This is a genomic window from Microbacterium paraoxydans, from assembly GCF_900105335.1.
Classification (GTDB): domain Bacteria; phylum Actinomycetota; class Actinomycetes; order Actinomycetales; family Microbacteriaceae; genus Microbacterium; species Microbacterium paraoxydans.
In genome coordinates this window covers 2,845,392-2,903,062 of record NZ_LT629770.1, presented here as the reverse complement: position 1 = coordinate 2,903,062, position 57,671 = coordinate 2,845,392, and the positions used below count along the sequence as shown (strand labels likewise).

Below are 57,671 nucleotides of genomic sequence, written 5' to 3'. Positions count from 1 at the left end.
GGCACCGGGAGGTCGATGTCGAACGGCACGTCCCGCCGCCCGGCGTCGAGCAGGGCGAGGCCGGGTTCGGGCTGGGAGACCACCCGCGACCACGCGTGCATCGCGGAACGCAGCGGAGCGGTGTCCGTGAGCGGGCCGAACGGCGACATGCGGGAGTAGAAGCCGTCGTCGTGGATCTGGAAGGCACCGGAGCGCAGCACGACCTCGGCGTCCGCTCCCGCGGCGCCGAGGACCGCGGCGGCGCGATCGGGGAAGGAGCTGCCCCCCGCGCTGAGCACGGGGCGGACGCCGTCGGGGTACTCCAGTCGGCGGTGCAGCTCGACGAGCGTGGCCAGGAAGCCGTCGACCGCGGCGACCGAGGCCGCGGAGCGATCGGGACCGAAGGGCCCCTCGTAGCCCGTCACCCCGGCCAGGCGGAGACCAGGGGCGGCCGCGATCGCCGCGGCGATGCGCTCGCCCTCGGCCACGGTCCGCGCCCCCGTCCGTCCCTGCGCGCCGCCCAGCTCCACGAGCACGTCCAGCGGCCGCGGGGCATCGGCGAGCGCGTCGGCGAGGATCGCGACACCGGCGAGGGAATCCGCGCCGCAGAGGATCCGCAGGTCCTCGTCGGCGGCGAGCATCGCTCCGAGCTCGCGGGCCGCGGCGCCATCCGTCACCCCGTTGGCGATGAGCACCGTCGGCACGCCGGCGTCGACGGCGACGCGGGCCTGCCACGGCGTCGCGACCGAGATCCCCCAGGCTCCGGCGTCGAGCAGCCGCTGCCAGAGCGCGGGCGCCATCGTGGTCTTGCCGTGCGGGGCGAGGCGGACGCCCTCGCGCATGGCCCAGCCGAACACCGTGTCCTCGTTGTGCGCGATCGCGTCCGCGTGCACCGTGAGCACCGGAGTACCGAGGTCCGAGAGACGCAGACCGGCCGCGCCGACCTCCGACAGACGCAGCCCCGCGGCGTGCGCCGGGAACCCCTTCGCCCAGGCGCCGAGGACGGGATCCGGAATTTGTAGAGGCATCTAACAAGGCTACTAGGCTGGCGGCATGACCGCGAAGACACGAGTTTCCACCGACGCCGCCCCCGCCCCCGCGCACACCTTCTCGCAGGGCGTCCGCAAGGGCCCGATCGTCCAGGTCTCCGGCCAGGGCCCCGTCGACCCGCAGACGAACGAGTACCTGTACCCGGGCGACGTCGCGGCGCAGACCACCCGCACGCTGGAGAACGTCAAGGCCATCGTGGAGGCTTCCGGGGCCACGTTCGACGATGTCGTGATGCTGCGCGTCTACCTCACCAAGCGCGAGGACTTCCCGATCATGAACGAGGCCTACGGCGCCTTCGTCGAGGCCCACACGACCAGCGGCGTCCTGCCCTCGCGCACCACGGTGTTCACCGGCCTCCCCCGCGAGGAGATGCTCGTCGAGATCGACGGGCTCGCCGTCGTCGACTGACCCCACCCGCCCCGGGCGAACGGGGAGGCACCTTATCAGGACCGTTGCCTCCCCGTTACCAGCCATCCCGTACCATGGACGACAGGACACGTCGAGACTGCGGGGGGTGTAGTTCGTGACCGATCTGATTTCCACGCCGGGCGCTGCAACGGGGGCACAGCCCGACGATGCGACACCGACGAGCGTCCTGACGCCGGAGGCGGCGACCGACACGGCCCCGCCGCAGACCGGCGAGCAGCCCCTGGCCTGGGCTCCCGTCGAGCCCGCCCCGAAGAAGCGCCGCCTCGGCCTGTGGATCGGTCTCGGCCTCGGCGTGGTCGCGCTCGGCGCCGGCGCCGCCTCGATGATCCTCATCGCCCCCGGCACCACCGTCGCGGGCATCCCGGTCGGCTGGATGACTCCGGGCGCGGCTGCCGAGGCGATCAGCTCGCACCTCGCCCAGACCGAGGTCACCCTCACGGGCGATGGTGATGACGCCGTGCTCACCGGCGCCGACCTGGGCGCGACCGCCGACGCCACGGCCCTCGCCGATGCGGCGTTCGCCGCCCACCCGATGTGGAACCTCGGGTCCTGGATGGGTGACCCCGTGTCGGCCGACATCGTGCTCGACCAGGAGACCGCCACCGCAGCTCTCCGCGGCGCCGTCCCCGGCAGCTTCGTCGACCCGGTCGACGCCGGAGTCGTCTTCGACGCCGCGAAGGGCACCTACACCGTGACGCCCTCCGTTCCCGGCACCGGTATAGACGTGGCCGATCTCAACGCCGCGTTCGTCGAGGCCGTCGGCGACGGCCGCACGACGTTCGACTACCCCGGCGGCCCGGCGGAGGCCCTGCCCGCGGTGTCCGACGAGGACGCGACGGCGACCGCCACCACGCTCAACACCATGCTCTCCTCCATCGGCTTCTACGTCGGGAAGGAACGGACCGTCCCGGTCTCCCCCGCGGTCGCCGCGTCCTGGCTGACCGTGGTCGACGACGAGGGTCAGCTGCGGATCGAGGCGGACCCGGCGGCGATCCAGACCACCGTCGACACGCTCGCCGCCGCGGTGGACCGCGCCCCTGTCAACGCGACCAACATCGTCGACTCCGCGGGGAACGTGCTGCGCGCCGAGAAGGAGGGCGCCACCGGACGCGCCCTCGGCGACACCGACGGCATCGCCGACGACTTCGCGACGCAGCTCGCCGCGGGAGACGGCGTCTTCGCCCTCTCCGTGACGGAGACCCCCTTCGAGACCACGAACCTGTTCCGCCGCGCCGAGATCAACCTCAGCACGCAGCGCGCCTACCTGTTCGAGAACGACAAGGTGGTGCAGTCCTGGGCCGTGTCGACCGGTCTCCCCGGAACGCCCACGCCGACAGGCAACTTCAAGGTGTTCGCACACACCGCGATGCAGGACATGGGCTGCTACGAGGGGGCGCCGTACTGCACCGAGGACGTGCCCTGGATCACGTGGTTCGCCCCGAACATCGGCTTCCACGGCACCTACTGGCACAACAACTTCGGCAACCGGATGAGCCACGGCTGCGTGAACCTGCCGATCGACCTCGCCAAGTACGTCTACGACTGGTCCCCCGTGGGCCTCGAGGTCTCCGTCTACAACTGATCCGGAGCCCTGAACCGGGCGAAGCCGGCAGGGGGAGACAGCAGAAGGGGGCGGATGCCGCAGCATCCGCCCCCTTCTCGTCGTCTCAGCGCAGGGCGTCGACGATCTCGTTGAGCGTCGTGGACGGGCGCATGACCGCCTCGACGAGCTTCTCGTCCGGACGGTAGTAGCCGCCGATCTCCACCGGGGAGCCCTGCACCGCGTTGAGCTCGGAGACGATCGTCTCCTCGTTCGCGGCGAGCTTCTCGGCGATGGGCGCGAAGGCGGCGGCGAGCTCCGGGTCCTTCGTCTGCTTCGCCAGCTCCTGCGCCCAGTACAGGCCGAGGTAGAAGTGGCTGCCGCGGTTGTCGATCGTGCCGAGCGCACGGCCGGGCGAGCGGTCCTCCTCGAGGAACGTGCCGGTCGCGGCGTCGAGCGTCTCCGCGAGCACGCGCGCCTTCTCGTTGCCCGTGCGGTCGGCGAAGTGCTCGAGGGAGGCCGCCAGCGCGAAGAACTCGCCCAGCGAGTCCCAGCGCAGGTAGTTCTCCTCGACCAGCTGCTGCACGTGCTTCGGCGCGGAGCCGCCGGCCCCCGTCTCGAACAGTCCGCCGCCGGCGAGCAGCGGCACGATGGAGAGCATCTTGGCGCTCGTGCCGACCTCGAGGATCGGGAACAGGTCGGTGAGGTAGTCACGCAGCACGTTGCCGGTCACCGAGATGGTGTCCAGGCCGTGACGCATGCGGGCGAGCGTGTACCGCGTGGCCTCCTCCGGCGCGAGGATCGTGATCGTCAGACCCTTGGTGTCGAGCGTGGCGAGACCCTGGTGCACCTTCGCGATGATCTGCGCATCGTGCGAGCGGTTCGCGTCGAGCCAGAACACCGCGGGGGCACCCGTCGCGCGGGCACGGCCGACCGCGAGCTTGACCCAGTCCATGACCGGGATGTGCTTGGTCTGCGTCGCGCGCCAGATGTCGCCCTCGCCGACCTCGTGCTCGATGAGGACGGTGCCCTCGCTGTCGAGCACCTGGACGATGCCGTCGGCGGCGATCTCGAACGTCTTGTCGTGGCTGCCGTACTCCTCGGCGGCCTGCGCCATGAGGCCCACGTTCGGCACGGTGCCGATCGTGGCGGGGTCGAGCGGGCCGTTCGCGATCACATCGTCGATCACGGCCTGGTAGACGCTCGCGTAGGACGAGTCGGGGATGACCGCGATGGTGTCGGCCTCCTCGCCGTCCTTGCCCCAGAGCTTCCCGCCGTTGCGGACGAGAGCGGGCATGGACGCGTCGACGATGACATCGCTCGGCACGTGCAGGTTGGTGATCCCCTTGTCGGAGTTCACGTACGACAGGCGCGGCCCCTCGGCGATGGCCTTGTCGAACGCCGCGGCGATCTCCTCGCCACCGGCGACGTCCGCCAGCCCCGCGAGGATCGAGCCGAGACCGTCGTTCGCGCTGAGTCCGGCCTCGGCGAGCTGCGTGCCGTACTGGTCGAAGACGTCCTTGAAGAATGCCTTCACGACGTGACCGAAGATGATCGGATCGCTGACCTTCATCATCGTGGCCTTGAGGTGCACCGAGTAGAGCACGTCGTCGGCCTTGGCCTCCGCGAGCGTGTCAGCGAGGAACGCGTCCAGCTCCTTGGCGGACAGGAACGTGGCGTCGATGATCTCGCGCGGGAGGACCTTGAGCCCCTCCTTGAGGACCGTGACGGTGCCGTCCTTCGCGGTGTGGCGGAAGGAGAGGACGTCGTCGTGCGCGGCGACCCAGGAGCGCTCGTTGTGCTTGAAGTCGTCGTGGCCCAGGGTCGCGACGCGGGTCTTCGAGCCCTCCGCGAACGGCTTGTTGCGGTGCGGGTGCTTCTTGGCGTAGTTCTTCACCGCCAGCGGCGCGCGGCGGTCGCTGTTGCCCTCGCGCAGGACGGGGTTCACGGCGGAGCCCTTGATGCGGTCGTAGCGGGCGCGGATGTCCTTCTCCTCCAGCGACGAGGGCTCGTCCGGGAAGTCGGGGACGTCGTAACCCTGCTGCTGCAGCTCCGCGATGGCGGCCTTGAGCTGCGGGATCGACGCGGAGATGTTCGGCAGCTTGATGATGTTCGCCTCGGGGAGCGTGGCGAGGCCGCCCAGCTCCGCCAGCGCGTCGCCGACCTGCTGCTCGGGGGTGAGCTTCTGCGGGAACGCGGCGAGGATGCGGCCGGCCAGAGAGATGTCCCGCGTCTCGAATTCGATACCCGCCTGGCCCGTGTAGGCCTGGATGATCGGCAGGAAGGAGGCGGTGGCCAGTGCCGGTGCCTCGTCGGTGTAGGTGTAGATGATGGCGTCGTCGGTCACCGGGACGTTCTCCGTTCACGAGGGCTATTTGTCTCGATACCAAGATACCTGAGCGTCCCGGACCCCGAAGCGGCGGTCCCACCGAAGAGACTCCCTCGGACGAACGGTCCGTGAAAAGTCCGCCCGAGTGATGAATGCGGTGAGCGGAGGGGCTAGCCTGGGGGCATGTCCGAACTGCGCATGGTCGAACTCTCCGCCGCGACGATCGTCGCCGTGAACAACCTGTCGCTCAAGCCCGGACAGGAGCAGTTCCTCGCCCCCGTCTCGTACGGCATCGCGGCCACCGTCATCAACCCGCAGACCTCCTGGCAGCGGGTGATCCTGGACCGCAACGAGGTCGTGGGATTCGTGAGCGCCAACTTCGATGACGAGGCGCCGGAGGAGCACTTCCGCTCCGTGCTGTGGCGCATCAACGTCGACGCGGACGACCAGGGTCGCGGCATCGGCCGCTTCGCCGTCGAGAACCTCATCGACGAAGCGCGCAACCGCGGCGTCGACCACGTCAACGTCATCTACGAAGCCGGCGAGGACGGCCCGGAGGCGTTCTTCCGCCGCGTCGGGTTCACCCCCGTCGGGGAGACGGCCTACGGCGAGGTCATCGCCGAGATCCGCGTCCCCTCCTGAGACCGGCGGCGGGGTCTCGAATCCCCTCCCCCATCGAGACTCCGTCGCCCTCGGACCTGCAGGGCGGCGTGCTCTCGATCCTCCTCAGCGCTGACCGCTGCCGTCCGGGGGCGTGCCCTTGCCCCGACGGCTGTTCCACGCGGCCAGCGCGGACGCGGCGGCACCCGCCGCCCGATCGATGGCCTCGGCGGAGCGGTGCAGCATGTCCTGCGCGGCGTCCTGCCAGGCCGGTGTGGGCGGCGCCTCCCCCGTCTGGACCTTCGCCGCGTGCTCGGCGGCCTCGAACGCCCGCTCCAGCTCCGCGACGGCGTCGCGGTAGGCCGCGTACTCGGCGGCGGTCACGCGGCCCGTCGTCTGCCGACGCGCCTCGACCGCCGCACCGGCGGCCCGCAGGTAGGCGGCCGTCTCCGGGCGCTTCACGTCAGTCATCTCGGGATAGGTGATCTGCAGCGCGGTGTCGGTCTCGTACCGCATCCATCGCGCCGTCACCGCGTCGTGCTCCGCATACAGGCGCTCCAGCGGCCGCGGGGCGGAGCCGGCGGGGATCGCGGCGCGGGCGGCGTTCACCCTGACGCGTCGGGCGCGGACGTCGGCGGCCGCCGCTCTGGCGTCGCGTTCGCGCTCCTTGAGCATGCGCCGGGCGCCGGCCACCTGCTCGGCGCTCGCGCGTTGCGCGGCCCGCTCGGCGGAGACCCGCGCGAGGTCGGCTCGTGCCACCTTCAGCGCCGTCCGTCGCACCACCGCGCGCTGCTGGGCCTCGCGGAGGTCGTGCCGGGCGGCGTCGTACTCCAGTCGGCGGCCGCTGCGGGTGTTGCGACGACGCACCCCGATCGCGCCCGCGGTCACCCCGGCGGCGGCGGTCGGCGCGAGCCACCACCACTCCGCGACGAGGAGGAAGGGGTCCATCCTTCGATGCTACCGATCGCGGAGCACGCGCCCGGACGAGGAAGCCCCGGCATCCGGGCGGATGCCGGGGCCGCTGTCGCGTCAGCGCGTCAGCGCGTCAGACGAGCGTCTCCTGCCAGGCCGCGTGCAGCTGGGCGAACTTCCCGGTGCCGCCGATCAGGGCGGCCGGGGTGTCGTCCTCGATGATCCGGCCGTGCTCCATCACGAGCACACGATCCGCGATCGCCACCGTCGACAGCCGGTGCGCGATGATGATCGCCGTCCGGTCGGCCAGCAGCGTCTGCAACGCGTCCTGGATCAGCCGCTCGGACGGGATGTCCAGCGAGGCCGTCGCCTCGTCGAGGATCAGCACCGCCGGGTCGGCGAGGAAGGCGCGGGCGAACGAGATGAGCTGTCGCTGCCCGGCCGAGACACGACCACCGCGCTTGTTCACGTCGGTGTCGTACCCGTCCGGCAGGGCCGAGATGAACGCGTCGGCGCCCACCGCCCGCGCCGCCTCGCGGATCTCGTCGAGCGTCGCGTCCGGGCGCCCGAGCGCGATGTTGTCGGCGACGGTCCCGCTGAACAGGTACGCCTCCTGCGTGACCATGACGATCGCACGACGGAGATCCTTCGGGTGCAGCGACCGCAGATCGACACCGTCGAGCGTCACCGTCCCCGCGGACGGGTCGTAGAACCGCGAGATGAGCTTGGCCAGCGTGGACTTGCCCGCCCCCGTCGTCCCGACCAGCGCGATCGTCTGCCCGGCGGGGATGTCGAGCGAGAAGTTCGGCAGGATCGTCTTGTCCTCGTTGTACGCGAAGGTGACCTCGTCGAAGCGGATGTGCCCCCGGGACTCCCAGAGGTCCACCGGCTTCTCGGGGTCCGGCACCGTCGGCACCTCCTCCAGGACGCCCGACACCTTCTCCAGCGCCGCGGTGGCGGACTGGTAGGAGTTGAGGAACATCGCGATCTCCTGCATCGGAGCGAAGAAGTTGCGCACGTAGAGCACGGCGGAGAGCAGCACGCCGACCGTCAGCGCTCCTTCCGAGACCCGGATGCCGCCCCAGAGCACGACCACGCCGAGCACGAGCGCCGCGACGCCCATGAGCCCGGGCTCGAACGTGCCGAACAGCAGCATCGAGCGGCGGTTCACGTCGCGGTACTCGCCGGCCACGCCCTGGAAGGCCTCGTCGTTGCGCGGCTCCTTCCGGAATGCCTTGACCGCGCGGATACCCGTCATGGTCTCCACGAACTGCACGATCACCTTCGCGCTGATCACCCGGGACTCTCGGTACACGAGCTGCGAGCGCGAGTAGAACCAGCGCATGAGGAAGAACAGCGGCACGCCGCCGATCGCGAGGATCAGACCGGACTGCCAGTCCCACACGCACAGGGCGATGAAGGTGAAGACACCGAAGAGCACGCCGGAGACGAGCTCGTTCAGGCCGCCGTCGAGGAGCTCCTTGATGGAGTCCAGGTCGCTCGTCTGGCGCGAGATGATCCGCCCCGAGGTGTACGACTCGTGGAACTCCAGGCTCAGGCGCTGGGTGTGCAGGAAGATGCGCTTGCGCAGGTCCAGCAAGACGGCCTGGGTCAGCTTGGCCGCGATGATGACGTACCAGGCGATGAGCACGGCGGCGAGAGCACCCGCGAGCAGGTAGATCCCGCCGACGACGAACGTCGGCATCCAGTCGGCGTCGTCGAGCACCGCGGGGAGCGCCCGGTCGAGGCCGATGCTGATGAGGATCGGTCCGGCCACCTGCAGCGCCGTCGAGATCACGAGCACCGTGGCGGCGAGCACGATCTGCGGCTTGAGCGGGCGCACGAGCGAGCCGAGCAGCCGCAGCGAGCGGCGGCGGATCGCCCTGCTCTCCTCCGTGGTGAGGCGGGAGCGGTCCTCGTCCTGGGTTCCGGTGAGGGAGCTCATCGCTGCACCTCCTCTCCTGCGAATCGGGGGGCGCCTCCCGGCGCCTCGTCATCGGCCTCCTCGCGGATGCCTTCCTGCACGGTCTCGTGGATCTCGGCCTGCTCGTCGCGGATGATCGGGATGGCCCCGGTGCGGGCGGCCTCCTCGGCCTCCAGGCTGGAGATGACGTGCCGGTAGTGCCGACTCGTCTTCAACAGCTCGGTGTGCGTGCCGACGGCGGTGATCCGGCCGTCCTCCAGCAGCGCCACGCGGTCGGCGAGGGCCACGGTGGACGGACGGTGCGCGACGATCATCGCGGTGGTGTCGGCGAGCACGTGCCGCAGCGCCTCCTCCACGAGCGCCTCGGTGTCGACGTCCAGCGCCGACAGCGGATCGTCGAGGACGAGCACCCGGGGGTTGGCGGCCACGGCGCGGGCGAGGGCGAGCCGCTGGCGCTGTCCGCCGGACAGGCTCAGTCCCTCCTCGCCGATCACCGTCTCGACGCCCTCGGGGAGGGTGTCGACGAAGGCGGCCTGGGCGACGTCGAGCGCCTCGCGCAGGACGCGCTCGGCCTCGGGGCTGTGCACGTCGAGGTCGGCGCGGCCGAGCAGGACGTTCTCGCGGACCGAGGCCGAGAAGAGCGTCGCGTCCTCGAACGCCATCGCGATGTGCTCCCGCAGCTCGGCGAGCGTGAGGTCGCGCACGTCGACGCCGTCGAGCGTGACCCGTCCTCCCGTCACGTCGTACAGCCGCGTCGGCAGCGTCGTCAGCGTGGTCTTGCCGCTGCCGGTGAGGCCCACGAGCGCCATGGTCTCGCCCGGCCGCAGCACGAGGTCGATCCCGTCGAGCAGGTCCCGCTCGTCGGCCGCCGCATCCTGGTAGCGGAAGTGCGCGTTCTCGAACGCGAGCTCGCCACGCGGGTTCTCGATGTGCACCGGGTTCTCCGGGTCGGTGATGGTGTTCGTCTCCGAGAAGATGTCGAAGACGCGGTCCGTCGCCGTACGCGCGTCGAGCATGAACGAGAAGAGGAAGCCGATCGACTCGATGGGCCAGCGCAGCACGACGGCCATCGCGAAGAAGGCGAACAGCTCCGCCGACGTGATCGCGTCCTGCGAGATGAGCCAGATGCCCGACATGAGGCTGAGGCCGAAGGCGATCTGCGGCATGAGGTCGAGCCAGAACCAGATCGAGGCGATGGCCCCGGCCTTGCTCATCTCGGTCTCGCGCAGCGTCTCGGCCTGACGGCTGAAGCGGCGGAGGGCGTGCGTGCCGCGGCCGAACGCCTTCAGCACGCGGATGCCGTGCACGCTCTCCTCGACGCTCGTGGCGAGGTCGCCCGCCTGGTCCTGGCTGCGGCGGGTGAGGGCGCCGTAGCGCTTCTCGAACAGGTAGCCGCGGATCCACAGCGGGACCGCCGTCACGAGGAAGATCGTGCCCAGCAGCCAGTGCCAGCGGAACAGCAGCACCGAGCCGATGAGGATCGTCAGCACGTTCACGACGAGGAGCACGAGGCCGAAGGCGAGCCACCGGCGGATCAGGCCGATGTCCTGCATCATGCGGCTGAGCAGCTGCCCGGACTGCCACCGGTCGTGGAACGCGACGGGAAGCGTCTGCAGGCGTGAGTAGAGCTCGGTGCGCATGCGGTACTCCACCTGCGTGGCGGGGAAGAGCACGAACTGCCGACGGAGCCACACCATGAGCGCCTCGCCGAGGCCGAGGGCGAACACGGCGAGCGCTCCCCAGACGATCGCGTCGAGCGCTCCGGACTGCACCGGCCCGCCGATGATCTGCTCGAGCACGATGGGGATCATCAGCGCGATGAGGGCCGCCGCGAGCGCGCTGGCGGCACCGCCGGCGAGACGCCAGATGACCGGCTTCACGAACGGCTTGAGCCGCCACAGCGCGGCGGGCGTGGAGAGGGAGGATGAGGGGGACGGGTTCTGCGCGGAAGACGAGGAAGACATGTCTCTCAGAGGAGTCGAAGGGGAGAAGAGCGGGGGAACGGATGCGAGAACGAGCTCACGGAGCCCGGCATCCGGTGCAGAAAGGGGGCGGAGGCTCTAGGAGAGCAGGCGCGCCGGGGTCGAGCCGAGGGTGGCGATCCGCGCGGTGGCGATCGTGGTCATGGTGTCCTCCTCAAGGGCTCGGCGAGGTCGTCCGGTTGGCGCGACAGCCCATCAGCCTATTCCTGTGAACGAGCTGAGCGCAAGGGGAATTCCCGAGACGGCGAAGAGCCCGCTCCGTGCGGAGCGGGCTCCTCGGCTCGGGAGGTCAGCGGGCGGCGTGTTCGCGCGCCAGAAGGCTCTCCTTCACGGGCAGCCCCCAGGCGAAGCCGCCGAGGGAGCCGTCCGTGCGGAGCACGCGATGGCAGGGCACGAACAGGGCCGGGGCGTTGCGGGCGCAGATCGACGCCGCCGCGCGCACGGCCTGGGGGTTGCCGAGTCGGGTCGCGAAGCCCGTGTAGGTCAGGGGCTCCCCCGGTGCGATGGTGCGCAGCGCCGCCCAGCCGGCGAGCTGGAGGGCGGTGCCGTTCTGCGCGACCGCGACCCCGTCGATCGCCGCGACGTCGCCCGCGTAGTACGCGCGGACGGCGCCCGCCGCGTCCGTCTCGGCCTCGCGCACGGCATCGGGGCGTACCCGGGCGGGAAGACGGCCGAGGATCGCCTCGACGTCGTCCGTCCAGCCGGACACGAGGACCCGCTGGCGGTCGTCGGCGAGGATCGTGAAGGGACCGTCAGCGGTGTCGAGGGTCTGGATGAGAGCGGTCATGAGGTCTCCTCGGTGTCGGATGCGATGTCGCGGGCGGGCCGGACGGTGGATCTGCGCCGCGGTCCGACGGGACGGATCGGGGCGGCACGCCACAGGTGCCCGCTGAGGTAGCTCCGCCACGGTGCGGCGCGCTCCGCCCAGGCGGTGAGGGTCTTCGGTTCGGCGGGCAGCCCGGACGCGGCAGCACCGGCACGGAGAGCGACGTCGCCGGGGAGCAGCACGTCCGGATCGCCGAGCACCCGCATCCGCACGTAGTCGGCGGTCCATGGTCCGATCCCCGGCATCGCGAGGAGGGCGGCGCGCTGCGTCGGGCCGTCATCGCCCACGGTGAGGGTCAGGCTCCCGTCCGCCAGGGCCGCGGCGGCTCCCGTGACGGCGCGGATCCGGGCGGCGGGCCCGCGCAGCACCTCCGCGCCGTGGGTCGCGATGGCCGACATCGTCGGGAACAGCAGGCCCTCGGGGGTCCGCTCCCCCAGCGCGTCGGTGAGCGCGGTGAGCGCGGTGCGGGCGGCGACGACCGTGATCTGCTGCCCGATCATCGCGCGGATGAGCATCTCGTGCGGATCGGCCGCCCCGGGCACGCGGATGCCGGGGGTCCGCGCGACCAAGGGCGCGAGGGGCGGGTGCGCGGCCAGGGCCTCGTCGACCGCGAGCGGGTCGGCGTCGAGGTCGAAGATGCGGCGTGCGATGGCCACCAGCGGCGTGAGGTCGCCGAGTTGCGCGACCCGGGCCCGGAGGTGCAGGCGCTCCGTCTCCTCCTGACGCACCTCGAACCACGCGGGGCCGCCCGGCATCCGGAGATGACGGGAGAACGACGTCGCCGTGGCCTCCTCGACGCCCGTCACGGCTCGCGCGGCCATCCACGCGAAGACCCCGGCCGCATCCAGGGGCCCCCGGTACGGCAGGACGAGATCGATCGTTCCGGGGGCGGCCGCGGAGGGCGTGCGGCGGCGGGCACGCAGCTCCCCCGGCGTGAGCCCGAACACCTCCCGGATCGTGTCGTTGCCCTGGCGGATGCTGTGGAAGCCGGCGGCGAAGGCGACATCGGCGATGGGCATGTCGGTTCCCACGAGCAGCATGCGGGCGGTGTGGGCGCGGTGCGCTCTCGCCAGCGCGAGCGGTCCGGCGCCGAGCTCGGTCGTCAGCAGCCGCGTGAGATGACGGCTCGAGTAGCCGAGTCGCGACGCGAGTCCTGGCACCCCCTCGCGCTCGACCACGCCGGACGCGATCAGGCGCATGGCCCGCGCGGCCGTGTCTCCGCGGACGTCCCACGCGGGCGACCCTGGGGCGGCCTCCGGCAGGCACCGCTTGCACGCGCGGTAGCCGGCCTCGTGCGCCGCGGCACTCGTCGGATAGAACGTGACGTTCTGTGGCTTCGGCGTGCGCGCGGGGCAGCTGGGCCGGCAGTAGATCCCTGTCGAGCGCACAGCGGTGACGAACTGCCCGTCGAAGCGGGTGTCCCGAGCGCTGATCGCCCGGTAGCGCTCGTCGAAGGAGGGGCTCATGTCCTCCACTCTCTCACCCCCGCGCGGCTACGGCTGGCGGAAATCGGACATCGCGGTTCTCTCCCCGAGACCCCGCCTACGCGCCGAGACCCCGGCGTGCAGACGTGCGCACGCCGGGGTCTCGGCAGAAGACCGGGGTCTCGGTCAGTGGAAGAAGTGACGTTCCCCCGTGAAGAACATCGTGACGCCGGCCTTGCGCGCAGCATCCACGACCTCCTCGTCCCGCACGGAGCCGCCGGGCTGCACGATCGCCGTGACACCCGCGTCGATGAGCACCTGGGCACCGTCCGCGAACGGGAAGAACGCGTCGGACGAAGCGACGGATCCGGCGGCACGATCTCCCGCACGCTCCACCGCGAGGCGGCACGAGTCGACGCGGTTGACCTGGCCCATGCCGACGCCGACCGTCGCGTTGTCCTTCGCCAGCACGATCGCGTTCGACTTCACGGCCCGGCACGCCTTCCACGCGAAGATCAGGTTCTCCATCTCCTCGTCGCTCGGGCGCTCCCCCGACACGAGCTCCCAGTTCTTGGCGACGGAGACGATGTCGTCCGGGAAGCGGTCCGCGTCCTGGAGCAGAAGCCCGCCGGACACGAGGCGCACGTCCATGCGCTCCTGCTGCCAGTCCTCGGGGAGTTGCAGCAGGCGCAGGTTCTTCTTCGCCTTGAACACCTCGAGGGCCGCGGGCTCGAACGACGGCGCGACGATGACCTCGGTGAAGATGTCCTTCAGGTTCTCGGCCATCTTCAGCGTCACGGTGCCGTTCGCGGCGATCACGCCGCCGTACGCCGACACGGGGTCGCACTCGTGGGCGCGGAGGTGCGCGCTGGCGATCGGGTCGAGGGCGTTCGGCGCGGTCGTGGCGATCCCGCACGGGTTCGCGTGCTTGATGATCGCGACCGCCGGCTTGACCATGTCGTAGGCGGCGCGCAGGGCGGCGTCCGCGTCGACGTAGTTGTTGTACGACATCTCCTTGCCCTGCAGCTGCGTGGCCTGAGCGATGCCGTGGCCGCCGGCGCGGGTGTAGATGGCGCCGCGCTGGTGGGAGTTCTCGCCGTAGCGCAGCGTCGCGAGCCGCTCGGCCTGGATCGTCAGGTGCGCCGGGAGGTCGCCCGGGTCGTTGAGCGTGCCCTCGGCGAACCACTGCGCGACGGCCGTGTCGTAGGCCGCGGTGTGCGCGAAGGCCCGCGCCGCGAGCTCCCGCCGCTGGGCGAGAGACGTGCCGCCCTGTGCCACGGCCGCGACGATCGCCGGGTAGGACTGCGGCGACACGACGATCGCGACGTTGGCGTGGTTCTTCGCCGCTGCACGCACCATGGCGGGGCCGCCGATGTCGATCTGCTCCACCACGTCGTCACCCTCGGCACCGGAGGCCACGGTCTCCACGAACGGGTACAGGTTGACGACGACGAGTTCGAACGGCGCGATGTCGAGGTCGGCGAGCTGCCGCTCGTGATCTTCCAGGCGCAGGTCGGCGAGCAGCCCGCCGTGCACCTTCGGATGCAGGGTCTTGACGCGACCGTCGAGCATCTCGGCGACACCCGTGACCGCGGCCACATCCGTCACCTCGAAGCCGGCGTCGCGGATGGTGGACGCCGTCGACCCGGTCGAGACGATCTCTACGCCCGCCTCCGCGAGCGCAGCGGCGAGCACGAGCAGGTCGGTCTTGTCGCTGACCGAGACGAGAGCGCGCCGGATCGGCACGGTGTCGCGATCGCGGTAGAGCGTGGGGTCGTGGCGGGGGCCGGCCATGATGGGCTCCTTCGTGCGGGGGCGTCGGGGGGGTCAGGGGGCGGAGGTCAGGGAGAGGTCGCCGGTAGCGATGCGCCGGACGACGTCGATGAGGAGCCGGCGCTCGACCGGCTTGATGCGCTCGTGCAGCGTGTGCTCGGTGTCGTCGGCCCGGATCGGCACGCGCTCCTGGGCGAGGATGGGGCCGGTGTCGACCCCGTCGTCCACGACGATCACGCTGGCGCCGGTCTCGCGGACGCCCGCGGCGAGGGCGTCGCGGACGCCGTGCGCTCCGGGGAACTCCGGGAGGTACGCGGGGTGGGTGTTGATGATCCGCGGCGCATAGGCGGCGACGAGGGAGGACGGCAGCAGGCGCATGAGGCCGCTGAGCACCACGAGGTCGGGCGACCAGACGGCGAGCTGACGGCCCAGCTCCTCGCCCCACGCCTCGCGGCTCTCGTGTTCGTGCCACGGCACGGTGAAGCTGGGGATGCCGAACTCCTCGGCATGGGCCAGCCCGTCGGCTTCGCGATCCGCCCCGACGACGACGACACGCGCCGGGAAATCGGGGTGACGAGCGGCCTCGAGGAGGGCGCGAAGGTTCGAGCCGGCGCCCGAGATGAGTACGGCGACCGTGAGCACGCGCCCAGTCTACCGGCGTGCCGATGACGCTCCGACCGGCGTCGCCGGAGGTCCGGGGCGGCTAGCGGCGGTCGTCGTCAGCGTGCTCCTCGGAGGCCCGTTCGGACATCTCCGCGATCCAGCGATCGGTGCGCTCCTCCGCGAGCTCGTCGCGGTTGCGGGGGGACAGCAACAGGATCGCCGCCCCGACGAGCACCTCCGCCCCCAGAGACAAGGCGAACGGCAGTATCGCCGGACCGACGACCTCGAGTCGGCCCGGGCCCATCGAACCGTTCGCGAAGGCGGCGGCGAGCGCGGCAACGCCGCCTGAGACCGCGGCGATTCCGACCGCGATCACGACGCGCTGCAGGAGCCCCAGCGGCGTCCCCTCCCATACGAGCCGCGAGCGCACGGCCCACCCGGCGAATGCCCCGGCGGCCACCGGGATCAGGATGACGATGAGCATCCAGAACGAGGAGTTCTCCGGCAACAGACCGAACGCCGGGATGCCGGGCACGACGCCGAGCTGGGTGCCGGCGGGCGACACCGCGGTCCCGGCCCCGACCGCGAACCCGGGGCCGGCCAGCCACGCGGCCGCCCACACCACGAAGGTCGGCAGATATGCGAGCTGCCCGAGGGTCAGCACGGTCGCCCCCAGGGCGTCGACCCGCGCCGCCTGGAACAGCGCGACGACCTCTCCGCCCCGCGTGAGGACCGACAGGGCGACGGCCAGGGCGGCGGCCCCGGTCACGCCCACGAGCGCGAACGCGGCGCCCCGCACGATCGCGGCGGGCACCGGCGCCCAGTCCTCCCGAGAATCCAGGATGTCGTGGATGCGGTCGAGCAGCCCGCCGTCGCCGTCCTCCCATGCCACCCGCACCGCGCCGCACACGGCGCCCACGAGGTACACGACGGGGGGCAGCAGGATGGCGAGAGCCAGCGGGACCCGCGCGGCGCCGAGCGCCGATGTGAGAGCGACGACCGTCGAGATCACGGCGAACACGACGGTCCCCGAGAGCGATCCCCACACCCAGGCCCCGGACCGAGCGGCCCGGCCCCCGGAGCGAGCGGCGAGGAGCAGGGTGAGGAGCACGAACGCCAACGGTGTGACCGAGAGGACGAAGCGCGCTGCCTCCACGGGGATCGCCAGAGTCACGAGCAGGGCGTCCGGGATCACGACCTCCAGCGGCACGCCGTGGCCGAACTGCCACAGCGTTCCGGTGAGCGGCCACAGCGCTCCCCAGTCGGCGGTCACGCCGAAAGCGAGTGTCCAGAGGAGCGTCAGCGGCGCCAGCAGCACGGCCAGACCGACGGCAGCCGTGATGGCGGCGTCGAGGGCGGCGAGGAGCGCGACGAGGAGGCGTTGCATAGCGCCTTCGAGACTACGACGAGTTCCCCTTCGGCCCCCGTGGGCGCGCGCGAGGCGGACGACACGGTAGCGTTTCTCCGGAGGTTTCCCGATGACTACTGCCCCACCCGCCCCGGCGTCCACCGGACCCACCGGTACCCTGGACCGCTTCTTCGAGATCAGCAAGCGCGGATCGACGATCGGCACCGAGATCCGTGGAGGCCTCGTGACGTTCGTCACGATGGCCTACATCGTGATCCTGAACCCGATCATCCTGTCCGGAAAGCCGGACGTCGCCGGCGACATGCTCGACTTCAACGCCGTCGGCGCCGCGACGGCCCTGACCGCCGGCATCATGACGATCCTCTTCGGTGTCGTCACCCGCCTGCCGTTCGGCTTCGCCGCCGGTCTCGGCATCAACGCCTTCGTCGCGTTCTCCGTCGTCGGCCAGGTCACCTGGCCCGAGGCGATGGCGCTCGTGATGATCAACGGCGTCGTGATCGTGCTGCTCGCCGCCACCGGGCTGCGGAAGGCGATCTTCGATGCCGTGCCCTTCCAGCTCAAGATCGCGATCACGGTCGGCATCGGCCTCTTCATCGCCTTCATCGGCTTCGTGAACTCCGGCTTCGTCACCGCGACCGGTGCCTCGTCGCCGCCCGTCGGCCTCGGCGTCAACGGCTCCGTCGCGACCGTGCCGAGCCTGCTGTTCGTGATCACGCTGCTGCTCACCGGCATCCTCGTCGCGCTCCGCATCAAGGGCGGCATGCTCATCGGCCTCATCGGCGGCACCGTGCTCGCGGTCGTCGTCGAGGCGATCTGGCACATCGGCGCCCGCGGCGTCGACGACGAGGGCAACGTCGTCAACCCCGGCGGCTGGGGTCTCACCGTCCCTGCGCTGAACGGCTCCCCCGTCAGCGTCCCCGACCTGAGCCTCATCGGCGCCGTCGACTTCTCGTTCGACCTCGGCAAGGTCAGCCTCGTCGCGCTCGTGATGATCGTCTTCACGCTCCTCTTCACGAACTTCTTCGACGCCATGGGCACCATGACGGGCCTGGCGAAGGAGGCGAACCTCGCCGATGACAACGGCGACTTCCCGCGCATCAAGTCGGCGCTGGTGGTCGAGGGCGTCGGAGCGATCGCCGGTGGTGCGACCTCGTCGTCCTCCAGCACCGTCTTCATCGAGTCCGGCGCCGGCATCGGGGAGGGTGCCAGGACGGGTCTCGCGAACGTCGTGACGGGCATCGTCTTCCTCATCGCGATGTTCCTCACGCCGCTGACCTCGATCGTCCCGACCGAGATCGCCGCCGCGGCACTGATCATCGTCGGTGCCATGATGATGGCGCAGATCCGGCACATCGACTTCGGCGACTTCCGGGTGCTGCTGCCGGTGTTCCTCACGGTCTCGGTCATGCCGCTGACGTACTCGATCGCCAACGGCATCGGGGCGGGCTTCGTGAGCTGGGTGCTCATCCACGCCTTCTCCGGCAAGGCCAAGACCATCAGCCCGCTGCTGTGGGTGGTCGGCGCCGGCTTCCTCATCTTCTTCGCCCGCGGTCCCATCGAGGCTCTCTTCGGCGTCGGGATCTAGCCCCGCTTCGAATCGCGCAAATGGCCCCATTCCGACACGGAATGGGGCCATTTGCGCGATTCGAAAGAAGTGGGACCCCGGCAGGTCGGCTCAATCGGCCCGTTCAAGTCGCGCGATTGGTCCCATTCCGTCGTGGAATGGGGCCATTTGCGCGATTCGAAAGTGTGGGGGCATGACGAAGGCCCCGGGGTGGAGCCCGGGGCCTTCAGGTCAAGCGTAGCTCAGATCAGAGCGACTCGATGATCTCGCGCATGAGAGCGGCGGTCTCGGACGGCGTCTTGCCGACCTTGACGCCGGCGGCCTCGAGGGCCTCCTTCTTCGCCTGCGCGGTACCGGCGGAACCGGAGACGATCGCACCGGCGTGCCCCATGGTCTTGCCCTCGGGAGCCGTGAAGCCCGCGACGTAGCCGACGACGGGCTTGGTGACGTTCGCCTTGATGTACTCGGCCGCACGCTCCTCGGCGTCGCCGCCGATCTCGCCGATCATGACGATGGCCTTGGTCTCGGGGTCGGCCTCGAACGCGGCGAGCGCGTCGATGTGCGTGGTGCCGATGACCGGGTCGCCGCCGATCCCGATGGCGGTCGAGAAGCCCAGGTCGCGCAGCTCGAACATCATCTGGTAGGTCAGGGTGCCGGACTTCGACACGAGGCCGATCGGGCCCTTGCCGGTGATGTTCGCGGGCGTGATGCCGACGAGCGCCTCACCCGGCGTGATGATGCCGGGGCAGTTCGGCCCGATGATGCGGGTCTTGTTGCCCTTGCTCTGCGCGTACGCCCAGGCCTCGGCCGAGTCACCGACCGGCACGCCCTCGGTGATGACGACGAGCAGCGGGATCTCGGCATCGATGGCCTCGATCATCGCGTCCTTCGTGAAGGCGCCGGGGACGAAGGCGATCGACACGTCGGCGCCGGTCTCCTTCATGGCCTCGGCGACCGAGCCGAAGACGGGGAGCTCGACGGCGTTGCCGTCCTTGTCCGTGTGCGAGACCGTGGTGCCGGCCTTGCGGGCGTTGACGCCGCCGACGACCTGGGTGCCGGCCTTGAGCATCAGCGCGGTGTGCTTGGTGCCCTCGCCGCCGGTGATGCCCTGGACGATGACCTTGGAGTCCTTGTTGAGGTAGATCGACATTCTTCTCGTCCTTCAGTCTCAGGCGTTGGCGAGCTCGGCGGCCTTGTCGGCGCCCTCGTCCATGGTTGCGGCCAGGGTGACAAGCGGGTGCGCGTAGTCGGCGAGGATCGCGCGACCCTCGTCGACGCGGTTGCCGTCGAGGCGGACGACGAGCGGCTTGGAAGCCGTGTCACCCAGTGTCTCCAGGGCGCCCTTGATGCCGTTGGCGACGGCGTCGCACGCCGTGATGCCACCGAACACGTTGACGAACACGCTCTTGACCTGCGGGTCGCCGAGGATGACGTCGAGGCCGGCGGCCATGACCTCGGCCGAGGCGCCGCCGCCGATGTCGAGGAAGTTGGCGGGCTTGACGCCGTTGTGGTTCTCACCGGCGTAGGCGACGACGTCGAGCGTCGACATGACCAGGCCCGCGCCGTTGCCGATGATGCCGACCTCGCCGTCGAGCTTGACGTAGTTGAGGCCGGACGCCTTGGCCTTGGCCTCGAGTGGGTCGGCGGCGTCCTTGTCCTCGAGCGCCTCGTGCTCGGGGTGGCGGATCTCGGAGGCGTTGTCGTCGAGCGTGACCTTGCCGTCGAGCGCGATGATGTCGCCGTCTTCGGTGCGGACGAGCGGGTTGACCTCGACGAGCGTCGCGTCCTCACCCTTGTACACGTCGTAGAGCTTCACGAACACGTCGGAGACCTTCTCGACGAGGTCCTCCGGGAAGTTCGCGGCGCGGGCGATCTCGACCGCCTTCTCCTTGTCGATGCCGGTCAGCGGGTTGACCTCGACGCGGGCGAGCGCCTCGGGCTTCTCGACGGCGAGCTGCTCGATCTCCATGCCGCCCTCGACGGAGCAGAGGGAGAGGTAGGAGCGGTTGGCGCGGTCGAGCAGCACCGAGAAGTAGAACTCCTCGGCGATGCGCGCACCCTGCGCGACCATGACGCGCTTGACGACGTGGCCCTTGATGTCGAGGCCGAGGATGGCCTTCGCTGCCTCGTACGCCTCGTCGGGCGTCTTGGCGACCTTGACGCCGCCCGCCTTGCCGCGGCCTCCGGTCTTGACCTGGGCCTTGACGACCACGACACCGCCGATCTTCTCGGCAGCCGCCTTCACCTCCTCGGGGGTGTCCGCGACGATGCCGGCGAGGACCGGCACTCCGTACTTCTCGAAAACGTCTCGTGCCTGGTACTCGTACAGATCCACTGTGCTTCCTTCACTGGGCTGCGGTCTGGTCTGGTGATTCTCTCGATGTCGAGACATCGACCAGTCCCCCAGCCTACTACCGCAGGCTGAGCGCTCCGACGCCCGCGGACGTGGGCGACGCCCCGACTCCTCCGGTACGATCCTCAGTCTCGGAGCAGGACGGAGGAGACCACGTGAGCGACCTCACCGCCACCCAGGCGCAGCGCATCATCCGCGAGGAGAAGCTCACCGCGACCGCCAACTGGTTCGGCCCTACAGGCCGGCCTCAGTCGTCCGCCTGGATCGAGCGGGAAGGCGAGGAGTGGATCGTCTGGGAGGCCGATGAGCGCGGTGAGCGCTTCCATGCGCCGCTCCGCTTCCGCTCGGAAGCCGAGGCCCTGGACCTCTTCATACGGATCGCTCGGCGGTATCGGGCATCGGACTCGCGCGCGAGTCGGCGACCCTCGGACGCCTCGTGACCACAACCAGGATCAGCATGGACGGTCGCGCGCCCTCACGGAAACGCGGGTCCTGGAACTGCCGTAGCGGTGCGCTCCCGCGGGGACGCTCGGGCGCGAGCCCCACGGCGGTCTAGGATTTCGCCATGCACGAATCCGCAGAGCTGCGCACCGGGGGCGTCGTCGCCGCCGCGCTCGAACTCTTCAGCGCCCAGGGGTTCGACCAGACGTCCGTGGAGCAGATCGCCAAGGCCGCCGGCGTCTCCCGGTCGACCTTCTTCCGGCAGTTCGGCGGCAAGGAGGACGTGGTCTTCGCCGATCACGAGGTCCTGCTGGAGCAGCTCCGGGAGTTCCTCGACGAGGGGCACGACGATCCGTGGGGTGCGGTCTGCGCGGCATCGGAGTCCGTGTTCACGCACTTCGCGAACGACCCTCAGCTCGCGCGACGGCGCTATCAGATCGTGCGGGAGGTGCCGGTGCTCCGCGAACGCGAGATCATCACCGTGTTCCGCTACGAGCGGCTGTTCGACGAGTACCTGCGCAGCGCCCTGCCGGGAGTGGATCCTCTGGACGCGGTGGGCTTCGCGGCCCTCGTGACGGCGGTGCACAACCACGTGCTGCGGCAGCTCCTGCGCGGACGGAAGAAGGTGCCGCTGTCCACCCTCCAGTCCGCGCTTGCGGACGCGCGTCGGCGGTACGGCGTGGGCGAGGCCGCCGACGCGGGCGCTCCGGACGACGTGGTCGTGGCGGTCTTTCCCCGGTCGATGCCGATCGCCGAGGTGACCAGGAGGCTCCGCTCCGAGCTCGACTGAGCCGACCGGGGCGGTCGTGGTACCGAGTATCGAGGAGTACGATACCTGGTGTCACGAAGGAGCACCCATGAGCATTGAAGTCTCCCCCTTCCCCGGCGAGCGCGTCTCGTCCTACGACGTCACCGGACGTCAGGACAGCGACTACTACGCGGTCTTCGCCGACATCCCCGCCGCCGACCGGGAGGCCTGGGACCGCGCGAAGGCGTACGTCGACGAGGTCGCCCCGCAGGTGGCCGAGGCGTGGGACCGCGCCGAGTACCCGCTCGACGCCGCACGCCGCATGGGCGAGATGGACCTCGTCGTCGACGGCGTCGACCACCCCGCTCTGACCCGGCTCTCCCCGCTCGCCGCGGGCCTGGTCAACATGGAGATCTCGCGCGGGGACGGCTCCCTCGGCACGATCCTCGCCGTGCAGGGGGGCCTCGCGCTGCGGACGCTCGCCCTCTTCGGTTCCCCCGCCCAGCAGGACCGCTGGCTCACGGCACTCGCCGACGGCTCCGTGCTCGGGTCCTTCGCCTTGACCGAGCCCGACCACGGCTCCGACTCCGTCTCGCTGGAGACCGTGGCCCGCCGCGACGGGGACTCCTGGGTGCTCCGCGGCGCCAAGAAGTGGATCGGCAACGGCGCCTCGGGCGGGATCACGTTCGTCTGGGCGCGGGTCGAGGACGAGTCCGCCGCCGAGCACGGGGCGGTGCGGTGCTTCCTCGTCGAGCAGGACACCCCCGGATACACCGGCACCGTGATCCGCGGGAAGGCCTCCCTCCGCGCGATCCATCAGGCCCACATCCGCCTGGACGACCTGCGGGTACCGCTGGACGCGGTGCTGCCGGGGACGAAGAGCTTCAAGGACGCCTCGACCGTTCTCTACGCCACCCGGTCCGGGGTCGCGTGGTCGGCGCTGGGCCACGCGACGGCCTGCTACGAGGCGGCGCTGGCCTACGCGAAGCAGCGCGTGCAGTTCGGCAAGCCGCTCGCGAAGTTCCAGATGGTGCAGGAGCGGCTCACGCACATGCTCGAGGATCTGACGGCGATGCAGCTGTACTGCCGCCGGATGGCCGATCTGGAGCAGGCGGGGTCGCTGCGGCCGACGCAAGCCTCGCTCGCGAAGTTCCACAACACCCGGGCGGCCCGACGGATCGCCGCGACGGCGCGGGATCTCCTCGGCGGCAACGGCATCCTCCTCGAGAACGGCGTCATGCAGCACCTGGCCGACATCGAGGCCATCCACACCTACGAGGGCACCGAATCCGTGCAGGCGCTGCTGCTCGGCCGCGACATCACCGGGATGAGCGCTTTCGCCTAGCCCTTCGAATCGCTCACTTTGCTGGATTCGGCGGCCGGATGCAGCAAAGTGCGCGACTCGAAGCAGAGGAGGCGGTCGCGGTCGTCCCAGGGGTCGACGGGACGGAAGCCGCGGGACGTGTAGAGCCGGATCGCGGCGTCGCGCCAGTCCCAGACCGACAGCCGCACCGCCCCCTCGGCCGCCGCCAGGACGGCGTCGAGCAGCGCGGAGCCGACGCCGCGGCCGCGGACCGCCGGATCCGCCCACAGTCGCTTGATCTCGGTGTACCCGGCATGCGGAAGAGCGATCACCACGCCGACCGGAGCCTCGTCGAGCTCCGCCACGAGCACCCGTCCTCCGGCGTACGCGGTCGCCGGATCACGGACCTCCGGCCGGTACCGCTCGGGGAGTTCGCCGTCGGGTTCCGCCGGATCGCCCAGGACGTCGTGCTTCTCCTGCTCGGTCTGCCGGAGGTATGTCGACACCGCGGCACCGACGAAGGCCGCGTCACCCGGCCACTCCGCCTCGCGGACGGTGACGCCACCGCGCGACGCGGAGGCGGCGGGCATCAGTCGCAGCCGCAGCCGCCGGCGGGCGTCTTCACCATGAAGCACACGTCGCACACACCGTAGTCGCGCTCGACGGGCTTCGGAGCCGCGGGCGTGCGGGGAGCGGCGGGGGTGCGCGGCGTCGAGGAGCGCTTGACCTTGACCGGGGCCTGGGGGGCGAACTCGCTCGGGTGCGTGACGTAGAAGTAGGGCGCGCGTCCCTCGCTGGGCTGCAGGCGGAGGCGGGTGGACCCGACGGTCACGACCTCGTCCTCGGTGAAGCCGTTGGTGTACGTGCGGCCGATGTGCAGCGCCGCCCCCTCGCGGCGGATCGCCTCGATGTAGCGACCGCGATCGATCAGCGATGTCACCCCCGCGGAATCGACGATCTCGGTGATGAACGCGTGGTTCACCGGATCGATGCGGTGCGCGCGGAGCGCCTCGGAAAGCGAGCGGTACGGACGGGAGGTGCCGGCGGGGGTCGGGCCCTGGACTTCATTCATCCCTTCCAGGATCGCACGGCGCAACCCCCTCCGCCGACCGGGGGTTCGCGTGCGAGACTGACCGCATGGCACTCGCGACGATCATCGGATCCGGACCGAACGGCCTCGCCGCCGCCGTCTCCCTGGCCCGCGCCGGCTACCGGGTGCGCGTGCTCGAGGCCGCGGACACGGTCGGAGGCGGCCTGCGCACCCAGGAGGCCACCCTCCCGGGCTTCCGTCATGACGTCTGCTCGGCCGTCCACCCTGCGGCGGTGGCCTCGCCGTTCTTCCAGGCGTTCGGACTCGACGAGCGGATCGAGTGGATCCGCCCCGAGATCTCGTTCGCCCATCCGCTGGACGGGGGCCGTGCCGCCATCGCCTGGCGCGACATCGAGCGCACCGCGGCCGAGCTCGGCATCGACGGGGACGCGTGGCGGCGCCGGCTCCGCCCCCTCAGCACCCACATCGACGGCGTCACGGACTTCACCGGGAACCAGCTCCTCCGCCTCCCGCACGACCCGATCACCGCCGTGCGCTACGCCATCCGCATGCTCGATCAGGGCACTCCCCTGGCGCGCGCCGCCTTCCGCACCGACGAGGCGGCCGCGCTCATGGCGGGAGTCGTCGCGCACGCGAACTCTCCGCAGCCCACGCTCGCGGGGGCCGCGGCCGGGCTGCTGCTGGCCGGGCTCGCCCACGCCGGCGGCTGGCCGTACCCCCGCGGCGGCTCGCAGGTGATCGCCGACGCCCTCATCGCCGACCTCGAAGCCCACGGGGGCTCGATCGAGACCGGGGTCCGCATCGCCGATCTCGGAGCGCTGGACTGGGGCGACCCGGACAGCGGCGACGTGCTCCTGCTCAACACCTCCCCCCGTCTCGCCCTCACCCACCCGGACATCCCGGCGTCGTATGCCCGTGCGCTCCGTGGGTATCGTTACGGCGCCGCGGCGGCCAAGGTCGACTTCGCGCTCGACGGCCCGATCCCGTGGACGAACGAGCACGTGCGGAGCGCGCCCACCGTGCACGTGGCCGGGACGCGGGACGAGGTGTGGAACAGCGAGAACGCGGTCGCCGTCGGTCGCGTGTCCGAGCGCCCCTACGTCCTGGCCGTCCAGCCGTCGCTCTTCGACCCGACCAGGGCACCCGACGGCAAGGCCGTGCTCTGGGCGTACATCCACGTGCCGAACGGCTCCGACCTCGACCCGACCGAGCTCATCACCGCGCAGGTCGAGCGATTCGCGCCGGGGTTCCGCGACCGGATCCTCGCCCACCACGCGGTGCCGGCGTCCTCCCGCGAGGCGATCAACCCGGCCGAGATCGGCGGCGACATCTCCGGCGGCGTCTTCGATATGCGTCAGGCCCTGCGCCGCCCCGTCCTCTCCCCCGCGCCGTGGCGCACGCCGATGCCGGGCGTCTACCTCGCATCGGCCTCCACTCCGCCCGGGCCCGCGGTCAACGGCATGGCCGGGTGGCACGCGGCACACACCGTGCTCCGCGACGCCGGCACGCCTGCGGAACTCGACGACCTGTTCGGCTGACCCGGCTCTTTCCCCCGCTCGCCGTCCGGTCCAGGATGGGTGCATGCGCTACGAGATCCCGGCCCCCATGCTCGCCAAGGCCGTCGCGACAGTGCCCGACCCCGACAAGACACCGGGCGGGCTCCTCTACGAGCCGAAGTGGGACGGATTCCGCGGGCTCATCGCCTGGGACGGCGAGACGGTCGAGATCGGGTCTCGCGGCGCGAAGCCCCTCACGCGCTACTTCCCTGAGCTCGTCGACGCGATCCCGCAGCTGCTGCCGGTGCCCTGCCTCCTCGACGGCGAGATCGTCGTGGCCACGGGTCCGCACGGCGCGCAGCGTCTGGACTGGGAGGCCCTCAGCCAGCGCATCCACCCGGCCGCCTCCCGGGTCGCGAAGCTCGCCGTCGAGACCCCGGCCCTGTTCATCGCGTTCGACCTGCTCGCGTCCGGCGAGGACGACCTGCGCGACCAGTCGTTCGAGACGCGGCGGGCCCGGTTGGAGACGCTCATGGAGTCCGTGGAGCACCCGCTGCACCTGACGAGGACCACTCGCGATCGGGATGCCGCCGTCCGCTGGCTCCAGGAGTTCGAGGGCGCGGGGCTGGACGGCGTCGTGGCCAAGCCGCTGGCCCAGCCGTATGCACCGGGGAAGCGCACCCTCTTCAAGATCAAGCATGCGCGGACCGCCGACGTCGTCGCCCTCGGTTACCGCATCCACAAGTCCGGCACCGGGGTCGGCTCGCTGCTCGTCGGGCTCTACGACGCCGAGGGGACTCTGCGCCAGGTCGGCGGCGTCGCGGCGTGGAGCGACGCGAAGCGGAAGCAGCTCGTGGAGGAGCTCGCTCCGCTGGTCGAGCGCGACGAGGACGGCGCCGCCGTGACGGGTGAGGGTGAGCGGTCGCGGTTCAGCGGGTCGAAGGACGTGTCGTTCGTGCGGCTGCGTCCCGAGCGGGTGCTGGAGGTGCGGTACGACCAGCTCGAGGGCGCCCGCTTCCGTCACACCGTGCAGTTCGAGCGGTGGCGGCCGGACCGCGACGCCCGCTCCTGCACGTACGACCAGCTCGACACCGTCGAGGGCTACGACCTCGCCGACGTCCTGAGCTGAGCCCGGCTCAGTCGTCGACGGGGTTGCCGTCGGCGTCCCAGTTCGCGGCGTTCTTCTTGCTCGGCTGCACGCGCGGCGGCTCGCCCGGCATCTTCGGGAACTCCGGCGGGAAGGGCAGCTCCCCGAGGCCGTTCGCCGTGTCGCGCTCCCACCACTCCAGGAGCGTGTCGATGCGCCCGGGCCTCGCCTGCATGTCGGCCCACGGGTCGCCGACGTCCGCCAGCCGCTGCGGGATGCTGCGCACGGTGAAGGCGCGCGGGTCGAGATCGTCGAGCTCCTCCCAGTGCACGGGCGTCGCGACGGTCGCACCGGGGAGGGCACGCGGACTGTACGCGCCGGCCATCGTGCGGTCGCGGTTGGCCTGATTGAAGTCGACGAAGAGGCGCTCGCCGCGCTCCTCCTTCCACCAGTTCGTCGTGACCCGGTCCGGCATCCGGCGCTCGAGCTCGCGGCCGGCGGCGATCACGGCATGCCGCACGTCGAGGAACTCGTGGGTGGGCTCGATCGGGGCGAAGACGTGCAGTCCCCGGTTGCCGCTCGTCTTCGCGAACGCCTCCAGGCCGGCCTCCCGCAACACCTCCCGCAGAGCGTGGGCGGCGGGGACCGCCTCGGCGAAGCCGGTGCCCGGCTGCGGGTCGAGGTCGATCCGCAGCTCGACGGGGTTGTCGGAATCGGTCGCCAACGACGCCCAGGGATGGAAGACGATGGTGTTCATCTGCACCGCCCACACGATCGCGCTGGTGCGGTTCAGGACGATCTGAGGATGACGGCGGCCGCTGTTGTACGTGACCGTGACGGCGTCGACGAAGTCCGGAGTGCCCTTGGGCGGGTTCTTCGAGAAGAAGCCCTCCGGCCGCGGTCCTCCGGCGGTCCCCACGCCGTCCCGGAAGCGCTCCAGCGACACCGGCCGGTTGCCGTTCGCCGCGAGGAACGGCACCGACACGAGCTGCACGTACTCGGCGAGCTCGGCTTTGGTGATGCCGAGGTCAGGCCAGACGACCCGGTTCGGACTGGAGAGCGCGACCTCACGCTCTCCGTCGGTGTCGGCGACGGTCAGGGTCACGCGTTCAGAGGCCATGCTCCGACCCTAGGGGGCGGTCACGACCCGCGGAACCCCCGGCAGATCCCGGTGCGCGCGCCGTCAGTCCTCGATCCGCACCGCGCGCACGAGCACCGGCGCGAGGGCGTCGCGCTCCACCACCATGGAGGGCCCTGCGGAGTCGATGATGACGCCGGCCATCTCGGAGTGGCTCGACAGCACCTTCGCGAGCTGGTCCGGCTCGAACGGCAGCGGGCGGTCGCCCCGGCCGAGCGCGATGACCTCCAGCGGGTGCGAGAAGAGCTGGAGGAAGCGGCGGCCGTCGGCGGTCTGCGCCTCGGCGATGCCGACCTGCCCGGTGCCGGATCCGTCGTTCACGGCCACCCACATGCGCGTCGTGGCGAGAGCCTCGCCCACCTTGGCGGGCGAATCCTGCTCCCGCGGCGCCGCGAGCAGGGACTTCACGGTCATGTCGACGTCGGCCTGCTCGAGCGTCTTCTGCAGGAGCTCGGTGGGGAACACCACACGGTGCGGCGCGGACGCGTTGTCGATGATGAGACCCGCGAAGTCGCCGGAGACGACCTGCTGCATGACCGAGGTCGTCGGCTGGGCGACAGCGGAGGTCGCGGACGGATCGGCTTCCAGCTGCACGGAATCCCGGACGGCGGCCGCCGAGCTGAACGCCAGCATGAACTGGCGCTCCCCGTCGCGGACCACGGCGACGGCCAGCGGCTTGCCCTCGCTGATCTGCGCGCGGGCATCGCCGTTCACGCGGATGTAGAGGTGCCCCTGGAGAGCCTGGCGGAGCACCCCGAGGAGCTGCTCGTTCGAGGCCCCTGCCTCGATCTGCGCCAGGGACTCGCGCAGGAGGACGTTGTCCTTCATGCCGGCCACGGTCTCGGTCTGCTCGGGCGGGAGCGCGGGAGCGAGCGGGAGCTTCCGCTCGGCCGCCGGTGCCGCGGGCTCCGCGGTGGGGCTCGGCGGCGTCGGCGCGGCAGCGGGCGCTGCGGCTGCCGCCGCGGCCTCCGGATCGGGAAGCGCGACCTCGGGCCCGGCTTCGGCGCCGACACCGCGGAACGCCTGTACCGAGATGCCGACGGTGGGCGATGCCTCGGCCGTCGACGCCTCCGACTCCTCGGTCGCCGTGCTCGCGTCCTCCTCGCTCTCGGTGGCCGGAGCGGCGGTGGGGGCGGGAGCGACGGCGTCGTCGCCGGACTTCTTGCGGCGGGAGAAGAGGGCCATGGGAGCCAGCCTAACCGTGTCTCCCCGCCCTCTCCGCCGCGACGTCAGAGCTTCTGGATCGGGGCGACCTTGATGAGCAGCTTCTTCTGCCCTGCCGTGTCGAACCGGACATGGGCGATGCGCTTGGCGCCTTCGCCGGTGACGGCGTCGACCCGCCCCTCGCCGAAGTCGTCGTGGCGGATGCGGTCTCCGGCGGCGAGTTCGAGGTCGCCGTTGTCGCGCATCTTGGCGGTGACGCGGTTGGGGATCTTGTCCATCGCCGTCGAGAGCGGCTTGAGGGAGTCGCGGGGCAGGGCCTTCACGCCGAAGCGGTCGCCGGACCCGCCGGAGCGACGGGCGTTCAACGCACGCGACTGCATGCCCCCGCGGGAGTTCACGTCGCCCGGGGACTGCCGCCAGTCGATGAGGGAGGCCGGGATCTCCTGCAGGAACCGGCTGGGCATGGCGACCGTCACCTCGCCGAACTGCGCGCGGGTCATCGCCAGGGACAGGTGCAGGCGCTTGCGGGCGCGGGTGATGCCCACGTAGAACAGGCGCCGCTCCTCCTGCGGGCCCCCGGGCTCTCCCGCCGAGATGCGGTGCGGGATGAGGTCCTCCTCGACGCCGGTGACGAAGACGGCGTCGTACTCGAGTCCCTTGGCGGTGTGCATCGTCATGAGTGAGACCGACCCGGACTCGTCGTCGAGGTCGTCCGCATCGGAGACCAGCGCGACCTCGGTGAGGAAGTCGGTGATGGTGCCCTCGGGGTTGTTGCGCGCGAAGTCGCGGGTCACGGCCACGAACTCGTCGAGGTTCTCCACGCGGGCCTCGTCCTGCGGGTCGCGGCTGGCACGCAGCGCGTCGAGATAGCCGCTCTTGGAGAGCAGCAGGCTGAGCCCGTCCGCCACGGAGGTGGGCGGCGGCACCTCCCCCGTCGGCGGGAGCATGATCGCCGTCGCCTCGGCGAGCACGGCGTCGAGCTGGGCGATGGCGGCCTGGATCTTCGGGCCGACGCCGAGCTGACCGGGCAGCGACAGGGCATCGCGGAAGGAGATCCCGTGCTCCTCAGCGAAACGGGCGATGGCGGTCTCGGTGACGTCGCCGATGCCGCGCCGCGGCTTGTTGAGGATACGGCGCACCGCCATCTCGTCGGCGGGGTTCGCGACCGCCACGAGGTAGGCCAAGGCGTCCTTGATCTCGGCGCGCTCGTAGAACTTCGTGCCGCCCATGATCTTGTACGGCACGGCCGAGCGGATGAAGATCTCCTCGAGCGCGCGGGACTGCGAGTTCGTGCGGTAGAAGACGGCCATCTCCGAGTACGGCATGCCCTTGCGGTGCAGGGCCTCGATCTCGTCGGCGACGAACTGGGCCTCGTCGTGCTGCGAATAGCCGGTGAAGCCGATGATCCTGTCGCCCTCGCCGCGGTCGCTCCAGAGCTTCTTGTCCTTGCGGTCGAAGTTGTTGCCGATGACGGCGTTCGCCGCGGAGAGGATGTTCTGCGTCGAGCGGTAGTTCTGCTCCAGGAGCACGACCTTCGCGCCCGGGAAATCGCGCTCGAACTCGCTGATGTTGCGGATGTCCGCGCCGCGGAAGGCGTAGATCGACTGATCCGAGTCGCCGACCACCGTCAGCGACGCTCCGGCCTCACCGGCTCCCGGCGCGGGCTCGGGGTCGGGCTCGAAGATCATCATGCCGTTGGCGGCATACGGCTCCGGTGTCGAGCCGACGCCGGACACCGGACGGGTGAGCTCGTGGATGAGCGCGTACTGCGCGTGGTTGGTGTCCTGGTACTCGTCGACGAGGATGTGCCGGAAGCGGCGGCGGTAGGTGTCGGCGACCTGCGGGAACGCCCGGAACAGGTAGACCGTCTGCCCGATGAGGTCGTCGAAGTCGAAGGCGTTGGCCTTCTGGAGCTGCCGCTGGTAGTCGGCGAAGACCTCGACGAAGACGCGCTCGGCCGGGTCGCTCATGTTGGCCTGTCGCGCGTAGGACTCGGCATCGGAGAGCTCGTTCTTGAGCTTGGAGATGCGCCCCTGGACCGCCGCCGGGGTGAGCCCGTAGGCGTCGGCCTCGTGCTCCTTGACCAGCCGCTTGAGGAGGGCGCGGGAGTCTCCGGAGTCGTAGATGGTGAAGTTCTTGGTGAACCCGAACTGCTGCGCCTCGCGGCGGAGGATGCGCACGCACGCGGAGTGGAACGTGGAGATCCACATGCCGCGCGCGGCGTCCCCGATGAGCCCTTCGACGCGCTCGCGCATCTCGCCGGCGGCCTTGTTGGTGAAGGTGATGGCGAGGATCTGGCTCGGCCACGCCTCGCGGCTGCGCAGGAGCGAGGCGATGCGACGCGTGAGCACGCTCGTCTTGCCCGAGCCGGCGCCGGCGACGATGAGCAGGGCGGGGCCGCGATACGTGACGGCCTCGAGCTGCTGGGGGTTGAGGCCGGCGAGGAGGTCGTCCTGCGCGGGGGCGCCGGAGGACTGCGGGCCGACGGAACCGGGGACGATGAGAGGGGCTTCGGTCATGACCTCTCGAGTCTAGGCGGCGGCACCGACATCGCGGTCCGCGTCGGGGAGGGATGCAGGCGACCGCCCGCACCCCTCCCCCGGTCAGGCGGTGCGCTTCCGACGGCGCAGCGCGAGGACCCCGGTCGTGAGGAGCATCAACGCGAGCGCGGTGGCGGCCACCGGCAGGTCCGCTCCCGTCGCGGCCAGCCCCTCGCCCGCGGCGGTGACGCGCAGGTCGGCCCAGCCGAGGAGCGTCCCATCCGCCGCGTAGACCGCGATGCGGTGCGCGCCCAGTGGCGCGTCCACCGGAACGGTGACCGTGAGGGCACCCGTCGCCGAAAGCGTCCCGGCAGCCAGGCGGACCGGGACGGAGTACATCCAGACCTCCGCCCGCGCTCCCGCGGCATCCGCGCCGACCGTGACGGTGACCCGCTGCCCCGGTGCGGCCACCGCCGGATCGACGGTGACGCCGTGGCGGTTGCCGTCCACGAGCTCCGTGCCGGGAAGCGGCGGGTTCTCCGCACCAGGGTTCTCCCCACCAGGGTTCTCGCCGCCGGGGTTCTCCCCACCGGGGTTCTCGGCGCCTGTGCCGCCCGGCAGCGTGCTGGTGCGCAGCGCCTCCGAGGCGAAGCCATCGGCGAACCACCACACCGGACGCTGTCCGTCGACCGCGAGCGACGCGGGAGCCGTCGCGAAGCCCTCGTTGTTGATGTCGGGCATGCCGGCGGGCCGCGCGTAGTGAGCGATCCCGGGCCGGGCGGTCCCGTTCAAGGTGAGCTCGGCGGAGCGGCCCTGGCAGCCGTCGTCGCACACCGCCCACAGGGTGCCGCGGACGGCATCCCAGTCGAGCGCCATGACACCGGTGAGCCCGGGGGAGATCTCGGAGACGAGCGTGGCCGTGCCGTCCGCGGCGAGCGCGAAGGCGTAGACGTGCCCGTCGTCCTCCACCGCGACGAAGAAGAGGCCGTCGCCGTGTCCCGGATGCACGGCCGGGTCGTAGGCGGTCCCGGTGGTGTCGTCGAAGAGCTTTCCGTTCAGCGCACTGTCCGGCACCCACTGCACGGCCTCGATGCCGAGGTTCGCGCCGACCGCCGGGAGCATCGCCGTGAGATCCCATTCCCGCTGCGCCACGAGATCGCCGGCCGCCGCGTCCGGATCGACCTGCAGCAGCACGTTCTGGTTCACGCCCTTGGCGCTGTTGTCGCGCTCGGACGCCACGTAGACCAGGCCCCTCCCGTCGACTGTAATGCCTTCGGTGTCCGGCCCTGCGGCGCCCGGGTTCCCGGCGTCCTTGGCGAAGCGCACACGCTTGCCCTCGTCCCAGCCCGCGGCCTTCTCCACCGAGCCGTCCGCGTGGGCCTCGAGCTTCCAGATGCGCCCCTCCCCGTTGTCCACGGCCCAGAGGAATGCCCCGTCCGCGGTCTCCTGCACGTCGAGGCCGGAGCTGTCCTCGAGGAACGTCGGCACGTCGTCGAGCACCCGCACTTCGGCCGACCCCGGCCAGGTGCCGACGGCGACCTCGCCCGCGCACACGTTCGGCGCGCCCTTCGTCGGCTTCGCGGTCGCCGCGAAGGCTCCCGTGGTGTCAGGGCAGCGGCCCCAGGAGGTCGCCGCGTGGCCCTCGCCCCAGGCGGTCTCGTCGATGAGCAGCTCACCGTCGAAGAGGCGGACGGCGTCGCCCGCGCCCAGCCCGAAGCCGAGGGCCGAACGCTCGATGACGAAGAAGCCTCCGGCCGGGATCGTCGTGCCGACGGGAACGGTGTAGGCGTGGTCGTCGTCGTCGTCCTTCACGACGACGCCACCGATCTCGAGCGAGGCGCCGGTCGGGTTGACGAGCTCGATCCAGTCGTCCGGCGCGCCGCCGTCCGACTCGACCTCGTTGATCCGCACCGGGTTCCCGCAGGCGTTGCGCTGGCCCTTCGTCGCTGCGGGCGCGTCGACGAACGCGCCCGTCCCGTCGGCGCAGCGTGCCCAGACGCCGTCGGCGTGCGCGGAGTAGACGTGCTCGTCGATCATGAGTCCGTTCGCGTCCCGCAGCGTCACGGTGTCGCCGTTGCCCAGTCCGAAGACGAAGTCGGCGGGCTGATCGAAGACCCGGTATCCGCCCGGAGGCAGCAGCGTCCCCGCCGGCAGCGGCGTCGTCTCCGAGGCGTGTCCGACCGGATCGCCGTCCATGACGGTCCAGCCGGACAGGTCGACCGTGGTGCTGCCGGTGTTCACGACCTCGACCCAGTCGGTCGCGTCCCCGTTGGACTCGATCTCGTTGATCGCGACATCAGGGAGGACGCAGGAGTTCGCCGCTCCCGGGGTCGCGTACGCGAGCACGAAAGCGCCGGTACCGTCCGGGCAGCGCGCGAGCGTGGCGGCGGCGAAGTCCCCGTCGATGGCGGCGTGTCCCTCCCAGGGCTGCGTATCGTCGACGAGCGTGCCCGCGGTGTCGAAGAGGCGGATGCGGTCGGCGCTGCCGATGCCGATCGGGTCGCGGAACGCCGCCTCCACGCCGTCGACGAGCCCGATCGTGCCCTCATCGACGACGAGGAACGCTTGTGGTTCGATCGTGGTGCCCGGCAGGAAGCGCCACCGGTGGTCATCGGAGTTGTCGCGGATCTCGTACCCGGAGACATCGAGCGCCTCCGTCCCCGGGTTGTGGAACTCGACCCAGTCGGCCGGCTGCGAGTCGACCTCGTTGATGCGGATCGACCCCGCGACCGGCGCGACCTGACAGTCGTTGGGCGCGCCCGGTGTCGCCGCCGTGGCATGCGCCCAGTCGCCCGTCCCGTCGGGGCAGCGCGCCCAGACCGCCAGCGGCGCGGTGTTCGCGTAGGCGTAGGAATCGACCTCGACCCCCTCCGGGTCGTGGAGGACGACCTCATCCCCCTTGCCCAGCCCGAAGGCGAAGTCCACGTCCTTCACCAGGACGAGGAACGCGCCCGGCGCGAGCACCGTCCCGGCCGGTGCCGTGCCGAAGCTGTCGCGCTTCTCGTCCGAGACCCGCCAGCCCGTCAGGTCGACGCTCGCCGAGCCCGCGTTGTAGATCTCGATCTGGTCGGCGAGCCCGGTCGCCGCATCGTCGTAGACGATCTCGTTGAGGACGAGCCCTGCGTCGGCGGTCGGCGCGGGCTCGCCGGGAGGGATGGCACCGGAGGCGGCGACGGGGGCGGCGATCAGGGCGGCGGCGCTCAGCGCGCACGCCGCCGTGACGGCCGCCACGGAGTGCAGTCGGGGCATGGGGGCTCCTGGAAGATGGCTCGACTGAGCGCAGACGGGTACCCGTCCAGACCACCGCTGCCGCATGGCCGTCCGTCGACCCGTCGGTGGACGGCCGGTGAACGGTCGGTGGCGTCTTCCTCGGCCCCGCCGCTCAGGCGATCCGCGTGCCGGGCGGCAGCCGCCGCGCGGGCGTCCGGGTGCGAGCCCATGCTCCCGCGAACAGCGCTCCGGCGAGCACGACCTGCACGCCGAGCCCGACGAACCAGCTCGGCACGGTCTCGTCGATCACCTGTTCGGCCGTCTGCGAACCGCTCTCCGGATCGCAGTCGTCCCAGCGCTGCTCCAGCGGCGAGAGCTGCGCGCTGCGGACACCCCACTTGATCTGCCCGTACAGATCGACCGGGTAGCCGTCCGTGCTGAACTCGGTGGGGGTCGCGTCGGCGAGCACGACGAACGGGTTGGCGGCGAGCGCCCACCACACGAGGTCGAACCGCGGCGCCTCGTACGTGTAGCGCTCCCAGCTCTCGCAGTCCACGTTGCCGTTGCTGTCGTAGGGGCGGCTGTAGCTCGTCGCCTCGCTGCGCACGGCCAGACCGCCGAGCGCGAAGACGATGATCGTGCCGATGACGAGCGCGGACACCACGAGGTAGGTGGACGCGACGGAGAAGAGCGGGCGGGCGATGAGTCCGCTCAGGCCGACGCCGATCGCGGCGACGATGATGATCTCGACGGCGAGGACGAGCAGCGCCACGAACAGCACGATCGGAGCGGTCCCGCCCGCCAGCAGCGACGCCGCGAGGAAGGGAACCGCCACCAGGAGGAACGCGCCGCCCGTCGCGATCGCCGCGAGCAGCTTGCCCAGCATGATGTCGCCGGTCGACGCCGCGGTGACCTGGATCGGCGCGAGCGTGGCCGCCTCCCGGTCGCCGTTGATGGCGTTGCCGCTGAGGGTGGGAGAGACGAGCACGACGAGCAGCAGGACCACGTTGACGACGATGGACGACACGCCCGCCCCGACATCCTCTCCCCAGGAGTACACGGCGAACGACAGACCGGTGACGCCGAGGAGCACGAGCGCGAAGACGCCGAGGAGCACGTACCAGCCGACGCTCCGCAGCCGCTGGGTCAGTTCGAGGCGCGCGATGACGCCGATGTTCGCGAGGCTCATGCTCCCGCCTCCGTTCCGTGGGGTGCCGCAGGCGGCGGGGGCGGCGGGGTCGTCGCCGCGGGCGGCTGCGGGTGCCGGAGCGCGAGGAACGTGTGCTCCAGATCGCTCTGCGCGGGTGCGAACTCCGCGACGGGCAGTCCCGCCTCCACGAGGAGACGCAGCGACCGGGCGGCGGCATCCTCCCCGGGGAAGCCGACGAGGACGGCGCCGCGGTCCACAGCGAGGGACTCGGGCGCCAGTCCGAGGGTCGATGCGACCTGCCACGTGTCCGCGTTCAGGCGCTCCGCGGTCGCACCCGCGAGCCGCACCCGCCAGGCGCGGACCGTACTCTGCGCCGGGGCGGCATCCACGACGGCCCCGCCGACGAGGAAGACGGCGTCGTCGACGACCTCTTCCAGCTCGGACAGCACGTGGCTGGAGATGAGGACCGTGCGTCCTTCGGCCGCGAAGCGGCGCAGCAGCACCCGCAACTGCACGCGGGCCTCGGGGTCGAGACCCGACGCGGGCTCGTCGAGGAGCAGCACCTGCGGGTCGTGGACGAGAGCGCGGGCGAGGCCGAGCTTCTGCTTCTGCCCGCGGGAGAGCACCTTCGCGGCGGAATCCGCGAGCTCTCCCAGGCCGACGAGACCGAGGAGGTGCTGCGCCCGCCGCTCCGCGTCCGCGCGGTCGATCCCGTAGAGGCGGGCCGTGGTCACGATCGTCTCGCGGGCCGTGAGCGAGGGCCAGGCGCCGAGGGCGTCCGGCATCCACCCCAGCACGCGACGGGCGGCGAGCGGGTCGGCTTCGGGGTCGATACCGCCGATGCGGATCGAGCCGCTGTCGGGGGCGAGCAGCGAGGCGAGCATGAGGAGCAGCGTCGTCTTGCCCGCGCCGTTCGGGCCCACCAGGCCCGTCACCCTTCCCGCCTCTGCGCGCAGCGTGGCCCCTCGCACGGCCTGCACGTCCCCGAACGCCCTGCTGACGTCGTCCACCACTATTCCGGTCATGCGGTCAGTCTGGCATCGCCGGGCGCGAGCGCGGGGGACCTCCGGGCTGATGCCCAGCCGCGCCGCGCCGCGGGTGACACAATCGCTGTATGCGCACGATCCTCAACATCATCTGGGTCATCCTCGCGGGCTGGGCGCTCTTCCTCGGCTACGTGCTGGCCGGCCTGCTGCTGTGCATCCCGATCATCACGATCCCGTGGGCCATCGCGTCGTTCCGTATCGCCGCCTACGCCATCTGGCCGTTCGGGCGCGAGGTCGTCAGCAAGCCGACGGCCGGCGTCGGGTCGTTCCTCGGGAACGTGCTCTGGGTCATCCTCGCGGGGTGGTGGCTCGCGCTCGGCCACATCGTGTCGGGACTCGCGCTGTGCATCACCATCATCGGCATCCCGATGGGCATCGCCGACTTCAAGATGGTCCCGGTGTCGCTCATGCCGCTCGGCAAGGAGATCGTCTCCACCCGTCAGGGCGCGTTCGACCGCACGCTCTGACCCGACGGGTCAGCTGCGGAAGAACGCCACGCCGAGATCGGGGTGGTCGACGAAGACGCCGTCCACGCCCTGCCGGGCGATCACGCCCCACTCGGCCTCGTAGTGCCCGAACGCGCTCTTGCCTCCCGGACCGCGGTAGGGCGCCGCGAGGAAGGCGTTCTCCGGGCGGCAGGTCCACGTGAAGACGGTCAAGCCGCGGGCGTGCGCATCGGCGACCAGCGCCGTGCCCGGCACCAGGAGCATCTTCTTGTCGACGCTGATCCCGTCGACCCGACCGACCAGGCGGTCCAGACTCCCGGGGGTCACGGTCTCCGGGTAGCTCAGGGCCTTCGACCCCTCGGCGACGAGGAGGTCGTACGGCTGTCCCGCCGCCTCGATGAGGTAGACGAAGCTCGCGTCGACCCCCACGGCGCGGAGCTGTCCGAGCACGGTCGATTCGAAGCTCTCCACGATCAGCGGCAGCTCCCCCGCCGCCCACCCCGCATCCCGCAGCTCCTGCGCGATGAGGGGCGCGAGGTCGAGCCCGATGCTCGCGAAATGCGTGGCGTGCTTCACCTCGAGCACGACGCCGATCGGCCGGCCCTGCTCCTGCGCGGCCGCCCGTACGAGGTCCAGGACGTCGCGCAGGCGCAGGATGGGTTCCATGCCGTCGAAGGAGGCGCTGGATGCCCGGAGCTTCGGCAGCCGTTCCCGGCAGCGCAGCGTGGACAGCTCCGCCCAGGTGAAGTCCTCCGTGAACCAGCCGGTCAGTGCGGCGCCGTCCACGCGCCGCGTCGTGCGGCGGTCGGCGAACTCGGGGTGATCGGCGACGTCCGTGGTGCCGGAGATCTCGTTCTCGTGCCGCACGACCAGGACGCCGTCCTGGGTGGCGACCACATCCGGCTCGACGGCGTCGACCCCCATCGCGAGGGCGAGCTCGTAGGACGAGCGGGTGTGCTCCGGTCGGTGGCCCGGGGCACCGCGGTGCCCGATGACGAGCGGGGATTTGCTGGGCACGCTCACAGCGTAAGGCACCCCGGGAGTGTCGCCTCACGGGTATCGTGGAGGAAAGCGACCTACGACCCCCCTTTTGGAGTGAGGCCCACCTGATGAGCAACTTCGCTTTCAACAATCCTGCTTTCCAGCAGCAGGACCCGCGCAACGTCGCGACCTACCCGGGTGCGCCCCAGGGCGCTCAAGGCGCGCAGGCCGCGTCGCTCCAGCACGGCGCGATGGATGCCGCCGCCAACGCGCAGCTCGAGGGCATGTACGCCGCTCCCGCCGCGGGAGCCCTCGAGACCGACCGGATGTCCGTCGAGGACACCGTGTGGAAGACCGCCGGCCTCTTCGGCATCCTCCTCGTCACCGCCGTCGTCGGCTGGGTGCTGACGCTCGGCGGCCTCGACGTGCCGCGCTACGACCCGTACAACCCCGCCGCCGTCAACGTGCTGCCCTGGGCTCTCGGGGCGCTCGGCGGCTTCGTGCTGGCGATGGTCATCACCTTCACCTCGCGCAAGAAGGTCCGCCCCGCGCTGATCTTCGCCTACGCGGCCTTCGAGGGGCTCTTCATCGGCGGCATCTCGGCGTTCTTCGAGGTCCGCTGGCCCGGCATCGTCTTCCAGGCGACGCTCGCGACCGTCTCGGTCGTCGGCGTGACCCTCGCCCTCTTCGCCAGTGGCAAGATCCGCGCGTCCAAGAAGGCCACGAAGATCTTCATGATCGCGATGATCGGCTACCTGGTCTTCTCGCTCCTGAACCTCGTCCTCATGTGGACCGGCGTCAACACCAACGCCTTCGGACTCTTCAGCCAGGAGATCATGGGCATCCCGCTCGGCCTCATCATCGGCGTCCTCGTCGTGATCATGGCGGCGTACTCCCTGGTGCTCGACTTCGACCAGATCCAGCAGGGCGTCCGCAACGGCGCTCCGCGCAAGTACGGCTGGCTCGGCGGCTTCGGCATCATGGTCACCGTCGTCTGGCTCTACGTCGAGATCCTCCGGATCATCGCGATCGCCCGCGGCAACAACTGACGCGATCCGTCGCAACAAGAGGCCCGTCTCCCTGGGGAGGCGGGCCTCTTGCCATATCCGGGAGGGAGCGCGCAAGGGGTTGGCACGCGATTCCGCGGCCGGGCACAGTAGGTGTCACGAAGCCCCGGCACCCCGGGGCTCCTGACCCAAGGAGCTGACCATGAGTTTTCTCGGCTTTCTTCTTCTCGGCCTCATCGCCGGAGCCATCGCGAAGCTGATCCTGCCCGGCAAGCAGGGTGGCGGATGGTTCATCACCCTGCTGCTCGGCGTCGTCGGCGCCCTGCTCGGCGGCTGGCTCGGCAGCCTGATCCTCAACCGTCCGCTCACCGAGTTCTGGGACCTCGGGACCTGGCTCCTCGCCATCGGCGGTTCGATCATCGTGCTGCTGATCTACGGCCTCATCGCCGGCCGCGGCCAGCGGGTCAACGACTGACGCAGACCCCACTCGACGCGCTCCGCGTCACCCACGCCCGTCCCTCACGGCTGCGAGAGCATCCGTGAGGGGCGGGTCTTTTCGTGCCGCGGCCGGTCAGCTCGCGGCGCCACGCGCCTTGCGCTCCAGGAGCTCGCGCTCACGGTCGTTGCCGGCCAGTCCCGCGGCCGCCGCGAACTCGCTGCGCGCCTCGCTCTCCCGCCCGAGTCGGCGCAGCAGCTCGCCGCGCGTGGCGGGAAGCAGGTGGTAGCCGTGCAGCGCCCCGGACGCCGCCAACTCATCTATCAGCCGCAGGGCGGAGGCGGGCCCGGTGGCCATGGCCACGGCGGCCGCGCGATTGAGCTCCACCACCGGGGACGGAGTGAGCCGGCTGAGCGCCTCGTAGAGGACGACGATGCGGTCCCACTCGGTCTCCTCCAGGGACGGCGCGACGGCATGGCATTCGGCGATGGCGGCCTGCAGACTGTAGGGGCCGCGTCCACGGCCGAGCCCGTCCGCCCGCGCCAGGGCCGCTCTCCCCCGCGCGATGCGGCTGCGGTCCCACCGCCGACGGTCCTGATCCGCGAGCAGCACCGGGTTCCCGTTCCGGTCGGTCCGCGCCGGGAAGCGTGCGGCGGTGAGCTCCAGGAGCGCGAGCAGGCCGTGAACCTCCGGTTCCCGAGGCTGCAGCGCGGCGAGCACCCTGGCGAGCCGGATGGCCTCGTCGCTCAGCTCCGGCCGCATCCACTCCGGACCGCTGCTGGCCGCGTGCGCCTCGTTGAAGATGAGATAGAGCACACCGAGGACCGCGCCGAGCCGCGCCGGCTGCTCTTCCCGCGGCGGCAACTCGAACGGCGCGTGCGCGGCCGCCAGCGTCTTCTTCGCGCGCACGATCCGTTGCTGCACGGTCGCCGTGGGGACGAGGAAGGCGCGGGCGATCTCCTCACTCGACAGACCACCCACGACCCGCAGCGTCAGCGCGACCTGCGCCTCCCGGGAGAGCACCGGGTGGCACGCGATGAAGAGGAGGCGCAGCACATCGTCGTCCACGGCATCCGGGTCCCAGGGCAGCTCGGGCCCCTGCGCCTTCTCCCGTTCGAGGTCGTGCGCGATCAGAGCGAGGCGGTCGTCCAGCCGCTCGCGGCGGCGCCACCCGTCCACCGCCTTCCGCTTCGCCACGGTCGTGAGCCACGCCGCGGCGTTGCGTGGCACCCCCTCAACGGGCCACTGCCGCAGCGCGGCGACCAGAGCCTCCTGCGCGAGGTCCTCCGCCAGACCGAAGTCGCCGACCATCCGCGTCAGTGTGCCGACGATGCGCGCGGACTCGATGCGCCACACCGCCGCGACGGCCCGCTCGGCCGCCTCCTGCGCGGAGGCGGCCGAGCTCGTCACGGGGTCGGGTGAGCGGTCCATCAGCGGAGCGGCGTCACGCCTGCTCGGCGCGGCGGGCCTGCTCCTCCCGCCAGCCCGCCTCCTTCTCGATCCACTCGTTGTCGGCGGGGAAGTCCTCCGGCCCGGTCACCCGGCGCACCTCGAGGAACGATCCCGGTCCGAGCGGCGCCCGGCTCGCCCATTCCGCGGCCTCCTCCCGCGAGGAGACCTCGATGATCCAGAAGCCGTTGAAAAGCTCCTTCGTCTCCCCATAGGGGCCGTCAGTGATGAGCGGCTTCTCGGCGCTGAAGTCGACGACGAAGCCCTCGGCCGCGTCGGTCAGCCCCTCGCCCGCGACGAGGACGCCCGCCTTCATCATGGACTCGTTGTACCGGCCCATGGCCTCGACGACCTGCTCGAAGGGCATCTCCTGATAGGCCGCCACCGCGTCGTCGGTCGCGCGCATGATGAGCATGAACTTCATGATGTTCTCCTTGTTCCGAAGGGCCGTGTCTCGACCCTCTCATCACAGACGTCGAACGGGAACGGCGGAGATCGACATCGGGGGCGAAAGTTCTTCCCGCTCCCACGCCGGGCGCCCTGTTCGACATCGTCAGGGCCGGGGGCGCGGGAGCGCTACGGACCCGACGTACCCCGACGCCCCATCGGGACGGTCGCGTTTCAGCGGCGCCGTGACGGAGCCTGCACGACGGCTGAGATGGTCGCGGCCAGCGCCTCCATCGACCGCTCCGGACTCCACGCCGCAGCGACGGCCGGCGCCTCGGCACGCAGCGCCGTCAGACGCTCCGGGTCGGTCAGCAGTTCCCGCAGCGCAACGCCCAGCGCACCGATGTCTCCCGCGGGGACGAGAACGCCACCGCCCGCGCCGAGGACATCGCGGATGCCGTACCGCACGTCGTAGGACACCACCGGCGTGCCGTGCAGGAGCGCCTCCACGATGCCGAGCGGCTGTCCTTCGAACGCGGTGGAGGTGATCAGGACGGACGCACGATCGAGCACGGTGGCCGGGTCCGCGGTATAGCCGCAGAGCCGCACGCGGTCCGCGGCGTCGAGCTCGGCGATCAGTGCCGCCAGCCGCTCCTGCTCCGCTCCCGTGCCCCAGATCTCCATCCGGGAGCCCGGCACGTCCGCCTCGACGAAAGCGCGGATGGAATGGTCGATGCGCTTGCCGGCCGCGAGCCGACCCAGCACGACCACGAGACCCTCCTCGCGCAGGTCGTCACGGCGCTCGACCGGCGCGATGGGATTCGGCACCACGACATGGTTGGCGGCCTCGCCGAACCGCGCCACGACGTCGTCACGCTGCGTGGCCGTCGGCCAGATGACCGCGTCGAAGCGGTCGGCCAGCCGGAACCAGCGCGTCCAGAGCGTATTCAAGCCGGCGTCGGGCGTGTAGGGCGCCTCGACGTGCATGGTGTGGATGGGGTGCAGGATGCGCACGCGCGGGTCCCCCCAGTCGGCGACCAGTTCGCCGAGCTGACGGGATTCGCAGATCACGACGATCGGCCGGTCGCCCAGCGCCGCCGTGACATGGTCGAGCCAGGCGCCGTAGAGCCCGCGGAAGCCGTGCAGCGCCCCGACGACCGCACCGGCGCCGTCGTACACCAGCACCGGTTCATCCGTCAGATGCCAGTCGGGGTTGCCGGGGATTACCGGGAGGGCCACGAAGGGACGACCCTCCGGGTCCGCGAGCACCCGGTACTCCACATCGGGGTCGGCCGTCACCGCATCGTCTGCCGCGTCCCGCAGCCAGGCGGCGGCTCCGCCCTGCGGGGCGACCGCCTCGTCGAAGAGGTTCCGCAGTCGATCCGGGTCCGCGAGCGCGCCGCGGTCGGCGAAGACGCGGCGGTGCTCGGCGTGATCCGCGCGCGTTCCCGGGTCGAACGTGAGCAGCTGCGGACCCCGGCCCTCACCGGCGCCCGCTCCAGCGAGCAGCCTGGCGCGCGCGAGCGTGGCGATCGTGTACCCGCCGTCCAGCCCCGGGATCAGGCGGCTGGACAGCACCAGATACTCGACGTCCGGGAGGACCGGTGCCGAGACCGGGGGCATCGTGCCCCCTACTCCCACTCGATCGTCCCCGGCGGCTTCGACGTGACGTCGAGCACGACGCGGTTCACGTCGCGGACGCCGTTCGTGATGCGGTTCGAGATCTTCGACAGTACGTCGTACGGCAGACGGGTCCAGTCAGCCGTCATCGCGTCTTCGCTCGACACCGGGCGCAGCACGATCGGGTGACCGTAGGTGCGGCCGTCGCCCTGCACGCCCACCGAGCGCACGTCAGCGAGGAGCACGACGGGGCACTGCCAGATCTCCTGGTCGAGTCCCGCCTTGGTCAGCTCCTCGCGGGCGATGGCGTCGGCCTCACGCAGAATCTCGAGACGGTCAGCGGTGACCTCACCGATGATCCGGATACCGAGGCCGGGCCCCGGAAACGGCTGACGCCCGACGATCGCCTCGGGGATGCCGAGCTCGCGGCCGATCGCACGGACCTCGTCCTTGAAGAGGGCCCGCAGCGGCTCGATGAGCTCGAAGTCGAGGTCGTCCGGCAGGCCGCCCACATTGTGGTGCGACTTGATGTTCGCGGTCCCCGCGCCGCCGCCCGACTCGACGACGTCCGGATAGAGCGTGCCCTGCACGAGGAACTTCACCGGGGCGCCGCCGTCGGCCTTCGCCTCCTCGACGAGGTCGAGCTGCACCTTCTCGAACGCGCGGATGAACTCGCGGCCGATGATCTTGCGCTTCTCCTCGGGGTCGGTCACGCCCTTCAGATGGCCGAGGAAGGTCTCCGCGGCGTCGACCGTGATGAGCCGCACACCGGTGGACTCGACGTAGTCCTTCTCGACCTGCTCGCGCTCGCCCTTGCGGAGGAGACCGTGGTCGACGAAGACGGCGGTGAGCTGGTCGCCGATGGCCTTGTGCACGAGAGCGGTCGAGACGGCGGAGTCCACGCCGCCGGACAGCGCGGAGATGACCCGGGCGTCGCCGACCTGCTCGCGGATGCGCTCGACCTGCTCGGCGATCACGTTGTCGGGGTTCCAGTCGGACGCGAGGCCCGCCCCCTTGTGGAGGAAGTTCTCCAGCACGCGCTGGCCGTGGTCGGAGTGCTTGACCTCCGGGTGCCACTGCACGCCGTAGAAGCCGCGCTCCTCGTTCGCGAAGGCGGCGACCTTCGTGGCCTCCGTCGTCGCGAGCACCTCGAAGCCCTCCGGTGCCTTCGCGACCTGGTCGCCATGGCTCATCCACACGTTCTGCTCGGTCGGCTGCCCGCTGAGCAGCGTGCCGCCGTCACCCGAGATGACCGCATCCGTGGCGCCGTACTCGCGGAGGCCGGTGTGCGCGACCTCCCCGCCGAGGGTCTGGGCCATGTACTGGAAGCCGTAGCAGATGCCGAGCGTGGGGACGCCGAGGTCGAAGACCGACGGGTCGAGCTTCGGCGCGCCCTCCTCGTACACCGACGAAGGTCCGCCGGAGAGGATGATCGCGACGGGGTTCTTGGCGGCGATCTCCTCGGCCGTGGCGGTGTGCGGCACGATCTCGCTGTAGACGCCGGCCTCGCGTACGCGGCGGGCGATGAGCTGCGCGTACTGGGCGCCGAAGTCGACGACGAGCGCGGGGCGCTGCTGGGTCTCGGACTGTTCGGTCAACGGACACCTTCCGGGGCGATCGCGGAGGCCTCGGCGGCCTCCCGGGTGGCGAGATAGGTCTTGACTTCACGGGCGACGACCGCCTCCATGAAGAACGACAGCAGCGGCACGACGCCGCCGAGCGCGAGCAGGATGAACCGCGGGAAGCGCCAGCGCATCAGGCTCCACATGCGGAAGCACGCGAAGAGGTAGACGACGTAGAACCAGCCGTGGGCGACGAGGATGAACAGCGAGATGTTGAAGCCGTCCCCGAGGGAGGTCATCTCGCACGAGTTCGTCCACGGCGCGAACAGCGACCACCACTGGCAGTCCGGCCCCGCGATGACGCCGGCGAACCAGAGCGGGCCGCCCGATCCTCCGGCGAAGAGCTCGAGGTGGATCGGGGTGTACTTCAGCACCATCTCGGCGAGCAGCAGGAGCAGCATGACTCCCGTGATGATCGACGCGATCTGGTAGAACTTCAGCGCACCGCGGATCGCCGGAAAGCTGGCGACTTTCGGTTCGGGCATGCCCCCAGTCTAGTCGGCAGCGGGCGACGCCCCGACCCCGCGGGAACGACGGAGGCCGCCGGGTCGCCCCGACGGCCTCCGCCTCGTCATCCGCCGATCGGCATCAGAACCATCCGGTCAGGAGGTCCCACAGCCAGTCGACGATGTCCTTGATGATCCCGCCGATGCCGCCGGCGCGGTTGACGGTGACCGTGGCCGTGGCCTCGTCCCCATCGGCCTGCGCCACCGCGACGGTGTACTTGCCGGGCTGGGCGTTCTTCGGCACCGTCACCGAGGTGCTGAACGTGCCGTCCTGCCGGACCTGCACCGTCCCCACCTGGACGCCCTGCCCCTTCTTCGACCGGAGCTCCACCGTGACGGTCTCGCCGGGCTGGTAGCCCTCGCCGGTGACGTCGAGCTTCTTACCCGCGGCCACCTTCGAGGAGCCGAGCGCGATGGTCCCCGCGAACTCCTCCTCGCCGGCGATCGTGAACGGCACCTGCACCGTCGTGCCCGTCGCCGGGACCTCGACCGTGAGCTGCTGCTCACCGAACACTCCGGACGGCACCGTGAAGGTGAGGGTGGCGCGGCCGCCCTCGTCGGTGGTGTCCACGATGGTCGGGTCGACCGTGCCGGCCGCGAGCTGGGTGTCTCCGAGCGACAGCGTGACCGCTCCCGGTGCCGCCTCGCCACCGCTGAACGCCAGCGAGGAGAGCGAGACCGTCACCTGGTCGCCCGCGCGGTAGCCGTCGGCGTCAGCCGGACTGACGGTCACGCCGACCGCACGCTGGGCGAGGTCAGGCGAGGCCGTCTTGTTCGCGTCGAACCAGTCGACCATCGACTGGAGGTCGATCTTGCCGGTGTCCCGCTTGCCCGCGCCCTCCTTGAAGGTGGCGAAGTTGTCGCCGCCCGCCGCGAGGAAGGAGTTCGCCGCCACCGTGTACTCCCCGTTCGGGTCGATCGCGGTGCCGTTCAGCGTGATCGAGGTGATCCGCGAACCCGCGACCGCCGTCGGGTCGTAGGCGTAGACCAGACCCTCGGAGACGCCGAGCTTGAGGAACGGTCGCGCCGATCCGGCCGGCTGCCACTGCTCCTCCAGCACGCCCTTCAGCTGCGTCCCGGTGAGGGTCAGCGTGACCAGGGTGTTCGCGAACGGCTGGACGGTCGCCGCCTCTCGGTAGGTGACGTTGCCGTCAGGGTCCTCGGCGTTGCTCGACGCGTAGGTCAGGTTGGCACGGATGCCACCCGGGTTCATGAGCGCGATGTCCGCACCCGTGGACCACTTCTGCACGTCGGCGACGAAGTTGCCGATGGTGGACTCGCCACCGCGGTTCTCCGAGCCGTTGGTCTGCCGCGCGCGGTTGAAGTCGGCGGTGATGTCGCCCACCTTCACCGCTCCCAGCACGTCGGCCTCCGCCTTCGCCTTGTCGACGATGGCCTGCACCTCCGGCACCGCCGGGTACAGCGGCTTGCCTGCGGACGTGAGGGGCTTGATCTCGTTGGTGATCGAGAGCAGCTCCTTCGTCTTCGGGTCGACCTGGATGTTCATGAGGCCGAGGTTCTCGCCGTACTGCCCCGCCGAGACGACCGGCCGGCCGTCGATGACGTGGTTGTAGGCGAGGTGCGTGTGCGCCGAGACGATCGCGTCCACGTCGTCGTCGACGCCGTAGACGATCTCGCCCAGCGGCGAGTCCTCGGTGATCGCGGACAGCGCGGTGCTCTCCGCACCCTCGTGCACGAGCAGGATCACGACGTCCGCCTCGCCGTTCGCGGGGTCCCCGTCGCGCAGGTCGTCGGCCACGGCGTTCACGGAGTCGACGATGCTGCGCACCTCGAGATCCGCGATGCCTTCAGGCGAGACGAGCGAGTCGAGGTCTTCGGTGACGGCGCCCACGAAGCCGACGCGCACCCCGTCGAGCTCCTTGACCCAGGCCGGGGCGAGCGCGGGCTCACCGGTCTCGGTGAGGAACACGTTCGAGGAGATGTACTCCCAGTCCGCGCGCTCCTGCACCCGGTCGCGCAGGTCTTCCCACCCCTGGTCGAACTCGTGGTTGCCCGCAGCGCTCACGTCCAGGCCGGCGGCGTTGAGCGCGTCGATCGTGGGGTTGTCATCGTTGATGAACGAGGTGAACGTCGAGGCCCCGATCAGGTCGCCGGCTCCGGCGAAGATCGTGTTCGGGTTCGCCGCGCGGAACTGCTGCACAGCGCCCGCGAGCACCGCGGCACCCGCCGCGGCCCCGTCGGCCTCGATACGGCCGTGGAAGTCGTTCACCGTCACGACGTCGATGTTCACCGGCGGGATCTCCGAGGAGACGCCGACGAGGATCGGGTCGTGGTCGCTGGACCGGTAAGGGGTGCCCTCCTCGGTGGCGCCGAACGCATAGCCGCGGTCGCTCCACTCCGGCGAGTTGATGCCCCACACACCGGCGCCCGTGATCGACGGGACGAGCGAGGGCGACGCGATCACGTGGTCGAGCGAGCCGAGCTCCCCGTCGAACGTGTACGTGTACTGTCCTGCGGCCTCGTCGGCGGCCACGTCGCTCCACCCCTGCGAGGTGAACACGTCGATCGGGTCTTCCTGCCCGTAGGCGTTGAAGTCGCCGATCAGCAGCATGTCGCTGCTGCCGCTGGTCTCGGCCAGCTCGTCCGTGAAGGCGAGGATGGCCTGCGCCTGCTTCACCCGGTCGGCGTTGAAGAAGCCCTGGCCGTCGGCCGGCTCCGCCCCGGCGCCCTGCGGCGGGGACTTCGACTTCAGGTGATTGGCGACGACGGTGACCACACGGCCGTCGATGTCGAACGCCTGCGCGATCGGCTCGCGGGCGTTGCCCCACACCGACTCGTCGGTGACGGTGGCGCTGTCGCCCACCGTGCTCACGGCGTCCTTCTTGAAGATGATCGCGTTGGTGATGAAGTCCGTCGTCGCCGGGTCCTGCAGGGCCTTCGGTGTGCGGACGTAGTCCCACACGTCCGAGCCCGCGTCGGCGTTGAGGCCGGCGACGAGGTCCTTCAGGGCGGTGTCGACGGGCTTGCCGAGCTTGACCGAGTTCTCGATCTCCATGAGCGCCACGATCTCGGCGTCGAGGCCGTTGATGGCCGAGACGATCTTGGACTTCTGGATCGCGAACTGGGCGGCGTTCGCCGCGCCGCGGGCGTCGGCGTTCTCGCTCTTCAGCGTCGTGAAGTAGTTGTAGACGTTGAACGACGCCACCTGCGCGTCACCGCCCACCTCCGGAGCCTTCTCGGGACGCGGGTTAGTCGCCTCGAAGGTGACCTTGCGCTCCGCCGGGGAGGCGTCGTCGATCGGGACGACCGGCTGCAGCCGCCAGTCGTCGAAGCCCCACTGGAGCACGTAGCCGTTGGACCCGAAGTCGACGGTGTCGCCGTTGCGGACCACCGTGTCCTCCGTGAAGTACGGCTGCTGGCCCGGGTGGCCGTTGTTGGTCACCTGGATGGACCAGGCGTCGTCGAGCAGGATGCGGTTGGCGCGGTTCTCGGCCGCGATGGCGGCCGCGTCGGCACCGGGACGCGTGGTCTCGGTGCTCTTGACGTTGAGGTCGTCGCCGGCGTTCAGCCACAGCGCCCCGTAGTTGTAGAGCTGGTGGCTCGACGCAAGCCGATAGGTGCCTGTCGGGGCGACGTACATGTTCTCGTACTGCTCGCGGTCGGCACCGCGCACGGTGTCCGGGAGCGGCGTGAGGGCGGGCACGCCCACACCCGCGGTGACGACGGAGACGTCGGCCACCGCGGCGGGAGCGATCTGGGTCTGGCCGTAGTACTCGCTCACGGTGCCGGTCACCGAGACGAGGTCGCCGATCTCGAGCGTGGGCGCCAGCGCGTTCAGGAACACGAACACGCCATCCGAGGCGCCGGGGGTCGCGTCGGTCTCGCCGCCCGAGCCCTGCGTCTGGATCACGATGCCCTTATAGCCGCCGGTGCGGTGATCGGCGGTGACGACACCCTCGACGCGGACGCGCTGTCCGGCCAGCGGCGAGACGTCGCCGGTGCCCTGGACCTCGGCGATCGTGGCGGTCTTGGGCTCCGTCCCCGGCTCCTCGCCCGGGTCGGTGCCGGGGTCGGTGCCGCCGGAGTTCTGCGGGGTGATCGTCGCCGACAGCGCGAAGTCCGCCTTGTTGTCGTCCTTGTCGGCACCCGCGGTGCGGTTCAGCGAGCGGACGTCGGTGTTGCTCGAGGGTGCGGCGGCGGCCGCCGTCTCGAAGGTGTTCGAGGTGCCGTAGCCCAGGAGATCGATCACGCCGTCCACGCCGACCGTCGAGCCGGGGGTGAGAGTCACCGCCGCGGTGCCCTCGACGAGGGCCAGCGTGCCGTTGGTGCCGCTCGGGCTCAGCGTCGTGGTGGCGTCGGGGGTCGGGAGGGCGGCGCCGTTGGTGCCGTTGCTGTTCCCCTGCACGAGGAAGTAGCCGCCCGCGGGGATCGTGCCCTTCAGCGGCGCGACGCCGTTGAAGGCGCCGGTCCCGGCTGCGGAGCGGTACTGCAGCGACAGGCCGTCGAGGGTGACGGGCGCCGTCGTCGGGTTGTACAGCTCCACGAACTTGTTCGTGAACGCCGCCCCCGCGCTTCCGCCGGACAGGTAGGCCTCGTTGATCACCACCCCGGTGCCCTCAGTGTTCGCCGACGCGGGCGCGGCCACCAGCGAGCCGAGGCTCAGGGCGGCGACGCACGTCGCGGCGAGAGCGCCCACGCGCCCTCGGATTCTGCGGTGCGAGACGGGGGTCAGGGTCTCCCCGTGCTCAGGAGCGGACATCATCGGTGCTGTCTCCTCGATCGTGTTCCGGCGCTGCTCAGGACGCTGTCATCGCACACATCGGGAACTCCCAGCGTGCGCACATGGAGCGAGCATACGGAGCGGTTCGGACATCCTCAACGGAGTTTTCCCATTGGTCACCGAGCGCTCACCGAATGGCCGCGACACCCCCTGACGAAGGTTCACACCGGGCCGACCCGACGCGCAGAAGCGCAGCATCCGACGCGCGGATGCGCAACAGCGGTCAGACGGCCGCGGACCCCTCGGCGTCCTCGAACTCCTCCAGCTCGCGCTCCCAGGCATCCTTCGCCAGGCGGTACCAGAGGTAGAACGCGAAGCCGGCGAAGATGACCCACTCGGCGGCGTAGAACACGTTGAGCCAGTTGACCGGCGACTGCTCGTCGGGCGCCGGGGAGGCGATGTCGGCGAGGCCTGCCGTCGCGGTCGTGGAGGCGAGGTACGGACGGTAGACGTCGAGCTGCTCGATGTCGTGCCAGCGGCTCAACAGAGCCGCCGGCGACATCCGGTCCAGCTGCTCCGGATCGGTGCGCGGCGGCACCGACGGACCCTCATCCGAGATGATGCGACCGGCGACGGGGACCACGCTGCCGTCCGCGTCGGCCTCGAGGCGCTCCACAGCGGCATCGGCGGCCTCCCGATCCGGTGCCCAGCCGATGGCCACCGCCAGCGAGACCCGCTCGTCGACGCGGAGCTGACCGGTGACCCAGTACCCCTCGACGCCGTCGTTGAAGCGGCTGCCCACGACGAGGAAATCCCCGGGGACCCAGACGCCCTCGGTCTCCACGCGCTGCCCGACCAGGGGCTCGGGGAGGTACTCCCCCGGCACTACGACGTCATCGAGCGGTCGGATCTGCTCGGTCGCCCCCGGCGCCGGAGGATCGGTCTCGATCGCCCGCTCCAGCTGCCACTGACCGAGCCAGGCGAACACCCCGGCGACGACGAGACACAGCAGCAGCATCGCGATCCAGCGTCCCCGCAGCATGACCTCACGGAGGGTCGGCGGGAAGGGAGCAGGTGCGGTCACGGTGATGCGGAGACCTCAGGCCTCGTACGGAGCCAGGACGACCTCCACCCGCTGGAACTCCTTGAGGTCGGAGTACCCGGTGGTGGCCATCGACTTGCGCAGCGCGCCGATGAGGTTCGCGGTGCCGTCGGCGACCGGAGCGGGGCCGTAGAGGATCTCCTCCAGCGTGCCGATGCCGCCCACCTCGACGCGTCGCCCGCGCGGGAGCTTGGGGTGGTGCGCCTCGGGACCCCAGTGGAACCCCTGGCCGGGGGCGTCCGTGGCACGGGCCAGGGCGACGCCGAGCATGACCGCGTCGGCGCCCATGGCGAGCGCCTTCACGATGTCGCCCGAGGTGCCGACGCCGCCGTCGGCGATCACGTGCACGTAGCGGCCGCCGGACTCGTCGAGGTAGTCCCGACGCGCGGCCGCCACATCCGACACCGCGGTCGCCATGGGCGCGTGGATGCCGAGGGTGGCACGGGTGGTGGACGCCGCACCGCCGCCGAAGCCCACGAGCACGCCGGCCGCGCCGGTGCGCATGAGGTGGAGCGCCGCGGTGTAGGTCGCCGCTCCGCCCACGATCACCGGCACGTCGAGGTCGTAGATGAACTTCTTGAGGTTCAGCGGCTCCGCCACGCTGGACACGTGCTCCGCGGAGACGGTCGTGCCGCGGATGACGAACAGGTCGACCCCGGCTGCGGCGACGGTGTCGTAGAACTCCTGAGTGCGCTGCGGGGTGAGGGAGCCGGCGACGGTGACGCCCGCCTCCCGGATCTCGGCGAGGCGGCGGGTGATGAGCTCGGGCTTGATGGGCTCGGAGTAGAGCTCCTGCATGCGCACGGTCGCCCGGTCCTCCGCGAGGCCCGCGATCTCGGCGAGCAGCGGCTCCGGGTCCTCGTAGCGGGTCCAGAGCCCCTCCAGATCGAGCACCCCCAGACCGCCGAGCTGTCCGAGCATGATCGCGGTGCGCGGGCTGACGACCGAGTCCATCGGCGCCCCGAGCACCGGGATCTCGAAGCCGAAGGCGTCGATCGTCCACGCGGTGGACACGTCCTCCGGGTTGCGCGTGCGCCGCGAGGGCACCACCGCGATGTCGTCGAACGTGTACGCGCGACGCGCGCGCTTTCCTCGGCCGAGCTCGATCTCCATGGTCACCCGTCCAGCCTACCCGGCGCCCGGCGGCCTCCGCGGCGGTCAGCGCGCACGGGCCACCCGCCGCTCGTCCCACACCGGCTCGTCGGACTCGTAGACCTCGCCGTCCGTTCCGAACACGAGGAACCGGTCGAAGGAGCGCGCGAACCACCGGTCGTGCGTGACCGCGACCACCGTGCCCTCGAAGCGTCCGAGCGCCTCCTCCAGCGCCTCGGCCGACTCGAGGTCGAGGTTGTCGGTGGGCTCGTCGAGGAGGAGCAGAGTCGCGCCGGAGAGCTCGAGCAGGAGCACCTGGAACCGCGCCTGCTGTCCGCCGGAGAGCGATTCGAACGGCTGCTGCGCCTGACGCACGAGGCCGTACCTGTCCAGGGCCGAGCTCGCCGCGTCGCGGGGCATCCCGTCTCGGAGGTCGTCCCCGCGGTGCAGGATCTCGAGCAGGGTGCGGCCGACGAACTCCGGATGCGCGTGGGTCTGTGCGAAGAGCCCTGGCACCACGCGGGCGCCGAGCACCGCGCGACCGGCGTGCGCGACCGGGCTGAGCTCCTCCGCGACCGCGGTCACGTGCCCGAGGGACGGATCCGGGTCGGTCCCGCCGAGGGCCAACAGCCGCAGGAAGTGCGACTTGCCCGAGCCGTTGGAGCCGAGCACGCCGACGCGGTCGCCGTACCAGATCTCGGTGTCGAACGGACGCATGAGGCCGGTCAGCTCCAGACGGTCCGCGACGACGGCCCGCTTGCCGGTCCTGGCACCGCGGAGGCGCATGTCGAACTCCTGCGCCGGGGGCCGCTCCTCCGGCGGGCCCGCCTCCTCGAACTTCCGTAGCCGCGTCTGCGCCGCCTGGTAGCGGGACGCGAAGCCGTCGTTGGCGGACGCCTTGACCTTGAGGTTCGCGACGAGGACGCGGAGCTTCTCGTGCTGCTCGTCCCACCGCCGGCGCAGCTCGTCGAGCCGGTCCATCCGGTCGGTGCGCGCCTGGTGGTAGGTGGCGAAGCTCCCGCCGTGCACCCAGGCGGTCGACCCCGCCGCGCCGGGCTCCAGCGTGATCAGCCGATCGGCGGCCCTGGCGAGGAGCTCGCGGTCGTGCGAGACCAGCAGCACGGTCTTGTCGGTGGCGCGCAGCCGCTCCTCGAGCCACCGCTTGGTCGGCACGTCGAGGTAGTTGTCCGGCTCGTCGAGCAGGAGCACCTCGTCCGGGCCGCGCAGCAGCGCCTCCAGGGCGAGCCGCTTCTGCTCGCCTCCGGAGAGGGAGGTGAGCTCGCGGTAGCGCGCCCGCTCGAACGGCACGCCGAGCGCCGCCACGGTGCACTGATCCCACACGGTCTCGTGCTCGTAGCCGCCGGCGTCCGCGTACTCGGCGATCGCGGAGGCGTAGGCCATCTGGGTGTCGTGCTCGTCGCGGTCGATGAGGGCGTTCTCCGCCGCCTCCAGCGCCTGCGCGGCGAAACGGACGCGGGTGGGAGCCACCCGCACGAGCAGCTCGTGCACGGTCTGGCCGGGCTCGCCGTGTCCGACGAACTGGTCCATGACGCCGAGGCCGCCGTCGATGGTCACGACCCCGTCGTCGGCCGACTGCTCGCCGCGGATGATCCGCAGCAGCGTCGTCTTCCCCGCCCCGTTGGGCCCGATGAGAGCGCTGGTCGACCCCGCCCCGACACGGAACGACACCTCGTCGAGAAGCGGTCTGCCGTCGGGAAGCGTCAGCGAGATCCCGGATGCGTCGATGTACCCCACAGGCGTGGCCGTCCTTCCGCCCGCGGACAGCGAGCCGACCAGGCTATCAGTCCGCGCGGCTGAGCGTCTGCAGCACCTCGGTCTTGGGTGCCGCCGGGAGGAAGAACCGGAACTCGGTGCCCACCCCCTCCTCGCTGGTCACGTCCATGGAGCCGCCGTGGGCCAGCACGATCGCCCGCGTGATCGTGAGACCCAGCCCCACGCCCGGCACGGCGTTGCGGGTGGCCGTCGAGGCCCGGAAGAACCGGGTGAAGAGCATGCGCTGCTCGTCCTGCGGGATCCCGACCCCGGTGTCGGCGACGGCGACCTGCACCCCGCCGTCGAGGCGACGCACGGCGGCCGTCACCCGACCCCCGCGCGGGGTGAACTTGATGGCGTTCGAGAGGAGGTTGTCCACGGCCTGCCCGAGGCGTCCGGGATCGACGAGCAGCGGGATCGGCTCGTCGCCGACCTGCAGGTCCAGCTCGATCCCCTCGCGCTGCGCGTGCGGTCCCGCCGAGGCCACGGCCGAACGCACGAGCGCCGCGACGTCCGCCTCGTCCCGCTCCAAAGGGAAGCGCCCCGACTCCACCTGCGCCGTGAAGAGCAGGTCGCCGACGAGGTTCAGCAGGCGCTTCGCATTGCGCTCGATGATGCCGACGAACTCCTGCTGGTCCTCGGTCAGCGGCTGACCCGGATCGTTCTGCAGCAGGTCGAGGAAGCCGATGATCGCGCTCAGCGGCGTCCGCAGCTCATGGGAGATCATCCCCACGAACTCGTCCTTCATGCGCGCGACCTCGACGGCTCTCGTCTCATCGGTGAGCACGAACAGGTAGCCCTGCTGCGCGCCGGACGGATCCTTGTGCGGCGTCACGGTCACCCGGGCGGGTACCGTCGTGCCGCCCGCGGTCCTGACCTCGATGTCGCCGTCGACGGTATGCCCGGCATCCGCCTGGGCGAAGAGCTCCCGGAGCCCGTCCGAGACGCCGGTGCGCGCGGTCGGATCGCTCGCCGCCCCTGCATCCCCTTCGCGTGCGGCGGTGTCCTCGGCCAGCATGGTCAACGCCGACGACGAGAAGAAGCGATCGACGCGCACGTCATCGAGAGCCTCGTCGTGAGAGAGCCCGAGCAGGCGGACGGCCCCGGGGTTCCACGCCGTGACGCGCCCCTCGCGATCGGTGCCGATCACGGCCTGCGCGGTGATCGACGCCCACAGGCCCTCGAACGAGTCGAGCAGCACGCGGTACTCGTGCTCCTTCTGTCGCAGCTGCACGATCATCGAGACGTTCTCGGACAGCGCCTTGGTCCGCTCCGTGACCAGCTCCTCCGCCTGCTGCACCCGCAGGCGCTGTTGCCGGGAGAGCTCGTTCACCACGGCCGCGACGGCCGCGAAGACGAGAGGACCGACGACGCCGCGGAGCCACACGACCGCGTTCGTCGGCGGTTCGATGACGTAGGGGATCAGCAGCGCGAGCGACGTGAACGCGCCGACGACGAAGACCCAGCGGATTCCTGGCGCCGCCGCGATCCAGATCACGGGGAGCAGCACGAGCGAGCTGAAGAGCGAGGCCGCGCCTCCCGTCCCGGCGCGGAAGAGCCCCAGCCCCAGGATGTCGACCATCGGGACCAGGAGCACGATCCAGCCCTCCCGGATGTGCAACGCGCTGAGCACTCCGGCGTGGAGCGTCGCGACGAGGACGATCGCGAGGCCGGCCAGGGCGAGGGCGACATCGGTGAACGGCAGGCTGGGGATGGCCCAGGTCATCACGCCTGCGATCGCGGCGGCGACGAGCGTCGGGATCTGCTTGACGATCGGGTTCGGGTTGTCGATGACCCGGTACCAGCGGTTCTCGGCGCGCTCCAGCGGTGTCGCCCTCATCGCGGAACCCGTTCCACGGCGCGATGCAGGTCGGCCCCGGTGATCGGCTTCGGCAGGGCCGCGTCCGCCGGCGGGTACTCGGCGACGTCCAGCACCGAGCTGACGATGAGGAAGCACTCCGGAAAGCGTTCGTGGATCAGCCGGCAGCAGGCCTGCCCGGAGATGCCGGGGAGCAGCAGGTCCAGGACGGCGACCCTGGGGTGGATGTCCGGGAAGGCGGCGATCGCAGACTCGGCATCGGACGCGACGAACACGTCGAAGCCCTCGCGATCGAGGTACCGACCCAGCAGGGTCGCCTGATCCGGAGCGTCCTCGACGACCAGGGCGAGCGGTCGTCCGGTCATCGCAGGAGCAGCTCTCGGACGACGACGATCACGACCACGACGGCGAGGGAGATGAGCGCCTGCGGGATGAGGCGGCGCTCCTTCCGGGCGTCGGCCGCGATCTCCTCCACCTCGGCGTCGTGTGATGGTGCGTCGGTCATGAGTCGACCCGTCCGATCTTCTCGGTCTTGATCCAGGAGGCGTCCGCGCGACGCCACTCCTTGAGGTACGAGTCGGCGGTGATCGCGCACAGCAGCGATCCGTAGCCGCAGATGTAGAGCAGCAGGCCCGCGAAGAAGCGTCCGGCCGGAAGCGGCTCGACCGCTCGCGCGAGCCAGATGCCGAGCATCGACACCGGCCCCCAGAGGGCGAACGCCAGCAGCCACAGCACACGCGTCTGCTCCGTCGACTCCTGCCCGGCCGCGCCGATCAGGCCGTCCAGGGCCCAGGGGAACAGCGCCAGGGCCATGAGGATCAGCGCCCCGAGTCCCGGGAACATGATCGCCTCGCGCCACGACTGCCGCCCGATGCGCGGATCGAGCTGGACGGAGTAGAGCATCGAGAAGATGTAGATGGCCGCCGCGGCGATCCACATGAACCGGAACACGAACTCCGCGACGTCGCTGTGCAGGAGCAGGAGGACGATCATCGCGGTGGCGGCGAGGAGCAGGAGCGCCGGCATCAGCAGGATCGTGAACCAGGCCAGCCCGAAGGGGATGCTGCCCAGGTTGTGGTCGCGACTCGGACGGAACCAGAGCCTCTTGTAGATCGAGGTGAGCTGCACGTTGCCGCGCGCCCAGCGCAGCCGCTGCTTCCAGAGACTGTCGATCGTCCGCGGCTCCTCGGCGAGCACCACGGCGTGCGGCTCGAACACCATCCGGCGTCCGTGGAGCTGACTCTCGAAGGTCGTCATGGTGTCCTCGGCGAGCGTGCCCGTCGGGATGCGTCCGCCGATCGCCTCGAGGTTCGCGCGGGAATGCAGCTGGGCGCCCCCGGCGAGGCAGGCGATCGCTCCCCCGACGTTCTGCGTGCGCCGTGCCGAGAGCTGGCCGATGACGTACTCGATCGCGATGAACCGGGTGAGGTAGTTGCGGTCCCTGCTGCCCTCCGCGATGTAGGCCGTGACGGCCCCGACCTCCTCGTCGGCGAGGTGCCGGGTGAGCTTGCGCAGGGAGTCCCGCGCGAAGATCACGTCGGCGTCCATGATGAGCACCGCTTCGGTCCACGGGTCGGCGAGCACGACGTCGAGGCCGTGGTTCAGCGTGTGTGCCTTGCCTTCCCCGCCCTTCTCGCGCCGCAGGTGGACGACCCGCCCCGGGTGGGTCGCCGCCTTCTGCTGCACGATCGCCGGGGTGTCGTCCGTGGAGGCATCGTCGACGACGAACACCCGAAGGCGTTCGGCGGGGTACTCGAGCTGGAGCAGCCGCTCGATCGC

General features: G+C 70.9%; 46 protein-coding genes (2 of these 46 cut by a window edge). 12 read left to right on the top strand and 34 right to left on the bottom strand.

Features of this window, described 5'->3' with window-relative positions; genetic code table 11:
* Positions 1-1,007, bottom strand: partial view of an alanine racemase gene (locus tag BLU02_RS14235; protein ID WP_082750113.1) — the 5' portion only. 211 nt of this gene lie to the left of the window's left edge; only the first 1,007 of its 1,218 coding nucleotides appear in the window; the start codon lies at positions 1,005-1,007; its stop codon lies off the left edge, out of view.
* Between the two features lie 25 nt (positions 1,008-1,032).
* Here BLU02_RS14235 and BLU02_RS14230 point away from each other — a divergent pair, with 25 nt between their 5' ends.
* Both BLU02_RS14230 and BLU02_RS14225 read left to right on the top strand, forming a co-directional pair.
* A complete protein-coding gene (locus BLU02_RS14230) occupies positions 1,033-1,437 on the top strand; it encodes a RidA family protein (protein ID WP_025103791.1) in 405 nt (134 codons plus the stop codon).
* 115 nt (positions 1,438-1,552) lie between these two features.
* Complete coding sequence (locus BLU02_RS14225; RefSeq protein ID WP_231919584.1) at positions 1,553-3,040, top strand: L,D-transpeptidase family protein; 1,488 nt, start codon at positions 1,553-1,555, stop codon at positions 3,038-3,040.
* A gap of 85 nt (positions 3,041-3,125) precedes the next feature.
* Here BLU02_RS14225 and BLU02_RS14220 read toward each other — a convergent pair whose 3' ends face one another.
* A complete protein-coding gene (locus BLU02_RS14220; RefSeq protein ID WP_060922842.1) occupies positions 3,126-5,345 on the bottom strand; it encodes an NADP-dependent isocitrate dehydrogenase in 2,220 nt (739 codons plus the stop codon).
* A 165-nt stretch (positions 5,346-5,510) separates the two neighbouring features.
* On the opposite strand from BLU02_RS14220, the gene BLU02_RS14215 reads away from it, so the two are divergent.
* Positions 5,511-5,969 carry a GNAT family N-acetyltransferase gene (locus BLU02_RS14215; RefSeq protein WP_060922841.1) on the top strand — a complete coding sequence of 153 codons (459 nt, stop codon included), beginning with the start codon at positions 5,511-5,513 and terminating at the stop codon, positions 5,967-5,969.
* Positions 5,970-6,053: 84 nt separating this feature from the next.
* Here the strand turns inward: BLU02_RS14215 and BLU02_RS14210 are convergent, their stop codons facing one another.
* The 8 genes from BLU02_RS14210 to BLU02_RS14175 form a co-directional block, all read right to left on the bottom strand.
* Positions 6,054-6,875, bottom strand: coding sequence for a hypothetical protein (locus BLU02_RS14210; RefSeq protein ID WP_083371022.1), 822 nt, complete (start codon positions 6,873-6,875; stop codon positions 6,054-6,056).
* A 97-nt stretch (positions 6,876-6,972) separates the two neighbouring features.
* On the bottom strand, positions 6,973-8,784 hold the full coding sequence (locus BLU02_RS14205; protein ID WP_060923216.1) for an ABC transporter ATP-binding protein: 1,812 nt from the start codon (positions 8,782-8,784) through the stop codon (positions 6,973-6,975).
* Complete coding sequence (locus tag BLU02_RS14200) at positions 8,781-10,727, bottom strand: ABC transporter ATP-binding protein (RefSeq protein ID WP_060923215.1); 1,947 nt, start codon at positions 10,725-10,727, stop codon at positions 8,781-8,783. Before BLU02_RS14200 ends, BLU02_RS14205 begins: the two co-directional genes overlap by 4 nt.
* Before the next feature lie 307 nt (positions 10,728-11,034).
* Complete coding sequence (locus BLU02_RS14195) at positions 11,035-11,532, bottom strand: methylated-DNA--[protein]-cysteine S-methyltransferase (protein WP_060923214.1); 498 nt, start codon at positions 11,530-11,532, stop codon at positions 11,035-11,037.
* Positions 11,529-13,037: a DNA-3-methyladenine glycosylase 2 family protein gene (locus BLU02_RS14190; RefSeq protein ID WP_060923213.1), complete on the bottom strand. Its 1,509-nt coding sequence runs from the start codon at positions 13,035-13,037 to the stop codon at positions 11,529-11,531. The genes BLU02_RS14195 and BLU02_RS14190 overlap by 4 nt, the downstream gene beginning before the upstream one ends.
* Positions 13,038-13,181: 144 nt before the next feature.
* On the bottom strand, positions 13,182-14,789 hold the full coding sequence (purH, locus tag BLU02_RS14185) for a bifunctional phosphoribosylaminoimidazolecarboxamide formyltransferase/IMP cyclohydrolase (protein WP_060923212.1): 1,608 nt from the start codon (positions 14,787-14,789) through the stop codon (positions 13,182-13,184).
* 33 nt (positions 14,790-14,822) lie between these two features.
* Positions 14,823-15,410 (bottom strand): phosphoribosylglycinamide formyltransferase, encoded by a 588-nt coding sequence (purN, locus tag BLU02_RS14180; RefSeq protein ID WP_060923211.1) that lies wholly within the window; start codon positions 15,408-15,410, stop codon positions 14,823-14,825.
* 61 nt (positions 15,411-15,471) lie between these two features.
* The gene (locus tag BLU02_RS14175; protein WP_083371021.1) at positions 15,472-16,758 is read right to left on the bottom strand and encodes a cell division protein PerM; all 1,287 of its coding nucleotides are present in this window, start codon (positions 16,756-16,758) and stop codon (positions 15,472-15,474) included.
* Positions 16,759-16,849: 91 nt separating this feature from the next.
* Between BLU02_RS14175 and BLU02_RS14170 the strand changes: the two genes are divergently transcribed.
* Positions 16,850-18,325, top strand: coding sequence for an NCS2 family permease (locus BLU02_RS14170; protein WP_060923024.1), 1,476 nt, complete (start codon positions 16,850-16,852; stop codon positions 18,323-18,325).
* A gap of 226 nt (positions 18,326-18,551) precedes the next feature.
* On the opposite strand, the gene sucD is transcribed toward BLU02_RS14170, so the two are convergent.
* A complete protein-coding gene (gene sucD, locus BLU02_RS14165) occupies positions 18,552-19,454 on the bottom strand; it encodes a succinate--CoA ligase subunit alpha (RefSeq protein WP_025103778.1) in 903 nt (300 codons plus the stop codon).
* 18 nt (positions 19,455-19,472) lie between these two features.
* A complete protein-coding gene (gene sucC, locus BLU02_RS14160; RefSeq protein ID WP_025103777.1) occupies positions 19,473-20,639 on the bottom strand; it encodes an ADP-forming succinate--CoA ligase subunit beta in 1,167 nt (388 codons plus the stop codon).
* Positions 20,640-20,812: 173 nt separating this feature from the next.
* Here sucC and BLU02_RS14155 point away from each other — a divergent pair, with 173 nt between their 5' ends.
* The 3 genes from BLU02_RS14155 to BLU02_RS14145 all read left to right on the top strand — a co-directional run bounded on the left by BLU02_RS14155 (position 20,813) and on the right by BLU02_RS14145 (position 23,191).
* Entirely contained in the window at positions 20,813-21,097 is a 285-nt protein-coding gene (locus BLU02_RS14155; protein ID WP_060923023.1) for a hypothetical protein, read from the top strand.
* Between the two features lie 125 nt (positions 21,098-21,222).
* Complete coding sequence (locus BLU02_RS14150) at positions 21,223-21,888, top strand: TetR/AcrR family transcriptional regulator (protein ID WP_060923022.1); 666 nt, start codon at positions 21,223-21,225, stop codon at positions 21,886-21,888.
* 67 nt (positions 21,889-21,955) lie between these two features.
* Complete coding sequence (locus tag BLU02_RS14145) at positions 21,956-23,191, top strand: acyl-CoA dehydrogenase family protein (RefSeq protein ID WP_060923021.1); 1,236 nt, start codon at positions 21,956-21,958, stop codon at positions 23,189-23,191.
* On the opposite strand, the gene BLU02_RS14140 is transcribed toward BLU02_RS14145, so the two are convergent.
* Together BLU02_RS14140 and BLU02_RS14135 are read right to left on the bottom strand one after the other, a co-directional pair.
* Positions 23,188-23,739 carry a GNAT family N-acetyltransferase gene (locus BLU02_RS14140; RefSeq protein WP_060923020.1) on the bottom strand — a complete coding sequence of 184 codons (552 nt, stop codon included), beginning with the start codon at positions 23,737-23,739 and terminating at the stop codon, positions 23,188-23,190. The genes BLU02_RS14145 and BLU02_RS14140 overlap by 4 nt on opposite strands.
* Positions 23,739-24,221 (bottom strand): hypothetical protein, encoded by a 483-nt coding sequence (locus BLU02_RS14135; protein WP_060923019.1) that lies wholly within the window; start codon positions 24,219-24,221, stop codon positions 23,739-23,741. The genes BLU02_RS14140 and BLU02_RS14135 overlap by 1 nt, the downstream gene beginning before the upstream one ends.
* Positions 24,222-24,286: 65 nt before the next feature.
* On the opposite strand from BLU02_RS14135, the gene BLU02_RS14130 reads away from it, so the two are divergent.
* Together BLU02_RS14130 and BLU02_RS14125 are read left to right on the top strand one after the other, a co-directional pair.
* Positions 24,287-25,738: a phytoene desaturase family protein gene (locus tag BLU02_RS14130; RefSeq protein WP_060923018.1), complete on the top strand. Its 1,452-nt coding sequence runs from the start codon at positions 24,287-24,289 to the stop codon at positions 25,736-25,738.
* A gap of 43 nt (positions 25,739-25,781) precedes the next feature.
* Positions 25,782-26,825: an ATP-dependent DNA ligase gene (locus BLU02_RS14125; protein WP_060923017.1), complete on the top strand. Its 1,044-nt coding sequence runs from the start codon at positions 25,782-25,784 to the stop codon at positions 26,823-26,825.
* A gap of 7 nt (positions 26,826-26,832) precedes the next feature.
* On the opposite strand, the gene ligD is transcribed toward BLU02_RS14125, so the two are convergent.
* From ligD to BLU02_RS14095, 6 genes are all read right to left on the bottom strand, one after another.
* Positions 26,833-27,903 (bottom strand): non-homologous end-joining DNA ligase, encoded by a 1,071-nt coding sequence (ligD, locus tag BLU02_RS14120; RefSeq protein ID WP_060923016.1) that lies wholly within the window; start codon positions 27,901-27,903, stop codon positions 26,833-26,835.
* A 63-nt stretch (positions 27,904-27,966) separates the two neighbouring features.
* Positions 27,967-29,106 (bottom strand): SseB family protein, encoded by a 1,140-nt coding sequence (locus BLU02_RS14115; protein ID WP_083371020.1) that lies wholly within the window; start codon positions 29,104-29,106, stop codon positions 27,967-27,969.
* Positions 29,107-29,150: 44 nt separating this feature from the next.
* Positions 29,151-31,604, bottom strand: coding sequence for an ATP-dependent helicase (locus BLU02_RS14110; protein ID WP_060922033.1), 2,454 nt, complete (start codon positions 31,602-31,604; stop codon positions 29,151-29,153).
* 84 nt (positions 31,605-31,688) lie between these two features.
* The gene (locus BLU02_RS14105; protein WP_060922034.1) at positions 31,689-34,814 is read right to left on the bottom strand and encodes a lamin tail domain-containing protein; all 3,126 of its coding nucleotides are present in this window, start codon (positions 34,812-34,814) and stop codon (positions 31,689-31,691) included.
* Positions 34,815-34,947: 133 nt separating this feature from the next.
* Positions 34,948-35,964, bottom strand: coding sequence for an ABC transporter permease (locus tag BLU02_RS14100; RefSeq protein WP_060922035.1), 1,017 nt, complete (start codon positions 35,962-35,964; stop codon positions 34,948-34,950).
* Entirely contained in the window at positions 35,961-36,950 is a 990-nt protein-coding gene (locus BLU02_RS14095) for an ABC transporter ATP-binding protein (RefSeq protein WP_025103759.1), read from the bottom strand. The genes BLU02_RS14100 and BLU02_RS14095 overlap by 4 nt, the downstream gene beginning before the upstream one ends.
* Positions 36,951-37,039: 89 nt before the next feature.
* Between BLU02_RS14095 and BLU02_RS14090 the strand changes: the two genes are divergently transcribed.
* The gene (locus BLU02_RS14090; protein WP_060922036.1) at positions 37,040-37,438 is read left to right on the top strand and encodes a YccF domain-containing protein; all 399 of its coding nucleotides are present in this window, start codon (positions 37,040-37,042) and stop codon (positions 37,436-37,438) included.
* A 9-nt stretch (positions 37,439-37,447) separates the two neighbouring features.
* Here the strand turns inward: BLU02_RS14090 and BLU02_RS14085 are convergent, their stop codons facing one another.
* Positions 37,448-38,434 (bottom strand): glycerophosphodiester phosphodiesterase family protein, encoded by a 987-nt coding sequence (locus BLU02_RS14085; RefSeq protein WP_060922049.1) that lies wholly within the window; start codon positions 38,432-38,434, stop codon positions 37,448-37,450.
* A 92-nt stretch (positions 38,435-38,526) separates the two neighbouring features.
* Between BLU02_RS14085 and BLU02_RS14080 the strand changes: the two genes are divergently transcribed.
* Together BLU02_RS14080 and BLU02_RS14075 are read left to right on the top strand one after the other, a co-directional pair.
* Positions 38,527-39,447, top strand: coding sequence for a Bax inhibitor-1/YccA family protein (locus tag BLU02_RS14080; RefSeq protein WP_025103756.1), 921 nt, complete (start codon positions 38,527-38,529; stop codon positions 39,445-39,447).
* A gap of 160 nt (positions 39,448-39,607) precedes the next feature.
* Complete coding sequence (locus tag BLU02_RS14075) at positions 39,608-39,880, top strand: GlsB/YeaQ/YmgE family stress response membrane protein (protein WP_025103755.1); 273 nt, start codon at positions 39,608-39,610, stop codon at positions 39,878-39,880.
* Between the two features lie 96 nt (positions 39,881-39,976).
* Here the strand turns inward: BLU02_RS14075 and BLU02_RS14070 are convergent, their stop codons facing one another.
* From BLU02_RS14070 to BLU02_RS14015, 13 genes are all read right to left on the bottom strand, one after another.
* Complete coding sequence (locus tag BLU02_RS14070) at positions 39,977-41,272, bottom strand: RNA polymerase sigma factor (protein WP_060922037.1); 1,296 nt, start codon at positions 41,270-41,272, stop codon at positions 39,977-39,979.
* A gap of 13 nt (positions 41,273-41,285) precedes the next feature.
* A complete protein-coding gene (locus tag BLU02_RS14065; protein ID WP_060922038.1) occupies positions 41,286-41,714 on the bottom strand; it encodes a YciI family protein in 429 nt (142 codons plus the stop codon).
* 197 nt (positions 41,715-41,911) lie between these two features.
* A complete protein-coding gene (locus tag BLU02_RS14060; protein ID WP_060922039.1) occupies positions 41,912-43,300 on the bottom strand; it encodes a glycosyltransferase in 1,389 nt (462 codons plus the stop codon).
* Positions 43,301-43,308: 8 nt separating this feature from the next.
* Positions 43,309-44,895: a glutamine-hydrolyzing GMP synthase gene (gene guaA / locus BLU02_RS14055; RefSeq protein WP_060922040.1), complete on the bottom strand. Its 1,587-nt coding sequence runs from the start codon at positions 44,893-44,895 to the stop codon at positions 43,309-43,311.
* A complete protein-coding gene (locus BLU02_RS14050; protein WP_060922041.1) occupies positions 44,892-45,404 on the bottom strand; it encodes a DUF3817 domain-containing protein in 513 nt (170 codons plus the stop codon). Before BLU02_RS14050 ends, guaA begins: the two co-directional genes overlap by 4 nt.
* Before the next feature lie 103 nt (positions 45,405-45,507).
* On the bottom strand, positions 45,508-50,148 hold the full coding sequence (locus tag BLU02_RS14045) for an ExeM/NucH family extracellular endonuclease (protein ID WP_060922042.1): 4,641 nt from the start codon (positions 50,146-50,148) through the stop codon (positions 45,508-45,510).
* A gap of 241 nt (positions 50,149-50,389) precedes the next feature.
* Positions 50,390-51,148 carry an SURF1 family protein gene (locus tag BLU02_RS14040; protein ID WP_082750040.1) on the bottom strand — a complete coding sequence of 253 codons (759 nt, stop codon included), beginning with the start codon at positions 51,146-51,148 and terminating at the stop codon, positions 50,390-50,392.
* 57 nt (positions 51,149-51,205) lie between these two features.
* Positions 51,206-52,321 (bottom strand): GuaB3 family IMP dehydrogenase-related protein, encoded by a 1,116-nt coding sequence (locus BLU02_RS14035; RefSeq protein ID WP_025103746.1) that lies wholly within the window; start codon positions 52,319-52,321, stop codon positions 51,206-51,208.
* Between the two features lie 45 nt (positions 52,322-52,366).
* Positions 52,367-54,055 (bottom strand): ABC-F family ATP-binding cassette domain-containing protein, encoded by a 1,689-nt coding sequence (locus BLU02_RS14030; RefSeq protein WP_060922044.1) that lies wholly within the window; start codon positions 54,053-54,055, stop codon positions 52,367-52,369.
* A gap of 46 nt (positions 54,056-54,101) precedes the next feature.
* Positions 54,102-55,913: a sensor histidine kinase gene (locus tag BLU02_RS14025; RefSeq protein WP_060922045.1), complete on the bottom strand. Its 1,812-nt coding sequence runs from the start codon at positions 55,911-55,913 to the stop codon at positions 54,102-54,104.
* Positions 55,910-56,257 (bottom strand): response regulator, encoded by a 348-nt coding sequence (locus BLU02_RS14020; protein ID WP_060922046.1) that lies wholly within the window; start codon positions 56,255-56,257, stop codon positions 55,910-55,912. The genes BLU02_RS14025 and BLU02_RS14020 overlap by 4 nt, the downstream gene beginning before the upstream one ends.
* Entirely contained in the window at positions 56,254-56,397 is a 144-nt protein-coding gene (locus tag BLU02_RS17460; RefSeq protein WP_157524008.1) for a hypothetical protein, read from the bottom strand. Before BLU02_RS17460 ends, BLU02_RS14020 begins: the two co-directional genes overlap by 4 nt.
* Positions 56,394-57,671, bottom strand: partial view of a glycosyltransferase family 2 protein gene (locus tag BLU02_RS14015; RefSeq protein ID WP_060922047.1) — the 3' portion only. 210 nt of this gene lie beyond the right edge of the window; the window shows 1,278 of its 1,488 coding nt (coding positions 211-1,488); its start codon lies off the right edge, out of view; it ends in the stop codon at positions 56,394-56,396. Before BLU02_RS14015 ends, BLU02_RS17460 begins: the two co-directional genes overlap by 4 nt.

Excerpts from the sequence above, each read along its gene's own strand:
- BLU02_RS14230 (WP_025103791.1), top strand. The coding sequence starts at position 1,033 with ATGACCGCGAAGACACGAGTTTCCACCGACGCCGCCCCCGCCCCCGCG.
- BLU02_RS14215 (WP_060922841.1), top strand. The coding sequence starts at position 5,511 with ATGTCCGAACTGCGCATGGTCGAACTCTCCGCCGCGACGATCGTCGCC.
- BLU02_RS14210 (WP_083371022.1), bottom strand. The coding sequence starts at position 6,875 with ATGGACCCCTTCCTCCTCGTCGCGGAGTGGTGGTGGCTCGCGCCGACC.
- BLU02_RS14205 (WP_060923216.1), bottom strand. The coding sequence starts at position 8,784 with ATGAGCTCCCTCACCGGAACCCAGGACGAGGACCGCTCCCGCCTCACC.
- BLU02_RS14200 (WP_060923215.1), bottom strand. The coding sequence starts at position 10,727 with ATGTCTTCCTCGTCTTCCGCGCAGAACCCGTCCCCCTCATCCTCCCTC.
- BLU02_RS14195 (WP_060923214.1), bottom strand. The coding sequence starts at position 11,532 with ATGACCGCTCTCATCCAGACCCTCGACACCGCTGACGGTCCCTTCACG.
- BLU02_RS14190 (WP_060923213.1), bottom strand. The coding sequence starts at position 13,037 with ATGAGCCCCTCCTTCGACGAGCGCTACCGGGCGATCAGCGCTCGGGAC.
- purH (WP_060923212.1), bottom strand. The coding sequence starts at position 14,789 with ATGGCCGGCCCCCGCCACGACCCCACGCTCTACCGCGATCGCGACACC.
- BLU02_RS14175 (WP_083371021.1), bottom strand. The coding sequence starts at position 16,758 with ATGCAACGCCTCCTCGTCGCGCTCCTCGCCGCCCTCGACGCCGCCATC.
- BLU02_RS14170 (WP_060923024.1), top strand. The coding sequence starts at position 16,850 with ATGACTACTGCCCCACCCGCCCCGGCGTCCACCGGACCCACCGGTACC.
- sucD (WP_025103778.1), bottom strand. The coding sequence starts at position 19,454 with ATGTCGATCTACCTCAACAAGGACTCCAAGGTCATCGTCCAGGGCATC.
- BLU02_RS14150 (WP_060923022.1), top strand. The coding sequence starts at position 21,223 with ATGCACGAATCCGCAGAGCTGCGCACCGGGGGCGTCGTCGCCGCCGCG.
- BLU02_RS14145 (WP_060923021.1), top strand. The coding sequence starts at position 21,956 with ATGAGCATTGAAGTCTCCCCCTTCCCCGGCGAGCGCGTCTCGTCCTAC.
- BLU02_RS14140 (WP_060923020.1), bottom strand. The coding sequence starts at position 23,739 with ATGCCCGCCGCCTCCGCGTCGCGCGGTGGCGTCACCGTCCGCGAGGCG.
- BLU02_RS14135 (WP_060923019.1), bottom strand. The coding sequence starts at position 24,221 with ATGAATGAAGTCCAGGGCCCGACCCCCGCCGGCACCTCCCGTCCGTAC.
- BLU02_RS14130 (WP_060923018.1), top strand. The coding sequence starts at position 24,287 with ATGGCACTCGCGACGATCATCGGATCCGGACCGAACGGCCTCGCCGCC.
- BLU02_RS14125 (WP_060923017.1), top strand. The coding sequence starts at position 25,782 with ATGCGCTACGAGATCCCGGCCCCCATGCTCGCCAAGGCCGTCGCGACA.
- ligD (WP_060923016.1), bottom strand. The coding sequence starts at position 27,903 with ATGGCCTCTGAACGCGTGACCCTGACCGTCGCCGACACCGACGGAGAG.
- BLU02_RS14115 (WP_083371020.1), bottom strand. The coding sequence starts at position 29,106 with ATGGCCCTCTTCTCCCGCCGCAAGAAGTCCGGCGACGACGCCGTCGCT.
- BLU02_RS14110 (WP_060922033.1), bottom strand. The coding sequence starts at position 31,604 with ATGACCGAAGCCCCTCTCATCGTCCCCGGTTCCGTCGGCCCGCAGTCC.
- BLU02_RS14105 (WP_060922034.1), bottom strand. The coding sequence starts at position 34,814 with ATGCCCCGACTGCACTCCGTGGCGGCCGTCACGGCGGCGTGCGCGCTG.
- BLU02_RS14100 (WP_060922035.1), bottom strand. The coding sequence starts at position 35,964 with ATGAGCCTCGCGAACATCGGCGTCATCGCGCGCCTCGAACTGACCCAG.
- BLU02_RS14095 (WP_025103759.1), bottom strand. The coding sequence starts at position 36,950 with ATGACCGGAATAGTGGTGGACGACGTCAGCAGGGCGTTCGGGGACGTG.
- BLU02_RS14090 (WP_060922036.1), top strand. The coding sequence starts at position 37,040 with ATGCGCACGATCCTCAACATCATCTGGGTCATCCTCGCGGGCTGGGCG.
- BLU02_RS14080 (WP_025103756.1), top strand. The coding sequence starts at position 38,527 with ATGAGCAACTTCGCTTTCAACAATCCTGCTTTCCAGCAGCAGGACCCG.
- BLU02_RS14075 (WP_025103755.1), top strand. The coding sequence starts at position 39,608 with ATGAGTTTTCTCGGCTTTCTTCTTCTCGGCCTCATCGCCGGAGCCATC.
- BLU02_RS14070 (WP_060922037.1), bottom strand. The coding sequence starts at position 41,272 with ATGGACCGCTCACCCGACCCCGTGACGAGCTCGGCCGCCTCCGCGCAG.
- BLU02_RS14065 (WP_060922038.1), bottom strand. The coding sequence starts at position 41,714 with ATGAAGTTCATGCTCATCATGCGCGCGACCGACGACGCGGTGGCGGCC.
- BLU02_RS14060 (WP_060922039.1), bottom strand. The coding sequence starts at position 43,300 with ATGCCCCCGGTCTCGGCACCGGTCCTCCCGGACGTCGAGTATCTGGTG.
- BLU02_RS14050 (WP_060922041.1), bottom strand. The coding sequence starts at position 45,404 with ATGCCCGAACCGAAAGTCGCCAGCTTTCCGGCGATCCGCGGTGCGCTG.
- BLU02_RS14045 (WP_060922042.1), bottom strand. The coding sequence starts at position 50,148 with ATGATGTCCGCTCCTGAGCACGGGGAGACCCTGACCCCCGTCTCGCAC.
- BLU02_RS14040 (WP_082750040.1), bottom strand. The coding sequence starts at position 51,148 with ATGCTGCGGGGACGCTGGATCGCGATGCTGCTGCTGTGTCTCGTCGTC.
- BLU02_RS14035 (WP_025103746.1), bottom strand. The coding sequence starts at position 52,321 with ATGGAGATCGAGCTCGGCCGAGGAAAGCGCGCGCGTCGCGCGTACACG.
- BLU02_RS14025 (WP_060922045.1), bottom strand. The coding sequence starts at position 55,913 with ATGAGGGCGACACCGCTGGAGCGCGCCGAGAACCGCTGGTACCGGGTC.
- BLU02_RS14020 (WP_060922046.1), bottom strand. The coding sequence starts at position 56,257 with ATGACCGGACGACCGCTCGCCCTGGTCGTCGAGGACGCTCCGGATCAG.
- BLU02_RS17460 (WP_157524008.1), bottom strand. The coding sequence starts at position 56,397 with ATGACCGACGCACCATCACACGACGCCGAGGTGGAGGAGATCGCGGCC.